Raw genomic sequence first — 56,958 nt, forward strand, 5'->3', positions numbered from 1 at the left:
CGATGGGCTGCGAAGCGGCCCCAGCGATTCTGAAACCGCCGGCACTCGCAAGCTGAGTCGCAGATGTCACTGGCCTAAGGGGCCGCTTCGCAGCCCATCGCGGCCAGGTCCGCTCCTACAAGATCGCGAGCAAGCTTTGCCCACAAAAGCCCGCGCAGCGATTAGGTTCTGGGGGTTAGTTCATCTCGATGATGACTTGCTCTTGCCACATTTGTGGCAGCTTCCTGGAGGTGGCTTCCCAGGCATCGGCATCCTTGATCGGCTTGGCATTCTTGTACTGCTCGTTGGGCAGCAACTTGGCCTGCACCTCTTCGGGCAGCTTCAGGCTTTCGGCACGAATCGGCCGGGCGTTGCCCTTGGCCAGGTTGATCTGGCCGGCGTCGCTGAAGATGTATTCGCGGGTCAGCTTGGCGGCATTCGGGTGCTTGGCGTATTTGTTGATGATGGTGGTGTAGCCGGAGATCACGGTGCCGTCGGACGGGATCAGCACGGTAAAGCGGGAAGGGTCGATCTTTTCGCGGTAGCTCAGGCCGTTGAAGTCCCAGACCACGCCGACTTCCACTTCACCCTTTTCCAGGGTCTGGATGGTCGGGTTGGCCAGCGACAGACGTTTCTGCTGGGCGATCCTGGTGAACAGCTGCAGGCCTGGCTCGATGTTCTTTTCATCACCGCCACGGGCGATGGCGGCGGCGAGTACGCCGTTGGCGGCCTGGGCCGCGGTGCCTACGTCACCGATGGCGACCTTGTATTTGCCTTTCTCGAGGTCGGCCCAGCTCTTGGGGGCATCGGCGTCCTTGACCAGCTGCTTGTTGATGATGAACGCGATGGTGCCGGTATAGGCCAGCGCCCAGTGGCCGTCCTTGTCCTTGGCCCAGTCCGGGATCTGCTCCCAGGTGCTTGGCTTGTAGGGCTGGGTGACGCCCTTGGCCACCGCAATCGGGCCGAAGGCTGCACCGACGTCACCAATGTCGGCGCTGGCGTTGTCTTTTTCCGCGTCGAACTTGGCCACTTCCTGGGCCGAGCTCATGTCGGTGTCGATGTGTTTGAGACCGTATTGGCTGGCCAGGTCTGCCCAGGTGCCTTTCCAGTTCGCCCAGTCATCGGGCATGCCGACACTGTTGACGGCACCTTCGCTTCTGGCGGCGGCTTCCAGGGTTTTCAGGTCAGTGGCGGCGGCCATGGCAGAGGTGCACAGGGCGATGGCCGAGCCTAACAGTGATGCCAGGAAAAGCTGTTTCATCCGAAGCTCCTTTTGGGTGCAGTGCAATACGTACGTTTTCTTTTGATTGAGCGTTGTTTGCGATTCGGGCTGGTCTAGGTCAGCAAACCTTGCGCCAAATTTAGGCCTGTTGGATGACATTTGTATGTCCGAACTGCCCCCAAAAGCCCGCTTGCACGGTGACGTGCGAGTAAGCGTAGCCCACTTTCAAAACCCTGAAGCGCCACGCCCGGCAAGGGCTTGCGGGCCTTGCGCGGGTGACCGTTGGGCGGCTGCGTCATCTGTTGGTCATTTGTGTTGCCTAATCTTGCAAGACTCCCCTGAGCCCGGCGCCGCGTCGCAATAGGGCTCTTTTGAACAGGCTGGACTAGTCCAGGCAGGAAACCTTGATGCAGGCACAGGCCCCACGGGCGGTAACGGCGATCTGCACGGCGCTGCAAGAGCAGATCGAACACGGTTTATTGGCGGCCGGCTGCAAGCTGCCGGCCGAGCGCAAACTCAGCGAAGTGTTCGCCACCACCCGCATCACCTTGCGTGAAGCCTTGGTGCAGCTGGAAGCCCGGGGCTTGATCTACCGCGAGGAGCGGCGCGGCTGGTTCGTCTCGCCGCCACGGCTGACGTACGACCTGATGAAACGCAGCCACTTCCATGCCATGGTTCGCGAGCAGGGCCGCGAGCCGTCCACGCATTTGCTCTCGGCGCGCCTGCAACCGGCGTCGGCGGCGGTGTGCGCGGCGTTGCAGCTACCGGCGTTGTCCAGCGTGATCCGCATCTGCCGCAGCCGCTGCATCGATGGCCGGCCGGTGCTGTACGCCGAGCACTACCTGAACCCGCAATACTTTCCCGGGATTCTGGCGTTAGACCTGGGGCAGTCCTTGACCGAACTGTATGCCCGGCATTACCAGATCGAGTACGGCCGGGTGCGCTTTGAAATGCTGCCCACCGCCTTGCCGGCTGCCGCGGCGGCGGCGCTGAAGGTGGCGCTGGGCACGCCGGGGCTGCATATCACGCGGGTTAACCATGACCAACAGGGGCGGTTGATTGATTGTGACCTGGAGTTTTGGCGGCACGATGCGATTTGCATGAGTGCGGTCGTGGGGTGATCCGGGGGCTGCTGCGCAGCCCATCGCGGCCGGGTCCGCTCCTACAGGAGTTACGCAATCCCATGTAGGAGCGGACCTGGCCGCGATGGGCCGCAAAGCGGCCCCAGTGATCACGAAGCCGACTCGGTCTTCCCACCGCCGGCGGTAACGACGTGCACACTCAGGCGCGGCATCGCCAGGTCCAGCCCGGATTCGTCCAGTTGGCGCTTGAGCGCCAGGTTGAAGGCGCGGGAGACTTCCCATTGTTTGATCGGCGCGGTCTTGAAGCGGGCGCGCAAAATGGCGGAGCCGGACTCGAAACTTTCCACCCCCTGAATCTCCAGCGGCGACCAGATGTTGCGGCGCTGCAATGGGTCGGTGCGCATTTTCTGGCCGACATCACGCATCAGCCCGATGGCTTCGTCGATTTCCATGTTGTGCGGGATCGCTACCCGGAAGATCGCGTAACCAAACTCGCGCGAGTAGTTCTTGATGCTCTTGATCTCGCTGAACGGAATGGTGTGCACGATGCCGTCGATATCGCGCAGGCGCACGGTGCGGATGGTCAAGCCCTCCACCGTCCCGAGGTGCCCGCCCACGTCCACGTAATCGTCAATGGCCAGAGAGTCTTCGATGATGATGAACAGGCCGGTGATCAAGTCCGCTACCAGCGATTGTGCACCAAAGCCGATCGCCAGGCCGATCACACCGGCACCGGCCAGCAGCGGCGTCACGTTCATGCCCATGTTCGCCAGGGCGACGATCAACGCCACGATAAAGATCACCACAAACAGCACGTTGCGAATCAACGGCATCATGGTTTGCGCCCGGGCATTGGCCAGGCCCTTGCGCGAGCGGGTGAGGGCGTGGTGCACCGCGGTGTCGGCGAGAATCCAGATCAGCCAGGCGAAGACCAAGGTGCCGGTCAGGCCCAGCACCCGAACGCTGATTTCATGGCCGTCGCCTTCGGCGTAGCGGATCAGCGACAAGCCCCAGACCCGCATGCCCAACTCGATAAACACCAGCCAGATAAACAGGTGCACCAGCGTGTAGCCGAAGTTCTTCAAGCGCTCGGAATACAAGGCATGGCGCTTGTGTCCGCGCTGGGGCTTGAGCGCGTGGCGACGGACCAGGCCATTGCTGACCATGCACATCACCAGCAACACCGTGCACAGCAGCGACTGGCGCAGGGCGGTGCTGGTGTCGCCGGCGGAAATGAAGGTGGCAAACAGCGACACCGCCACCAGCACCAGTGCCGGCAAATACCAGAAGGTGCCGAGGATATCGATGGTGTCGCTCAGGGCGCGGCGGGTCAGGCGCCGGGACAGCGGCTGGTTGCGGATCAGGTGGGCGATGGGGCGACGAAAGCGCAGGATAAACACGCCGCTGGACAGCGCCGCCAGCACATTGGCCAGGGTCGCGGCGCTGTGCGCCAGGTGCAGGCCCAGGGTTTCGACCAGCCGCGGGTCACTGATCGCCTCGCCAAACGCGGCAAAGCTGCCGATCAGCCACAGCGGATGGAACGCCTGATGGCGCAGGATATACAAGGCGCGATGACGATGCGGGCCATCGAGCAAAGAGAAGGCGATGACGCAGACCGCCGAGAAACAGGTACCGATCACCAGCGCGTAAGCCAGCACCATCGCCAGCGATTTGCCCAGCGATGAAGGCAGGGCGTAGCTCAGGTAAACGGTGAAGATCAGCGCGATCAGCCAGGGGCCGAGTTTGCGCAGGGCAAACAGCACCAGATCCCAGGTGCGCGGGTGTTGTGGCAACTCCAGGGCCAGGCCGAAGCGCTGGCGCACCCGGTGGCCAATCCAGATCAGGCCATAGGCGAGCAGGCTCCAGGCCAGCAGGATCAGCACAAAGCCGAAGATGATCGTCGGCCACTGTTCGGTCGGCGCGATCAGCGCCATGAACTCATCCTCGGCCTGGTCCCATTCAGCCGACCAGCGCATGAGCGGGCTGTCTTCGCCGACAAACTGCTGCTCGAAACGGCTCAAGGTGCTGCCAATCAAGCCCAGCACGCCCTGCTCGGCGGGGGGTTGGGCCTGCCTGGTGCTGTCGCGCAGCTTCTTGAGGTCCGACAGTAGCTTGCTCCGTTGCTGATCGTTTTCCAGGGTCTGGATCACTTCATCGAGCGACTGGCCCAGCGGCTGAGTGGCTTCCGGCTGCGGCTTGCTGCCACCGAGCAGGCTGGGCAGCCCTGCCGCCTGGGCGGAAGAAAAGGCCAGCAGGGCGATCAAAAACAGACAGGGCAAGGCAAGCAAGCGGGTGAAGGCAGGCACCGGGCGGTCAACCTCAACGATGGAAATCGAGCGAGTGTACGAGGCCCCCGAAGGCATTGCGAGGGTAATTGTCAGGCGAGCTTTTCGAGGATCTTGTAGACCATCAAGCCGAGGATGCCGATCATCCCGATCCAGATCATCAGCACGCCGAAATTGCTTTCACGGTAATTGAACCCGATGGTCAACAGCAAAAGCCCGGCGAGGACGGGGATGAACATCGACTGGAACGGTGACATGGGATGATTCCCTATGCGCTAGGTGGGTGCCTTAAGCATAGGTTGGTTTAGGAAGGCCGGGGCTGCTTTGCAGCCCATCGCGGCCAGGTCCGCTCCTACAGGAATCTGCGCGGACCCTGTAGGAGCGGCGGTCCGGCGACCCGGCCTGGCCGCGATGGGCCGCGCAGCGGCCCCGGATGGATCATGGCAAATCGTGACTGGCGTAGAACGCCCCCAGCACCTTGACCAGGTGCGCCAGGTCCTGGCTGCCACACACCTCGCGAATCGAGTGCATGCCGAAGGTCGGCAGGCCGATGTCGACGGTACGCACGCCCAGGTGGCTGGCGGTGATCGGGCCGATGGTCGAGCCGCAACCCATGTCGCTGCGTACCACAAAGCTTTGCACCGGCACTTCCACCGCCATGCACAGGTGGCGGAAGAAACCGGCGGTTTCGCTGTTGGTGGCGTAGCGCTGGTTGTTGTTGACCTTGATCACCGGCCCCGCGTTGAGCTTGGGCCCGTGGTTGCCGTCGTGTTTGTCGGCATAGTTGGGGTGCACGCCGTGGGCGTTGTCGGCCGAGACCAGCAGCGAGCGCTGGATAGTGCGCACGTAATCGTCACCGTCCGGCAGCAGGCGCTGCAGGGTTTGCTCCAGCATCGGGCCATCGGCGCCGCAGGCCGAGCAGGAACCGACTTCTTCATGGTCGTTGCAGACCAGCACGCAGGTTTCGTCGCCTTCGGCATCGAGCAGCGCCTGCAGGCCGGCATAGCAGGACAGCAGGTTGTCGAGCCGCGCGCCAGCGATGAAATCGCCGTTCAGGCCAATGACCGCCGCGCTTTGGGTGTCGTAGAAGCTCAGCTCGTAATCAAGCACCACATCGGCGTTCAGACCGTGCTCGCGGGCCAGCTGCTCGGTCAGCAGGGCGCGGAAATCCACGCGCTCGTCCCCGGCCACCTGGGCCAGTACCGGTGGCAGCTCGGTTTGCGGGTTGATCATCCAGCCTTCGTTGGCGGTGCGATTGAGGTGGATGGCCAGGTTGGGGATGATCGCAATCGGTGCCTTGAAGTCGACCAGCTGGCTCTCGACCTTGCCGTCACGGCGGAAGGTCACGCGGCCGGCCAGCGACAGGTCGCGGTCGAACCACGGCGCCAGCAGGGCTCCGCCGTAGACCTCGACGCCCAGTTGCAGGAAGCCCTGGCGCTGCAGCTCTGGCTGCGGCTTGACGCGCAGGCACGGGCTGTCGGTGTGGGCGCCGACCAGGCGGATACCGTTAAGCAGCGGCGAGTGACGGCCGAGCTTGATGGCGATAATCGAAGAGTCGTTGCGCGTCAGGTAATAGCGCCCACCCGGGGCGGTGGACCAACTGTCGCGTTCATCCAGACGCTGGTAGCCGGCGGCTTCGAGGCGCTGCGCCAGGCTTGCGGTGGCGTGGAAGGGGGTAGGGGAGGCCTTGAGGAAATCGATCAGGCCTTGATTCAAAACGTCGCGCATAGGTGGCTCCAGACAGCAGTGGCGCGAGTTTACCGTATTGAGTCGATCCAGACACTGCAGCGCCTGCATTCGCGGCGGTCCGGCGATCCGGTAAATCCGCTCCCACAAATACCCCACTTACTCTGTGTGGAGCGGGCTTGTGGGAGCGGATTTATCCGCGAATAGCCTCACCACCGTAACACTCTGCAAACCACCCATCCAGCTTCACTTCTCACACCCATGTACTTTCCCCCAACACCCAAAAAACAAGGACGTTTTCATGGCTGACTCTCGCCGCCTGCGCACAGGCCGGTACTCCGAGCCCGGGCGCATCTATCTGGTCACTTCGGTCGTGATCGACCGTCAGCCGGTATTTGCTGATTGGCGCCTGGGCCGACGGGTCGTCAGCCAATTCAGGCAGGCGCAGGAGGAAGGTCTCGCATCGTCCATCGCCTGGGTAGTGATGCCCGACCATTTTCACTGGTTGATCGAGCTGCGCGCGGGCGAGCTTTCGGACGTTGTACGCCGCACCAAGGCAAGGACCACGCACAGCGTCAATGCGGCGATGGGGCGGTCGGGCCGGTTGTGGCAAGCGGGGTTTCATGATCGGGCGGTGCGGCGGGAAGAAGATGTGAAACGGTTGGCGCGGTATGTGATTGCCAATCCGGTGCGGGCCGGGCTGGTGGAGCGGGTGGGGGATTATCCGCTGTGGGATGCGATGTGGATTTGAGGGCCTCATTCGCGGATAAATCCGCTCCCACAAAAGCCCTTACACAGAACCTGAGCGGGGAGCTTTTCATGTGGGAGCGGATTTACCGGACCGCCGCGAATGCAGACGCCGCCGATCAAAACGGCGCCGGGCACTCGAACTTCAACCGCTCACCCGTCACCGGATGAGTAAAGCCCAGCATGCTCGCATGCAAACACAGCCGCTCATGGGCCGCCAATGCCTGTTCATGGGCATACAACCGATCACCCAACAGCGGATGCCCGATCGACAGCATGTGCACCCGCAGCTGGTGCGAGCGGCCGGTGATCGGGGTCAGTTCGACGCGGCTGTAGTCACCGCAACGCTCCAGCACGCGCCAGAAGGTCAGGGCATGCTTGCCGAACTCGTGATCGACCACATGCCGCGGCTTGGTGGGCGGGTCGTAGCGCAGGGGCAGGTCGATGCTGCCGCTGTCCAATTCCGGGCTGCCCCAGCACAGTGCGGTGTAGGCCTTTTCAGTTTCGCGGTCGTGGAACTGGCGCGACAGTTCTCGGTGGGCGTCCGGGTTGCGGGCAAGCAGGATAATGCCGGAGGTTTCCCAATCCAGGCGGTGAACGATCAGCGCCCCGGGGTAGCCGTTCTCCTGCAGGCGGGTGATCAGGCAGTCCTTGTTGTCCTCGGCACGGCCGGGGACGGACAGCAGCAGGGTGGGCTTGTCGATCACCAGGAAGGCTGGGTCCTGGTGAATGACGCGGATGTTCGACAACGGCATTTGAATCGTCTCGGTAAACGGCATTTACAGACAGCACATAAAACACTGTGGGAGCGGATTTATCCGCGAATAGCTTCAACACACATTCTGGATCTGTGTTGAAGCTATTCGCGGATAAATCCGCTCCCACAAAAGCCGGCCCCTCACAAGAGCAAGCCTGCCTTAAATGATCAGCGATCCGGCAGGGTGATGTTGAGCTCCAGAATCGAGCAGCTGCCCTGGCTCTCAAGGGCGACCTGAACCTGATCGTTCTCGATCTGCACGTACTTGCGAATGACCTCGACCAGTTCCTTCTGCAAGGCTGGCAGGTAGTCCGGGGTGCTGCGCTGGCCGCGTTCGTGCGCCACGATGATCTGTAGACGCTCTTTCGCTACCGAAGCGGTGCTTACTTTCTTGCTGGCACGAAAGAAGTCAAAAAGGTTCATTTTTTCCCACCTCCAAACAGGCGCTCGAAGAACCCTTTCTTCTCTACGTCCAGGAACCGATGATCTACCGTTTTGCCCAGCAGGCGGTCGACGGTATCGCTATAGGCCTGGCCAGCGTCGCTCTGGTCATCGAGGATGACCGGCACGCCCTGGTTGGAGGCCTTCAATACCGCCTGGGATTCAGGGATCACGCCCAGCAGGGTCACCGAAAGGATTTCCTTGACGTCTTCAACGCCAAGCATTTCGCCGTTGCTGACGCGCTCCGGGTTGTAACGGGTGATCAGCAGGTGCTCCTTGATCGGGTCTTCGTTGCGTTCGGCGCGGCGCGATTTGCTCGCCAGGAGGCCGAGCATGCGGTCCGAGTCACGTACCGAGGAGACTTCCGGGTTGGTCACCACAATCGCTTCGTCAGCGAAGTACATGGCCAGGTGGGCACCTTTCTCGATCCCGGCCGGCGAGTCGCAGACCACGAATTCGAAGGTTTGCTTAAGGTCCATCAACACCTTTTCAACGCCTTCCTGGGTCAGCGCGTCCTTGTCACGGGTTTGGCTTGCGGCCAGCACGAACAGGTTTTCAAGGCGCTTGTCCTTGATCAGGGCTTGTTGCAGGTTGGCTTCACCGTTGACGACGTTGACAAAGTCGTAAACCACTCGGCGTTCACAGCCCATGATCAAGTCGAGGTTACGCAGGCCGACGTCGAAGTCGACGATGACTGTTTTGTGGCCGCGCAGCGCGAGGCCGGTACCGATAGCGGCGCTGGTGGTGGTCTTACCCACACCACCCTTGCCGGATGTAACCACGAGAATCTTGGCCAAGGTGTTTCACCCCTAAAGAAAAAGGACGATCAGTCCCAAAAAATACAAAAAAGACAACTTAACTAAAAATGGCGCAGAAAATGGCGGCAGTATCCGTTAAAGACGGGTGATGTTCAACATGTCACCCGATAGGCTGAACTGCACTGAGGCCCCCCACAGCGGATCGCGGCGTAGATCTTCAGAGACCTTGTACTGCCCGGCGATAGAGACCAGCTCTGCGGTCATCTGCTGGCAGAAAATCCGCGCCTGGGTATTGCCCTTGATACCCGCCAGGGCACGACCGCGCATGGCGCCGTACACATGGATGTTGCCATCGGCCAGAAGTTCCGCCCCGGGGCTTACCGACGACACCACGACCAGATCCCCGCCCTGAGCATAGATCTGTTGGCCGCCACGTACAGGCGAAGTGATGACACGCGTCGGTTTGATCGCAGGCACAGGCGCAGGCACCGGCTCGGGCTTCTTCTCCACCACCTCGACGACCTCCAGCGGCCGCTCTCGGGCGCCGGAGGGCGGCAACACCGGCAAATCGATGGCAATCGCCGCGGCGATGTCCTCGATGCGGCTGGCGCGAATGGCCAGCGTGCGCAGGCCGTGCTGGCGGCACACGCGCATCAGCCCGGGCAGGTCGATGGCGCCTTCGCCGGCCGGCAGCTTGTCCAGCGCCAACACCAGTGGTGTGTTGCTGAAGAAGTTCGGGGCCTGGGCAACCTTGGCCGCCAACTGGCGATCCAGGCCCTCCAGGTTGTTACGGGCCAGCTCAAGCACTGTAATGGCGAGCATGCTGCCCTTGAGCTGGAACACGGGATCTTGGTCTAGCAATTCGGTTTGGCTCATGGTCGGCATCAAGCAGCTTGTAACGAAAAAGTCGCCGTGACTTATAACGAGAACGCCCACAAGCCGCAACCCGCGTCGAACCGTTGTAGAATGCGCGACCTTGTTGTCTGTCCGGAATCTGCAATGGATCGCCCGCATTTTAGTCGCTCATTCTTGCACCCGCGTTACTGGCCGCTCTGGCTGGGGCTGGGGCTGCTGTGGCTGATCGTTCAGCTGCCATACCCTGTTTTACGGTTGAAAGGCCGTGCACTGGGCGCGTTGATGTATCGCGTGGCCGGCGAACGTCGGCGCATTGCGGCGCGCAATCTGGAGCTGTGCTTCCCGCAGATGTCGGTCGACGAACGGCAGCGGTTATTGAAAGAAAATTTTGCCTCCACCGGCATCGCCTTCTTCGAAATGGCCATGAGCTGGTGGTGGCCAAAGGCCCGTCTGGCCAAGCTGGCGCACATTGAAGGGCTGGAACATCTGCAGGCTGCGCAGCGGGAAGGGCAGGGCGCGATCCTGATGGCCCTGCATTTCACCACGCTGGAAATCGGCGCCGCCCTGCTGGGCCAGCAACACACCATCGACGGCATGTACCGCGAGCACAAGAACGCGCTGTTCGACTACGTGCAACGGCGCGGCCGCGAGCGGCACAACCTTGACTCGCTGGCGGTGGAACGTGAAGACGTGCGCGCCATGCTCAAGCTGCTGCGCAGCGGCCGGGCGATCTGGTACGCGCCAGACCAGGACTACGGCGCCAAACAGAGCATTTTCGTGCCCTTGTTCGGCGTCGAAGCGGCCACCGTGACCGCCACCACCAAATTCGCCCGCCTGGGCAAGGCCCGGGTGATCCCCTTTACCCAGCAGCGATTGGCCGACGGCAGCGGCTACCGGCTGGTGATCCACCCGCCGCTGGCGGATTTCCCGGGGGAGAGCGAAGAGGCCGACTGCCTGCGGATCAACCGCTGGATCGAAGCCTCGGTCAGCGAATGCCCGGCGCAGTACCTGTGGGCCCATCGGCGCTTCAAGTCGCGGCCGCCGGGGGCGCCTAAGCTGTATGAGAAGAAGCGGCGGTAGCGGGCGCAGCGGGCTTGCCCAATGCCAGTCAGTCAAGGCATAGGCCGTGTAGGAGACATAGACCCTGTGGGAGCGGATTTATCCGCGAATAGATTCACCACGGTGCGTCAGGTGAACCGTGGTAAGGCCATTCGCGGATAAATCCGCTCCCACATTAAAGTGATTCGCCTTAACTGACTGGGCAAGCCTTGCTCCTACATCATCAGTTTCAGTGAAATGCCCTCAAGCCAGGGAGCCCCTGCATGCCCGCAACACCCCCCACCACCGGCCTGATCCTCTCCGGCGGCGGCGCCCGCGCCGCCTATCAGGTGGGGGTATTGGCCGGTATCGCCGACCTGCTCCCGCCCAACGCCAGCAACCCGTTCCCGGTCATCGTCGGCACCTCCGCCGGCGCCATCAACGCCGTCACCCTCGCCAGCGGCGCCCTGCACTTTGGCGAAACCATCCGCCGCCTCACCGCTTTTTGGGAAAACTTTCGCAGCCACCGGGTGCTACGCAGCGACTGGCCCGGGGTCATCCGCCAGGCCAGCCGCTTTGTCAACCACAGCCTGCTCGGCATCGGCTCGCCTACTCCGGTGGCCCTGCTCGACAACTCGCCCCTGCGCGGCCTGCTCGACACCCACCTCAACCTCGGCGGCATCAACGAGGCGATCAACCAGCAGCAACTGCGCGCCGTCGCCGTCACCGCCTTCGGCTACGAATCCGGCCAGGCGGTCACGTTCTACCAAGGCAAAGGCGCCATCCAACCCTGGCTGCGCCATCGCCGCATCGGCGTGCCCACTCTGCTGTCGGTCGAGCACCTGCTGGCCAGCGCCTCGATCCCGCTGCTGTTTCCACCGGTGAAGATTGATCAGGAATTTTTCGGTGACGGCGCCGTGCGCCAGTCCGCGCCCATCAGCCCGGCCTTGCACCTGGGCGCCAGCCGCGTGCTGGTGGTGGGTGTCAGCGGCAACCCCCGCGGCCCGGACAAGGTCGCGACCCGCGAACGGGCGTTCAGTGGCCAGCATCCGACCCTGGCGCAGATCGGCGGGCACATGCTCAACAGCACCTTCATCGACAGCCTGGAAGACGACATCGAGCTGCTGCAGCGGCTCAACCTGTTCAGCCTGCTGATCCCCGCCAACGGCGAGCCCAAGCCACTGGGCATCGCCCCGGTCGAGGTCCTGGTGATCGCCCCCAGCCAACCGCTGGACGAAATCGCCGCCCGCCACCGCAGCGAACTGCCTGCGGCGCTGCGACTGTTTCTGCGCGGCCCGGGCGCGACCAAAACCAGCGGGGCAGGGGTGCTCAGCTACCTGCTGTTCGAAGCCGGCTACTGCAGCGAACTGATCGAACTGGGCCGCCGCGACGCCCTGGCCAAGCGCGAAGCGCTGTGCCGATTCCTGGGCTTGCCCTGATACCCGCCGCCGGGGATCGGGTAGGAGCCGGGCTTGCCCCAATGCCAGTCAGTTAAGGAATAGAACGACGCAACCCTTGTAGGAGCGGCGGTCCGGCGTCCCGGCCTGGCCGCGATGGGCTGCGCAGCAGCCCCCGAGGCCGGTGATATCTACGACAAGCCCTGGGAGTGCGGGCGGTTTCGGAATCGCCGGGGCCGCTTCGCAGCCCATCGCGGCCAGGTCCGCTCCTACATGGATTTCGGCGGTTCATCCCTTAACTGACTGGCATTGGGGCTTGCCCGCGATGCTTTTGAGGCTGCATAAAAAACCCCGTCATGTAGACGGGGTTTTTTCAGCGCGGTGTAACGTGATTAAGCTTGAACAACCGGGATGTTGGCGTTCGCAGCGGCTTCACGGAACTCGGCGATCTGGTCGAAGCTCAGGTAGCGGTAGACGTCGGCCGCCATGCTGTCGATCTTGCCAGCGTACTCCATGTACTCCTCGACGGTCGGCAGTTTGCCCAGGATGGACGCAACAGCGGCAAGCTCCGCCGACGCCAGGTACACATTGGCACCATCGCCCAGGCGGTTCGGGAAGTTACGGGTCGAAGTGGAAACCACGGTGGAGTTCGGCTCAACACGTGCCTGGTTACCCATGCACAGCGAGCAGCCCGGCATTTCCATGCGCGCGCCGGCCTTGCCGTAGATGCCGTAGTAGCCTTCTTCGGTCAGTTGGTGAGCGTCCATCTTGGTCGGCGGCGACAGCCACAGACGGGTTGGCAGCTGACCCTTGACCTGCTCCAGCAGTTTACCGGCAGCGCGGAAGTGACCGATGTTGGTCATGCACGAACCGATGAACACTTCGTCGATCTGCTCGCCCTGGACGGTCGACAGCAGACGCGCGTCGTCCGGATCGTTCGGCGCACAGAGCACAGGCTCATTGATGTCGGCCAGGTCGATCTCGATGATTTCGGCATACTCGGCATCGGCGTCGGCGGACAGCAGTTCCGGGTTGGCCAGCCAGGCTTCCATCGCCTGTGCACGACGTTCCATGGTGCGCGCATCGCCGTAACCTTCGCTGATCATCCAGCGCAGCAGGGTGATGTTCGACTTCAGGTACTCGGCAATGGCTTTTTCCGGCAGCTTGATGGTGCAACCTGCAGCGGAACGTTCAGCCGAAGCGTCGGACAGTTCGAACGCTTGCTCGACGGTCAGGTCGTCCAGGCCTTCGATTTCCAGGATGCGGCCGGAGAAGGCGTTGATCTTGCCCTTTTTCTCGACGGTCAGCAGGCCGTTCTTGATGCCGTAGTAAGGGATGGCATGGACCAGGTCGCGCAGGGTAATGCCCGGTTGCAGCTTGCCCTTGAAGCGAACCAGTACCGACTCCGGCATGTCCAGCGGCATGACGCCGGTGGCTGCGGCGAAGGCGACCAGGCCGGAACCGGCCGGGAACGAGATGCCGATCGGGAAACGGGTGTGCGAGTCGCCGCCGGTGCCGACGGTGTCAGGCAGCAGCATGCGGTTCAGCCAGCTGTGGATGATGCCGTCGCCAGGACGCAGGGACACGCCGCCACGGGTGCGGATGAAATCCGGCAGGGTGTGGTGGGTGGTGACGTCGATCGGTTTTGGATAGGCAGCGGTGTGGCAGAACGACTGCATGACCAGGTCAGCGGAGAAGCCCAGGCACGCCAGGTCTTTGAGCTCGTCACGGGTCATCGGGCCGGTGGTGTCCTGGGAACCGACGGTGGTCATCTTCGGTTCGCAGTAGGTGCCAGGACGTACGCCTTTGCCTTGCGGCAGGCCGCACGCCTTGCCGACCATTTTCTGTGCCAGGGTGTAGCCCTTGCCGGTGTCGACAGGTGCTTCAGGCAGCTTGAACAGATCGGTTGGGCCCAGGCCCAGCTCGGCACGCGCCTTCTCGGTCAGGCCACGGCCGACGATCAGCGGGATACGGCCGCCAGCGCGGACTTCATCCAACAGCACCGGGGTCTTCATTTCGAAGGTGGTGATGACTTCGTCGGTACCGTGCTTGCATACTTTGCCAGCGTGCGGGTACAGGTCGATCACGTCGCCCATGTGCATGTTCGACACATCGAATTCGATCGGCAGGGCGCCGGCGTCTTCCATGGTGTTGTAGAAGATCGGGGCGATCTTGGAGCCGAAGCAGAAACCACCGCCGCGCTTGTTCGGCACGTAAGGGATGTCGTCGCCGAAGAACCACAGTACCGAGTTGGTGGCCGATTTACGCGAGGAACCGGTACCGACCACGTCACCGACGTAGGCGATCGGGAAGCCCTGGCCGCGCATTTCTTCGATTTGCTTCATGGGGCCGGTGACGCCTTGCTCGTCCGGCACGATGCCGTCACGGGCCATTTTCAGCATGGCCAGGGCGTGCAGCGGGATGTCCGGGCGCGACCAGGCGTCTGGAGCCGGGGACAGGTCGTCGGTGTTGGTTTCGCCGGTGACCTTGAAGACGCGCAGGCTGATCTTGTCGGCCAGGGTCGGACGCTTCTTGAACCACTCGCCGTCGGCCCAGGATTGCAGCACGGCCTTGGCGTTGACGTTGCCCGCCTTGGCTTTTTCGGCCACGTCGTGGAAGGCGTCGAACATCAGCAGGGTGTGCTTGAGTTGTTCAGCGGCAACGCCAGCCAGCTCGGCGTTGTCCAGCAGCTCGACCATGGTGGCGATGTTGTAGCCGCCTTGCATGGTGCCCAGCAGCTCAATGGCGCGGGTTTTGTCGATCAGGGGGGAGGTCGCTTCGCCCTTGGCGATAGCGGACAGGAAACCGGCCTTGACGTAGGCGGCTTCGTCCACTCCAGGTGGAACGCGATTGGTGATCAGGTCGACGAGGACAGCTTCTTCGCCGGCCGGGGGATTCTTCAGCAGCTCGACCAGGCCTGCGGTTTGTTCGGCGTTAAGCGGCTGGGGCACGATACCCTGGGCGGCACGCTCTTCGATGTGTTTGCGGTAGGCTTCAAGCACAGTTATTACCCTCATCAGTGGTCCCAAATGGGTGTCCGGGACGCTCATCCGGAAATACCAGTACCCATGCGCTGCGAGGCTTTATGAGCCACTTAGCCAGGGTTAAAGGCATTTCCTCCAGAAGCTGCTTTCAAAGTTTTACGCCTGCAGAACGGGAGCTGATGAGGGCTGGTACGGAAGACTTGCGTGTCAAATACTCCGTACCAACGCCGTTCTGAAGGATCGACTGTGCTCGTGACGCTTTGAAAACAGCTTCTAACGGACATTGGTGCCTTACGAAAGGCCGGCTGATTCTACGGGAAAAACTCGATAAAGGTAAGTTGGCTGAGCAGACTTGTGAGGTGACCGCGGTTAGACAAAGGGCTAACATGGCGGCTTGTCAGATTTCCCCAGCTGCTTTTTTGCCCATGTCCAATCAATCCATCAAGACGCCGTGTGTCGGTCTGTGTTCAACCGTCTATGGTGATCTCGTATGCCGCGGCTGCAAGCGCTTCCACCACGAGGTCATTCACTGGAACGGTTACAACGACGATGAAAAGCGTGCGGTGTGGTTGCGCCTTGAGCAATTGCTGGTGCAGGTGATGACCGCCAAGCTCGAAGTGTTCGACGCCGGCAAGCTGCGCCTGCAACTGGAGCAGCGCAAGATCCGCTTCGTCGAGCACCAGTCGGTGTATTGCTGGGCCTACCAGCTGATCGCCCGCGGGGCGCGGGTGATCAACCAGCTGGAGGCCTATGGCATGGTGCTGCTGCCGGAGTTTCGCGGCTGGGAGCTTCCTCAGCTGCGCGATGCCATTGATCGGGAATTTTTCCTGCTGTCAGAAGCGCACTACCAACGCTACATCGCCCCCGGGTTTCTCAAGGATGCCCTCGGGTAAGCGGATGATTTCCATCTGATCGCCGATGATGCGGGGCCGTAACGTTTCTCTTGAGTTCGCAAACACAGGAGAACCGTATGAGTTATGTATTCAAACCCGAGAAAAGCTTTATCGCCAGGCTGTACTGGCAGGAGCCCGGATTTATCGCGCTTGAAGACTGGGAAGCGTCGAAAAGCCGTGTACACCGCATAGGTGTCGGTTTTGACGGTGAAGCACCATGGGGCAATGAAGGCTGGCTGTTTGCAGGGCGGGACACTTACTCCCAGCCATCTGAGTCGCACATCCTTCGTAAAATCGTTTTCAAGGCACAGTTCTGGTTTGGCTGCTACGAAACGGCAGGCGAGTACGACTACGAGATCAGGTCGGCACACGTCGACAACCGGGATCGCAGATGGAGATACTTCAATCGGCGGCTGGATGTCAGTCGCAACGGTTACCTCGGTCTGTATGAGGCACCTGGTGAGGTCGGGTTGCCCCCGCAGGACACGGGCATGCAGGTCTGGCGGCTTGAGAATTTCAACCCGGCGCAATGCGTTGACGGCGCTGTTTTCCCCAATGTCGATCTGATCAGCCTGCACGGTTTGACGGTTAAAAGGCTTTACGAAAGTGACTACCCCTATCTCAATCAGCAGGATGGCGAGCCAGGAAAATTGGCCCTGAAGATTCTCGAAGCGGGGGTTGCGCGTCCTGAGTAAAGCGGTTGGCAGTGCGCTTCAAGTCCGTTCAGAACGGCCTTGAAGCGCACGGGGTATGACAAAGCGTCAACCTCTGGCCAATTCGGTCAGGTGAGCGGTGATTTCCTCGGTCTTGAGCACCAATACATCACTCTCGAGCTTGTCCAGCACCGCCTCTGCCGTGTTGCCGATCAGTGCGCCTGAAATGCCGGTGCGTGCCACCGTGCCGATCACCGTGACTGCTGCCTTGAGCGAGCTCGCATAGTGCGGAATCAGCACGTCGGCGGGGCCTTCGTCGATGTGCAGGTGCGCATCATCAACGTCGAACTCGGCCTGGAACGCCTTGCATTGCTCGCGAAAGCGCGCCTGGATGGTTTCGGTCAGCTGCAGCGCCGGGTCGGCGGCTGACAGCATGGGCGAGGGGTGGGCGCTGATCACATGCAGATCGGCCTTGGCCAGCGAGGCGATACTGTAGCCATGCTCGATGATGTTGTTGTGCAGGTGTCGGTGATTTTCGTCGGGGTTGCCGACATCCACGGCGGCGAGGACCACCCGGTCTTTCCACGGCTGTTCGTGCTTGACCATCAGCACCGCGCAGGGGCAATAGCGCAGCAGTTTCCAGTCGGAAGGCGTGAGGAGGGCCTTTTTCAGCGGGTTGTCGGGGCGGTGCTCCTTGATGACCAACTGACAACCTTCAGCCTGCTGAACACTGATGATCGATTCATGCAGCGAGTCGTCCCGGGTTTGCTCGGCGGTGACGTTATTGAAGCCGTCATCGTGCAATTGGCTCTTGAGCAGGCTGAGCAGGGCTTCGTGGTCCTGCTTTTTGTCGCACATCAGCAAGTGCAGGTCGGCGCCTGTGGCGCCAGCGATCAGCTTGGCCCGTGCCAGGGCCTTGCTATGGGCGTGCTCGGGGTCGAGCACCACCAGAATGCGGCGAACGGCTTTCATGATCGGAACTCCCTTCAGAAATGGCGGCCAGTGACTGACGATAGTCGGCCCCAGTTGCAACGGGTGTTGATACACATCAAGCATAGTCGCTGGTGATCGCCACCGGCGCCGGTATAATCGGCGGCCTTGCTGTCGTCCCTGCCTGTGAGCTTATGCACCTTATTCCTGAAATCGACGCCTTCCTGGCCTGCCGCACCCCCGACACCTGGGTGGCGGCCGCGCTGCAAAATCTTGATATTTTGCTGATCGACCACGCCAACAACGAAAAGAAGGCGGCTGGCGCTGCGTTCCAGTTCATGTTCCAGTACAGCGACAAGCCTGACCTGCTGAACAAGATGTCGCGCCTGGCCCGTGAAGAGCTGCGCCACTTCGAGCAGGTGCTGGGCATTATCAAGCGGCGCGGCATCCCCATGGCCAACGTCGGCTCGGCGCGCTATGCCGGGGGCTTGCGCAAGCATGTGCGCAATCACAACCCTTATCGGCTGACGGATGCCTTGATCGTTGGCGCCTATGTCGAGGCGCGCTCTTGCGAACGGTTTGCCGCGCTGGTGCCGCATCTGGATGAAGATTTGGCCAAGTTCTATGCCGGGTTGCTCAAGTCCGAGGCGCGGCATTTTCAGGATTACCTGAAGCTGGCCTATCTGTATGGCGAGGCGGCGGATATCGATGCCAAGGTGTTGGAGATTCGCGAGGTCGAACGCGAGCTGATCGAGTCGCCGGACCATGAGTTCCGCTTTCACAGTGGTGTGCCTGCCGCGACTTGATTGATCTCGCTGGCCTCTTCGCGGGCGAGCCCTGCTCCTACCGGTAGGAGCAGGGCTCGCCCGCGATGCTTTTGGGGTCACCACTAATCGTCAAAATACCAAGCAAGCTAATTAATGCTTTTACACTGGCTGCCCAGGCAGTAATATCTGGACATATTCTCTGCCTAAGCAGGTTTCTGTTCCGTCATGAAGCATTTCACCCCCGAAACCTTCCAAAACTGCACCCTCGGGCTTTTGCTCGGGCGGGCTCATCTGGTCAAGGACCGCATCCTTGATACGCACCTGATGCCGTTCGGCATCACCGCTGCCCAGTTCAAGGTGCTGATCATCATGTCTCAGTTCTCGGTCGATACTCCGGCCGAGTTGTGCCGCTACCTGTCGCTGGACAGCGGGGCAATGACGCGGATGCTCGATCGCCTGGAGCAAAAAGACCTGATCGCCCGGCGCCGTTGTGAAAACGACCGTCGCCAGGTGCGCCTGGCGTTGACGGTGGAAGGCGGCAAAGTGGTCGATCATCTGCCGGTCATTGGCGCCGAGGCGATGAACGAGTTGGTGGGGGCGCTGGAGCCCGAAGAGCTGGCCATGTTGGAGCGGCTGTTGACCAAGATGTTGCTGGCCGCCGGTGACGCCCTGACCGAACTGCGGATGGGCAGCAAATGAAATCAAAAACCTGGCGTCACCGCGTGAGCCTGGTGTTGTTGGCCCTGAGCCTGGCCGGCTGTGCCAGCTTCAGCGGGCTGAGCCCTGAAGGCGTCAGCCTGGAAGCGAAAAACCTCAAGGCCGAGCAATCACTCAAAGGCATCACGCTGTCTCCCGCGGCTTGGCCGAAAAGCGATTGGTGGACCAGCCTCGGTGACCCGCAACTCGATGGCCTGATTCGTGAAGCCCTGCGCGACAGCCCGGACATGCAAATTGCCAGCGCCCGTGCCCACCAGGCCAGCGCAGCGGCCATGGCCGCCGACGCCGCACGCATGCCAACTCTGGATGCCGAGGCCAGTGTCAGCCGTTCGCGGCTGGCGCGTGACCAGGATCCGCTGGGGCAGGGCGGTGTCTATTCGACCCTTCGCAGCCTCGGCGTCAGCTTCAACTACACCTTCGACCTCTGGGGTGGCCAGCGCGCCGCTTGGGAAGCAGCGCTGGGCCAGGCGCGCGCCACCGAAATCGATCGCCAGGCCGCACAGCTGACCCTGGCCGCCGACGTGGCCCGGGCCTACAGCAATCTGGGGCAAGCCCATATCGTTTATGACCTGACCCGGGATGACCTCAAGCGCACCCGGCAAATGCTCGACCTGAGCGAGCGCCGGCTCAAGGCGGGCATCGACAGCGACTACCAACACCAGCAGACCGAAAGCCTGGTTGCCAGCTCCGAAGAGCAGGCGATCAATGCCGAGAAACTGTTGCAGAGCGCGCGGGTGGCAATGGCCGTATTGCTGGGCAAGGGCCCGGACCGCGGCAATGAAATCGCCCGGCCCAAGGTACTCAAGCCCAGCGTCGTAGCCCTGCCTTCGTCACTGCCGGCCGACCTGCTCGGGCGGCGCCCGGACCTGGTCGCCGCGCGGTGGCGTGTGGAGGCCGCCAGTCGCAACATCGAGGCCGGCAAGACCAACTTCTACCCGAACCTGAACCTCAGTGCCGCTGCCGGCACCCAGTCGTTGCTCGGTGATGCGCTGTTCGGCAGTGCGAGCCGCTTCTTCAATATTGCCCCGGCGGTGTCGTTGCCGTTGTTCGACGGCGGTCGCCTGCGCGCCGACCTGGATGCTCGCGACGCCGACTACGACCTGGCCGTGGCGCAGTACAACAAGAGCCTGGTCAAGGCGCTGGGCGATGTCAGTGACACCATCGACCAGTTGCGTGCCGTCGGTCGCCAGATCACCGCCAAGCAGCATGCCACCGACATTGCCCAGAGCTCCTACGGCACGGTCGTGCAGCGCTATGGCTCGGGCATCGGTAACTACCTGGATGTGCTGAGCATCGAACAGCAACTACTGCAGGCCCAGCGCCAGCTGGCCGACTTGAACGCCGAACAGATCGATTTGTCGATTCAACTGATGCAGGCCCTGGGCGGCGGCTTCCAGGCCGAGAACCTCGCCGCGGCGCCCGCAGCGCCAGCGACCCAGAACAAATAAAAGCCGACTCAACAGCAAGGGATTCGTCATGGCTACTGCCACTACTGCTCAAACACCTGACAACGGGCAAGACGCGAGCAACCAGCGCAAACGCAAAAACTGGCTGCTGGGCTTGCTGGTGCTGGTCGTGCTGCTGGGCGCCGGCGTCTGGGCCTGGCATGAATTCTATGGGCGCTGGAGCGAAAGCACCGACGACGCCTACGTCAATGGCAACGTGGTGGAAATCACCCCGCTGACCACCGGTACGGTCATCAGCATTGGTGCCGATGATGGCGACCTGGTGCGCGAGGGTCAGGTGCTGGTCGAATTCGACCCCAGCGATGCCCAGGTCAACCTGCAAAGTGCCAAGGCCAATCTGGCCCGTGCCGTACGTGAAGTGCGCGGCCTGTATAGCAATGTCGATGGCATGAAGGCCCAGGTCGAGGCTCGCAAGGCCGAACTTACCAAAGCCCAGGAAAACTTCAGTCGACGCAAGACGCTTGCTGCCGGCGGGGCGATTTCCCAGGAAGAACTGTCCCACGCGCGCGATGACCTGAGCTCGGCGCAAAGCGCCCTGAGCAATGCCCAGCAGCAACTGAACACCACCACCGCGCTGGTGGACGATACCGTGGTGTCGTCGCACCCGCAGGTGATGGCTGCCGCCGCCAACGTGCGTGAAGCCTATCTGGCCAGTGCCCGTAACACCTTGATCGCACCGGTGACGGGCTACGTTGCCAAGCGCACCGTGCAGCTGGGCCAACGCCTGCAGCCGGGTGTGGCAACCATGGCCGTGATCCCGCTGGACCAACTGTGGATCGATGCCAACTTCAAGGAAACCCAGTTGCGCCATATGCGTATCGGCCAGCCGGTGGATATCGTCGCCGACCTGTACGGCAACGACGTGAAATACAGCGGCACCATCGACAGCCTCGGCGCCGGCACCGGCAGTGCGTTTGCGCTGCTGCCAGCCCAGAACGCCACCGGTAACTGGATCAAGATTGTCCAGCGGGTGCCGGTGCGCATTCATATCAACCCGCAGGAGCTGGCCGCGCATCCGCTGCGGATCGGCCTGTCGACCCAAGTGGATGTCGATTTGCACGACCAGAGCGGCCCGGTCCTGGCGCAACAGCCGCCGCAGAAGGCCTCGTTTGCCACCCGCGTCTACGACCGCCAGCTGGTCGAGGCTGACGAGATGATCGCGCACCTGATCCACGACAACAGCGCCGGCGCCGGCAAAACCGTGCAGCGCTGATTCGCCCTGGTTAATCCAAAGGATCCGCGATGAGTTCCAACGCGTCTTTCACGCCGCCCAGCCTGCTGCTCACCACGATCGGGCTGTCATTGGCGACGTTCATGCAGGTCCTCGACACCACCATCGCCAACGTGGCGTTGCCGACCATTGCCGGCAACCTGGGCGTCAGCTCCGAACAGGGCACCTGGGTTATCACCTCGTTTGCGGTGAGCAACGCCATTGCCTTGCCGCTGACCGGCTGGTTGAGCCGACGTTTCGGCGAGGTAAAGCTGTTTATCTGGGCGACTTTGCTGTTTGTGGTGGCCTCGTTTCTCTGTGGTATCGCCCAGTCGATGTCGGAGCTGGTGGGCTTTCGGGTGCTGCAAGGGATTGTCGCCGGTCCCCTGTACCCGATGACTCAAACCTTGCTGATTGCGGTCTATCCCCCGGCCAAGCGAGGGATGGCGCTGGCGCTGTTGGCCATGGTCACCGTGGTGGCGCCGATTGCCGGGCCGATATTGGGGGGCTGGATTACCGACAGTTACAGCTGGCCATGGATCTTCTTTATCAACGTGCCGATCGGTTTGTTCGCCGCCTTCGTGGTGCGCCAGCAGATGCGTGCGCGGCCGGTCAGCACCAGTCGCCAACCGATGGATTACGTGGGGCTGTTGACCTTGATTATCGGCGTCGGCGCCTTGCAAATCGTGCTTGATAAAGGCAACGACCTGGACTGGTTCGAGTCGAACTTCATCCTGATCGGTACGCTGATCTCGGTGGTGTTCCTGGCCATTTTTGTGATTTGGGAATTGACCGACAAACACCCGGTGGTCAATTTGCGGTTGTTTGTGCACCGCAACTTTCGGATTGGCACCCTTGTGCTGGTGGGCGGTTATGCCGGCTTCTTCGGCATCAACCTGATCCTGCCGCAGTGGTTGCAGACGCAGATGGGCTATACCGCTACTTGGGCGGGGCTGGCGGTGGCGCCGATCGGGCTTCTGCCGGTGATTCTTTCACCGTTTGTCGGGCGTTATGCGCATAAGTTCGACCTGCGCTTGCTGGCCGGGCTGGCGTTTCTGGCGATCGGTACCAGTTGCTTCATGCGTGCAGGTTTCACCCATGAGGTGGACTTCCAGCACATCGCGCTGGTCCAGCTGTTCATGGGCATTGGTGTGGCGCTGTTCTTCATGCCGACCCTGAGCATCCTGCTGTCGGATCTGCCGCCGGACCAGATCGCCGATGGTTCGGGCCTGGCGACCTTCCTGCGGACCCTGGGTGGCAGCTTTGCCGCGTCCCTGACCACCTGGATCTGGATTCGCCGCGCCGATCAGCATCATGCCTACCTGGGCGAAAGCATCAGCACCTATGACCCGGTGACCCGCGAGGCGTTGAATCACCTGGGTGGTGCCAACAGCCAGGCGTATGCACAGCTCGACCAGATGATCGGCAGCCAGGCGTACATGATGTCGACGGTGGACTACTTCACCTTGATGGGGTGGGTGTTTGCCGGCTTGATCCTGCTGGTATGGCTGGCCAGGCCGCCGTTTACGGCGAAGGCGGGGCCAGAGGCTTCGGGGCATTGATAGAGATCGCGGTGTGGTTATTCGCGGGCAAGCCCGGCTCCTGCGGCAGGAGCCGGGCTTGCCCGCGAATGAGGCCCGCTCAGGCGACATCAAAGGCCGCCAAAGAAAACCCGTGCTCATTGACTTCCAATGCCCAACCCTGCCGATCCCAGTCCCCCAGCACAATCCGCCTGGCAGGCTCATCGCCCAGCATCAGCTTGTGAATCGCTGGCCGATGGGTATGTCCATGAACCAGCGTACGCACGCCGAACGCGTTCATGATTCGCGGTACTTCTTCAGGCGTCACATCAACGATGTCGTTGGCCTTCATCCGCGTCTGCGCCTTGCTTTCGCTGCGCAGCTTGCGTGCCAGTTTCTGCCGGGTACGCAGCGGCAGGTGCCGCAGGATCCAGAGGCTGACCGGGTTGCGCAGGTAGCGACGCAGGCGCATATAGGCTTCATCACGGGTGCAAAGGCTGTCGCCATGCATCAGCAGCACCGGCTCGCCGCCCATCTCAACGACGCTCGGGTCACTCAACAGGCTGCAGCCGGCCGCCTTGCAAAAGGCTTTACCGAGCATAAAGTCGCGGTTGCCGTGCATCAGAAAGATTTGCGTGCCGCTGTCGCTGAGGGTGCGCAGGGCGGTGCAGATCGACGCCTGGTACGGGGTCATGGCATCGTCGCCGATCCAGGCCTCGAAGAAGTCGCCGAGGATATACAGCGCCTGCGCCTGTCTGGCGCGAGTCGCGAGCAAATCAAGAAACGCCCGGGTAATGTCCGGGCGTTCTTCTTGCAAATGCAGATCAGAGATCAGCAGTATCACTCAATGATCTCGGCTTTCTCGATGATCACGTCTTCAGCGGGCACGTCCTGGTGGCCAGACTTCATGGTGGTGGCCACGCCCTTGATCTTGTCGACCACGTCAGTGCCGGCGGTCACTTTACCGAATACCGCGTAACCCCAGCCCTGGACGTTCTTGCCGCTGTGGTTGAGGAAGCTGTTGTCGGCAACGTTGATGAAGAACTGCGCCGAGGCTGAATGCGGCTCCATGGTACGGGCCATGGCGATGGTGTACTTGTCGTTGCTCAGGCCGTTGTCGGCTTCGTTCTGGATGCTTGGACGCTTGTCTTTCTTCTCTTTCATGCCCGGCTCGAAGCCGCCGCCCTGGATCATGAAGTTACCGATCACACGGTGGAAGACAGTGTTCGAGTAGTGGCCAGCTTTGACGTACTCGATGAAGTTGGCCACGGTGATCGGGGCCTTGGCAGCGTTCAGTTCCACGACGATGTCGCCATGGTTGGTGGTCAGTTTGACTTGAGTCATTGTAGAAATCGCTCTTTTTGGAAAGAAATCATCGGGTTGCGCGAGAATCGCACAAAACCTGGACGCACAGTTTACAGGCGGCGATACGCCACCTGTGGCTGTTTTTTTCGTCATCCGCAGGATTTACCCGGCAGTTTGTCGGCCATGGCCTGTCAGCGGCTTGACAGCTTCGGCTATGATAAGCGCTTTGATTTAGTCGGCCTACCCTGGCCGAACACCAGTACGTTCAAGGATCCTATGAGCAAGCCCACCGCCGACACCGCTCCCAATGCCGCTGCCAAAGGCGCCCCCGTCGTTCCCGCCAACTTCCTGCGCCCGATCGTGCAGGCAGACCTGGACGCGGGCAAGCACAGCAGCATCGTCACCCGTTTTCCACCAGAGCCCAACGGCTACCTGCACATCGGTCACGCCAAGTCGATCTGTGTGAACTTCGGGCTGGCCAAGGAGTTCGGCGGTGTCTGTCACCTGCGCTTCGATGACACCAACCCGGCCAAGGAAGACCAGGAGTACATCGACGCCATCGAAAGCGACGTCAAGTGGCTGGGCTTCGAATGGGCGGGTGAAGTCCGCTACGCCTCGCAATACTTCGATCAACTGCACGACTGGGCTGTCGAGCTGATCAAGGCCGGCAAGGCGTACGTCTGCGACCTGACCCCGGAACAAGCCCGCGAATACCGCGGCAGCCTGACCGAGCCTGGCAAGAACAGCCCGTTCCGCGAGCGTTCGGTCGAAGAGAACCTGGACCTGTTCGCGCGCATGAAAGCCGGCGAGTTCAAGGACGGTGAGCGCGTGCTGCGGGCCAGGATCGACATGGCCTCGCCGAACATGAACCTGCGTGACCCGATCCTTTATCGCATTCGTCACGCGCACCACCACCAGACCGGTGACAAGTGGTGCATCTACCCCAACTATGACTTCACCCACGGTCAGTCCGACGCGATCGAAGGCATCACGCACTCCATCTGCACCCTGGAGTTCGAAGGCCATCGCCCGCTGTACGAGTGGTTCCTGGACAACCTGTCGGTGCCGTGCAAGCCGCGCCAATACGAGTTCAGTCGCCTGAACCTGAGCTACACCATCACCAGCAAGCGCAAGCTCAAGCAACTGGTCGATGAGCGGCACGTCAATGGCTGGGATGACCCGCGCATGTCGACCCTGTCGGGCTTCCGCCGTCGTGGCTACACCCCGGCTTCGATCCGCAACTTCTGTGAAATGATCGGCACCAACCGCTCCGACGGCCTGGTCGACATGGCCATGCTCGAGTTCAGCATCCGTGACGACCTGGACCGCACTGCGCCGCGCGCCATGTGCGTGCTGCGTCCGCTGAAAGTGGTCATCACCAACTACCCAGAAGGCCAGGTCGAGAACCTCGAACTGCCTTGCCACCCGAAAGAAGACATGGGCGTGCGCGCCTTGCCGTTCGCCCGGGAAATCTACATCGACCACGACGACTTCATGGAAGAGCCGCCCAAGGGCTACAAGCGCCTGGAGCCAGCCGGTGAAGTTCGCCTGCGTGGCAGCTACGTGATCCGCGCCGACGAAGCCATCAAGGATGCCGACGGCAACATCGTCGAGCTGCGTTGCTCGTACGACCCGGACACCCTGGGCAAGAACCCGGAAGGCCGCAAGGTCAAGGGCGTGATCCACTGGGTCCCGGCCGCGGCCAGCGTTGAATGCGAAGTGCGCCTGTACGACCGCCTGTTCCGTTCGGCCAACCCTGAAAAGGCCGAAGAGGGCGGCAGCTTCCTCGACAACATCAATCCCGATTCGCTGCAAGTGCTGACCGGTTGCCGCGCCGAGCCTTCGCTGGGCCAGGCCAAGCCGGAAGATCGCTTCCAGTTCGAGCGCGAAGGTTACTTCTGTGCCGACCTGAAAGACTCCTTGCCGGGTCGTCCGGTCTTCAACCGGACCGTGACGCTGCGCGACTCGTGGGGCAGCTGAGGAATGACCGTGCTTAGCATTTACAACACGCTCACCAAGAGCAAAGAAGTCTTTACCCCGCTGGAAGGCAACAAAGTACGGATGTACGTGTGCGGCATGACCGTGTACGACTTCTGCCACCTGGGCCACGGTCGCAGCATGGTCGCGTTCGACCTGGTCACCCGCTGGTTGCGTTACAGCGGTTACGACCTGACTTATGTGCGCAACATCACCGACATTGACGACAAGATCATCAATCGCGCCAATGAAAACGGCGAATCGTTCGATGCCCTGACCGCGCGCATGATCGACGCGATGCATGAAGACGAGCGTCGCCTGAACATCCTGCCGCCGGATCAGGAGCCGCGTGCCACCGACCATATCGCCGGCATGCACGCGATGATCCAGACCCTGATCGACAAGGGCTACGCTTACGCACCGGGCAATGGTGATGTGTATTACCGGGTCGGCAAGTTCCAGGGTTATGGCAAGCTGTCGCGCAAGAAGATCGAAGACCTGCGCATCGGCGCGCGTATCGAAGTCGACGAAGCCAAGCAGGACCCGTTGGATTTCGTGCTCTGGAAAGGCGTCAAGCCGGGCGAGCCGAGCTGGGAGTCGCCTTGGGGGCCGGGCCGTCCGGGCTGGCACATCGAGTGCTCGGTGATGTCCACCTGCTGCCTGGGCGAAAGCTTCGACATCCATGGTGGCGGCAACGACCTGGAGTTTCCGCACCACGAGAACGAAATCGCCCAGAGCGAGGCAGCGACTGGCAAGCCGTACGCCAACGCCTGGATGCACTGCGGGATGATCCGCATCAACGGCGAGAAGATGTCCAAGTCGTTGAACAACTTCTTCACCATTCGCGACGTGCTGGAAAAGTACCACCCGGAAGTCGTGCGTTACCTGTTGGTATCGAGCCACTACCGCAGTTCGATCAACTACTCCGAAGACAGCCTGCGCGAGTCCAAGGGCGCGCTGGAGCGTTTCTACCATGCGCTCAAGGGCCTGCCGGTAGTGGCCGCGGCAGGTGGCGAGAGCCATGTGGAGCGTTTCGCTGTCGCGATGAACGACGACTTCGGCACGCCGGAAGCTTGTGCGGTGCTGTTTGACCTGGTGCGCGAGATCAACCGTCTGCGTGAATCCGATGTGGATGCAGCGGCGGGCCTGGCCGGGCGCTTGCGCGAGCTGGCGGGCCTGCTGGGCGTGCTGCAACTGGATGCCGATGACTTCCTGCGCGCCGGTGCCGAAGGCAAAGTGGATGCGGCTGAAGTTGAAGCGCTGATCCAGGCGCGCCTGACGGCCCGGACCGGCAAGGATTGGGCGGAGTCCGACCGTATTCGCGATCAGCTCACCGCCATGGGCGTGGTGCTCGAAGACGGCAAGGGTGGCACCACCTGGCGCCTGGCCGACTAAGCCGCATCGCCCCATTCGCGGTGCTCCGGCTCCCACCTGTAGGAGCAAGGCTTGCCCGCGATGAAGACACCGCGTTGTATCAGGAGCTCGGCGGCGCCTGCATCGCGGGCAAGCCCCAATGCCAGTCAGTTAAGGATGGAGCGCCGACAACCTAAATGTGGGAGCGGATTTATCCGCGAATTCAGGCACCGCGGTTTATCAGGCATTGCGTGGCGCCTTCATTCGCGGATAAATCCGCTCCCACATGTAATTCGCCTTAACTGACCGGCATTGGGGCTAGCTCGGCTCCTACAGCCGAATCCGGCAGGTAGATTTGGGTTTGTCAGCAGTCTGACGGCACCGCAAGGGTGCCGTTTTCATCAATGCAGCGCTTCAGTCGTGAAGTGTTTCGGCTGCATAGAGGGTGTTTTCCAGCAGGCAGGCGCGGGTCATCGGGCCTACACCGCCCGGTACTGGCGTGATCCAGCCAGCGCGGGGCAGGGCGGTCTCGTAGACCACGTCGCCCACCAGCTTGCCATCTTCCTGGCGGTTGATGCCGACGTCGATGACGATGGCACCTTCCTTGATCCATTCACCCTTGACCAGGCCAGGCTTGCCGGCGGCAACCACGACCAGATCGGCGCGGCCGACGTGGCCAGCCAAGTCCTTGGTAAAGCGGTGGGTGACGGTGACGGTGCAGCCGGCCAGCAGCAGTTCCATGGCCATCGGGCGGCCAACGATGTTGGACGCGCCAACCACCACGGCGTTCATGCCGTAGAGATCCTGGCCGGTGCTTTCCAGCAGCTCCATGATGCCCTTCGGCGTGCAGGGGCGCAGCAGCGGAATGCGCTGGGCCAGGCGGCCGACGTTATAAGGGTGGAAGCCGTCGACGTCCTTGTCCGGGCGGATGCGCTCGAGCAGGGGCGAGGCGTCCAGGTGCTCGGGCAGCGGCAATTGCAGCAGGATGCCGTCGATGTTCGGATCGTCATTCAGGCGATCGATCAGGCTGGTCAACGCTTCTTGGGTGGTGTCGCTGGGCAGGTCGAACGCCTGGGAGAGAAAGCCGACCTCTTCGCAGTCTTTACGCTTGTGCGAAACATAAACCTGGGAGGCGGGGTCGGAGCCGACCAGAATCACCGCGAGGCCGGGAGTGCGCAGGCCTTGCTGGCGACGCTCGGCGACACGTTGGGCGATCTGCTGGCGCAGGCTAGCGGCGATCGCCTTGCCGTCGATTAGTTGTGCAGTCATGACGCGTGATTAACCATCGAGAGGGAAAGAAAAAGAGCAGGCATTCTCGCATGACATGGCCCACGGGCAAAGGCGCTTGGTCCGGGAAATCCGCTAAGCCCTTTAATTAAATGAATTTTTTAGAAAAAAGTGTTGACGACCTTTTCGCTCGTCTATAACATTCGTCGCACTTGTCGGGCAGAGCCTAGCACTGGTTAGCAAGGTCAGGCAGAATAAGCAGATTTTTCGGCTTGTTCGCAATGGCTGAAAGCTCTTTGGTTTGTAATCTTCACGGAATACAGATTAAATAAGCGCCCGTAGCTCAGCTGGATAGAGCATCCGCCTTCTAAGCGGATGGTCGCAGGTTCGAGTCCTGCCGGGTGCGCCAATAGGCAGCTTTGGCACAAGTAACGAAGTAAACGCAATATGGTGGGCGTAGCTCAGTTGGTAGAGCACAGGATTGTGACTCCTGTTGTCGTGGGTTCGATCCCCATCGTCCACCCCATATTCCGAAAGGCGCCCGATTTAATCGATCTGGCGCCTTTGCTTTAAAAGCTTCACATGCGGACGTGGTGAAATTGGTAGACACACTGGATTTAGGTTCCAGCGGCGCAAGCTGTAAGAGTTCGAGTCTCTTCGTCCGCACCATATAGATATCGTCGTGCTCTTGAGCAGCGGCGAAAGCCAGAAAAAGCCGCCTTCAGCGGCTTTTTCTGTTTTTGCGCTTTCATTATTCCATTCTGAGAGGTCGCGCCATGATCCCGAAAGAATCCCGTCAGGAAGTCGCGCTGCAGCGGTTTGTGGCTGCTCGTCCAGCGATGCAGGAAGAGATCAGCCAGCTCAGTGCCAAAGAGCAGCAACAGCAGATCCAGTGGGCGTTCGAGGATGAGGCCGAGGAGCAGGGTGTCGAACCCTGGGATCTGGCTTTGCAATTGATCGCCGAGTCGCCCGAAGAGCTGGCGGCCATGCGCCTTGAGGTGCATCGTGAGGTGGCCGAAGCGCTCGGTCTGGGTTGGGAAGAATACTGCTCCTTCAACGACATCGAGCCTTGAGTCTCGATGAAATATTGTCAGGATTTTACCGGGCAGCCCTGCTCCGGTTGCACGCGCAAGGCCTTGGTCTGCGGCTATCGGGGCAATGATCATGGTCTGTCGGGTTGTCCTGCTGAAACCAAAACTTCCGGTCGTTTTCCGAGGTGTTTCCAGTAGGGTGACTTCTTGTGTTTGACCCACTAGAATGCATGCCCTTGATCTGGAGTCGGGAATCGCCGGCTAACGTCTGTGCAACGAGGAATATCCATGCAAGTTTCTGTTGAAAACACTTCCGCTCTCGAGCGTCGCATGACCATCGCCGTTCCGGCCGAGCGCGTCGAGACCGAAGTCAACAAGCGTCTGCAACAGACTGCCCGTCGTGCCAAGGTTCCAGGCTTCCGTCCTGGCAAAGTGCCGATGAGCGTGATCCGTCAGCGTTACGAAGATGCAGCCCGTCAGGAAGCCTTCGGTGACCTGGTCCAGGCTTCCTTCTACGAAGCTGTGGTCGAGCAGAAGCTGAACCCGGCTGGCGCGCCTGCCGTTGAGCCAAAATCGTTCGAAAAAGGCAAGGGCCTGGAATACGTCGCCATTTTCGAAGTGTTCCCTGAGTTCGCCGTTGCCGGTTTCGACTCGATCGCTGTCGAGCGCCTGAGCGCCGAAGTGGCTGACGCCGACCTGGACAACATGCTGGAAATCCTGCGCAAGCAGAACATCCGTTTCGAGCAGGCTGACCGTGCTGCCCAGAACGAAGACCAGCTGAACATCGACTTCGTCGGCAAGATCGACGGCGAAGCCTTCGCTGGCGGTTCGGCGACCGGCACTCAGCTGGTACTGGGCTCCGGCCGCATGATTCCTGGCTTCGAAGAAGGCCTGGTGGGTGCAAAAGCCGGCGAAGAACGCGTTCTGACCCTGACTTTCCCAGAGGACTATCAGAACCTGGACCTGGCCGGCAAGGCTGCCGAGTTCACCGTGACCGTCAACAGCGTTTCCGAGCCGAAGCTGCCTGAGCTGACCGAAGAGTTCTTCGCTCAGTTCGGTATCAAGGAAGCTGGCCTGGAAGGTTTCCGCACCGAAGTTCGCAAGAACATGGAGCGTGAAATGAAGCAAGCGATCAAGACCAAGGTGAAGAACCAGGTCATGGACGGTCTGCTGGCCGCCAACCCGATCGAAGTGCCAAAGGCACTGCTGTCCAACGAAGTTGACCGCCTGCGCGTTCAAGCCGTTCAGCAGTTCGGTGGCAACATCAAGCCTGACCAACTGCCGGTCGAGCTGTTCGAAGAACAAGCCAAGCGTCGCGTTGTGCTGGGTCTGATCGTCGCTGAAGTGGTCAAGCAAAACGAACTGAAGCCAGACGAAGCCCGCGTTCGCGAGCTGATCCAGGAAATGGCGTCGGCATACCAGGAGCCTGAACAGGTCGTGGCCTGGTACTACAAAAACGACCAGCAACTGAACGAAGTGCGTTCGGTTGTGCTGGAAGAGCAAGTTGTGGATACTGTTCTGCAGAAAGCGACTGTGACCGACAAATCGGTCTCTTACGAAGAAGCTGTCAAGCCGGCAGAAGCTCCACAAGCCGACTGATTGTTTCGCTCGTTCGAAAACACCATAAGCCAGCCTTCGTGCTGGCTTATGCGTATTCAAGACATGACTATTTGGGAGTGAGTGCAGGACATGTCCCGCAATTCTTATATTCAGCAGAGCTCTGACATCCAGGCCGCAGGCGGTCTGGTCCCGATGGTTATCGAGCAATCCGCTCGTGGCGAACGCGCCTACGACATTTACTCGCGCCTCTTGAAGGAGCGGGTGATCTTCCTGATTGGTCCGGTAGAAGACTACATGGCCAACCTGGTGGCGGCGCAATTGCTCTTCCTTGAAGCGGAAAACCCGGACAAGGACATCCATCTCTACATCAACTCGCCGGGCGGCTCGGTGACGGCAGGCATGTCGATCTACGACACCATGCAGTTCGTCAAGCCGGACGTCTCCACCACCTGCATCGGTCAGGCCTGCAGCATGGGTGCATTCCTGCTGGCTGGCGGCGCGAAGGGCAAGCGTTTCTGCCTGCCGAACTCGCGCGTGATGATCCACCAGCCACTGGGCGGTTTCCAGGGGCAGGCGTCGGACATCAGCATCCACGCTCAGGAAATCCTGTCGATTCGCAAGCGTTTGAACGAATTGCTGGCGTTCCACACCGGGCAGCCGTTTGAAGTCATCGAACGCGACACCGACCGCGACAACTTCATGAGCGCCGAGCGTGCCGCCGAATACGGCCTGATCGACTCGGTGATCAACAAGCGTCAAATGTCCGCCTAAGCGGCTAAAAACAGGTGGTTGGGCCAACCAGCCACCTGTGGACTTGAAAAAGCCCGCAATTGCCTTCATCTTGTGTTGCAAGCCTACCGGATTGGATCGATCGAATGACTGATACCCGCAACGGCGAGGACAACGGCAAATTGCTCTATTGCTCTTTCTGCGGCAAAAGCCAGCATGAAGTACGCAAATTGATTGCCGGCCCCTCGGTCTTTATCTGCGACGAATGCGTCGACCTGTGCAATGACATCATCCGTGAGGAGGTGCAGGAAGCCCAGGCTGAAAGCAGCGCGCATAAATTGCCTTCGCCTAAAGAAATCAGCGGCATCCTGGATCAGTATGTAATTGGTCAGGAGCGCGCTAAAAAGGTTCTTGCGGTAGCGGTGTATAACCACTACAAGCGCCTGAACCAACGCGACAAGAAAAACGACGATGTCGAGCTTGGCAAAAGCAACATCCTGCTGATCGGCCCTACCGGGTCGGGCAAGACCCTGCTCGCCGAAACCCTCGCGCGTCTGTTGAATGTACCGTTCACCATTGCCGACGCCACCACCCTGACTGAAGCAGGCTATGTGGGTGAGGACGTTGAGAACATCATTCAAAAGCTGCTGCAAAAGTGCGATTACGACGTAGAAAAAGCCCAGATGGGCATTGTCTACATCGATGAAATCGACAAGATTTCGCGCAAGTCCGACAACCCTTCGATCACCCGCGACGTGTCCGGTGAGGGCGTGCAGCAAGCGCTGCTGAAACTGATCGAGGGTACGGTGGCTTCCGTTCCGCCACAGGGCGGTCGCAAGCATCCGCAGCAGGAATTCCTGCAGGTCGACACGCGAAACATCCTGTTCATCTGCGGTGGTGCGTTCTCGGGCCTGGAAAAGGTCATCCAGAACCGTTCCACCCGCGGCGGCATCGGTTTCAACGCCGAAGTGCGCAGCAAGCAGGAAGGCAAGAAGGTGGGCGAGTCCCTGCGTGAAGTCGAGCCTGACGATCTGGTCAAGTTCGGTCTGATCCCGGAATTCGTGGGCCGTCTGCCGGTATTGGCAACGCTGGACGAGCTCGACGAAGCTGCGCTGATGCAGATTCTGACCGAGCCGAAAAACGCGTTGACCAAGCAGTACGCCAAGCTGTTCGAAATGGAAGGCGTAGACCTCGAGTTTCGCAGCGATGCGCTCAAGTCGGTGGCCCGTCGTGCGCTGGAGCGCAAGACCGGTGCGCGTGGTTTGCGTTCGATCCTCGAAGGCATTCTGCTCGACACCATGTACGAGATCCCTTCGCAGGCCGACGTCAGCAAAGTGGTGATCGACGAAAGCGTCATCGAAGGCTCGTCCAAGCCGCTGTTGATCTACGAAAACAGCGACCCGCCAGCCAAGGTCGCTCCCGACGCCTGAGTCGAATAGCGGCATGTTTGAAGCAAGGGGCCTACGGGCCCCTTTTGCTTTTCCTGTCTTAGCGCTTGTTTTTTTGCGGGGCTGCCCCCACATTAACTTCCAAGCTCAAATTCCTTTCTGATCACGGCCATTAGTGCCGCTGTAGAGGCGAAATCATGAAGACAACCATCGAATTGCCTCTCCTGCCATTGCGTGATGTCGTGGTATATCCGCACATGGTTATCCCGCTGTTCGTGGGGCGCGAGAAGTCCATCGAGGCCCTTGAGGCGGCGATGACCGGCGAAAAGCAAATCCTGCTGCTGGCGCAGAAGAATCCTGCTGACGATGATCCGGGTGAGGACGCGCTGTACCGGGTTGGTACCATTGCCACTGTCCTGCAACTGCTCAAGCTGCCTGACGGCACCGTCAAGGTGCTGGTCGAAGGCGAACAGCGCGGTGCAGTCGAGCGTTTCATCGAAGTCGACGGCCATTGCCGTGCCGAAGTCGCCCTGATTGAAGAGACCGCCGCGCCTGACCGCGAATCCGAAGTATTCGTGCGCAGCCTGCTGTCTCAATTCGAACAATACGTCCAGCTGGGCAAGAAAGTCCCGGCTGAAGTCCTGTCATCGCTCAACAGCATCGATGAGCCGGGTCGCCTGGTCGACACCATGGCGGCGCACATGGCGCTGAAGATCGAGCAGAAGCAGGAAATCCTCGAAATCATCGACCTGTCTGCCCGTGTCGAACACGTGCTGGCGCTGCTGGATGCCGAAATTGACCTGCTGCAGGTCGAGAAGCGCATCCGTGGCCGGGTCAAGAAACAGATGGAGCGCAGCCAGCGCGAGTACTACCTGAATGAGCAGATGAAGGCCATTCAGAAGGAGCTCGGCGACAGCGACGAAGGCCACAACGAAGTCGAAGAGCTGAAAAAGCGCATCGATGCGGCAGGCCTCCCCAAGGACGCCTACGGCAAGGCACAGGCTGAGCTGAACAAGCTTAAGCAGATGTCGCCAATGTCAGCTGAAGCGACCGTGGTGCGTTCCTACATCGACTGGCTGGTCCAGGTGCCGTGGAAAGCGCAAAGCAAAGTGCGTCTGGATCTGGCGCGCGCCGAAGATATCCTCGACGCCGACCATTACGGCCTGGAAGAGGTCAAGGAGCGTATCCTTGAATACCTGGCCGTGCAGAAGCGTGTGAAGAAAATCCGTGGCCCGGTGCTGTGCCTGGTAGGCCCGCCTGGCGTCGGTAAAACCTCGCTGGCCGAGTCGATTGCACATGCCACCAACCGCAAGTTCGTCCGCATGGCCTTGGGTGGCGTTCGTGATGAAGCTGAAATTCGCGGTCATCGCCGTACCTACATCGGTTCGATGCCCGGAAGATTGATTCAAAAAATGACAAAGGTGGGCGTCCGTAACCCGCTGTTCCTGCTCGACGAAATCGACAAGATGGGCAGCGACATGCGGGGTGATCCGGCCTCGGCCTTGCTCGAGGTGCTCGACCCCGAGCAGAACCACAACTTCAACGATCACTATCTGGAAGTCGATTATGACCTCTCGGACGTGATGTTCCTTTGCACCTCCAACTCGATGAACATTCCGCCGGCATTGCTGGACCGGATGGAAGTGATCCGCTTGCCCGGTTACACCGAGGACGAGAAGATCAACATCGCCAACAAGTACCTGTCGCCCAAGCAAATCCAGGCGAACGGCCTGAAAAAGGGCGAACTTGAGCTGGATACTGCCGCGATCCGCGACATTATTCGCTACTACACCCGCGAAGCCGGTGTGCGTGGCCTGGAGCGTCAGATCGCCAAGGTCTGCCGCAAGGTGGTCAAGGAGCATTCCCGCGAGAAGCATTTTGCCGTCCAGGTGACCGCTGACTCGCTCGAGCATTTCCTGGGTGTGCGCAAGTTCCGCTACGGCCTGGCCGAACAGCAGGATCAGATCGGGCAGGTAACTGGCCTCGCCTGGACCCAGGTGGGCGGTGAGTTGCTGACCATCGAAGCGGCCGTGGTGCCGGGCAAAGGGCAGTTGATCAAGACCGGTTCGCTGGGCGATGTCATGGTCGAGTCCATCACTGCCGCGCTGACCGTAGTGCGCAGCCGGGCCAAGAGCCTGGGCATCCCGCTGGACTTCCACGAGAAGCGCGATACCCACATCCATATGCCGGAAGGGGCGACCCCGAAGGATGGCCCAAGCGCAGGCGTAGGCATGTGCACGGCACTGGTGTCGGCCTTGACGCAAATTCCGGTGCGTGCCGATGTCGCGATGACCGGCGAGATCACTTTGCGTGGTCAAGTGTTGGCGATTGGTGGTTTGAAGGAAAAACTTCTGGCCGCACATCGTGGCGGGATCAAGACCGTGATCATCCCAGAAGAGAATGTGCGTGATCTGAAAGAAATTCCTGACAATATTAAACAGGATCTTCAGATTAAACCGGTTAAATGGATTGACGAAGTCCTGCAAATTGCGCTGCAATACGCCCCTGAGCCCTTGCCGGATGTGGCTCCGGAGATAGTCGCCAAGGAAGAAAAGCGCGACACGGATTCCAAGGAAAGAATCAGCACTCATTAGTACAGATTCGTCTGGGGGGCTTCCTTGACAGCTTTTTAGAGCCCTTGTTATAAAGCGGCTCTTAAAGTGTCAGCAGGCCATTCAGTGCCCGTTTTTGCTTCCACATAAATTTAGAAACAAACTCAATATAGATATAAGGGGACTTAGAGTGAACAAGTCGGAACTGATTGATGCTATCGCTGCATCTGCTGACATCCCGAAAGCCGTTGCAGGCCGTGCGCTGGACGCAGTAATCGAATCCGTCACTGGCGCCCTGAAGGCTGGCGACTCCGTCGTTCTGGTCGGCTTCGGCACTTTCTCCGTGACCGACCGTCCTGCTCGTGTAGGTCGCAACCCACAAACCGGCAAAACGCTGGAAATCGCCGCCGCCAAGAAGCCTGGCTTCAAAGCCGGTAAAGCACTGAAAGAAGCCGTAAACTAAGCGTCTTCTTGGGCGAAAGCCTTCCCGGGTCGGTTTCTGGCCTGGTTGCGGAACTAGAGTCCAGACGGGCCGGTGGCCTGTCTGTCACGTTGGGAGTCACGGGTACGAGCTCCCGTCCGCTCCGCCAGTTGCGAGAAGGCGCATCCTCGGATGCGCCTTTCTTCTATCCGGCTTCTACCCACTTCCCGCGGTTGCTTAATTCAATACAACCGTTCCTGGGGGACTCATGCTGCAGAATATCAGGGACAATTCACAAGGTTGGATTGCCAAGACCATCATCGGTGTGATCATTGCACTGATGGCACTGACTGGCTTCGATGCCATTTTCCAGGCCACCACCAACAGCCAGGATGCGGCGAAGGTGAATGGCGACACCATTAGCCAGAACGAGCTGAGCCAGGCCGTCGACATGCAACGTCGGCAGTTGATGCAGCAGTTGGGCCGGGATTTCGATCCCGCCATGCTCGACGAAAAGATGCTGCGTGAAGCGGCGCTCAAAGGCCTGATCGATCGCACGCTGCTGCTGCAGGGCGCTCAGGATGCAGGCTTCGCCTTCTCCGAAAGCGCGCTGGACCAAGTGATCCTGCAGACGCCTGAATTCCAGGTGGACGGCAAGTTCAGCGCCGAGCGTTTCGACCAGGTCATTCGCCAGATGGGCTATGGCCGCTTGCAGTTCCGCGAAATGCTGGCTCAGGAAATGCTCATCGGTCAGCTGCGCACCGGCCTCGCCGGCAGCGGTTTCGTGACCGATTCGCAGGTGGATGCCTTCGCCCGCCTGGAAAAACAGACTCGCGATTTCGCCTCGCTGACCTTCAAGGCTGATCCGGCTGCGGCCAAGGTCACCGACGAAGCGGTCAAGGCGCACTACGACGAGCACGCCAAGGAGTTCATGAGCCCTGACCAGGTCGTCATCGACTATCTGGAACTCAAGAAGTCTGCCTTCTTCGACCAGGTTTCGGTCAAGGATGAGGAGCTTCAGGCGCTGTACCAGAAGGAAATCGCCAACCTCGCCGAACAACGCCGCGCTGCGCACATCCTTATCGAAGTCAACGACAAGGTGAATGAAGCGCAAGCCAAGGCCAGGATCGAAGAGATCCAGCAGCGTCTGGAAAAAGGTGAAGACTTCGCCGCGTTGGCCAAGGAGTTCTCGCAGGATCCGGGCTCTGCCACCAAGGGTGGTGACCTGGGTTACGCAGGTCCTGGCGTTTACGACCCGGTGTTCGAAACGGCCCTGTATGCCTTGCAGAATGACAAGGTCTCGGCGCCGGTTCGTAGTGACTACGGCTGGCACCTGATCAAGTTGCTGGGCGTACAAGCGCCGGACGTACCCTCGTTCGCCAGCCTGAAAGACAAGCTGACCCGCGATCTGAAAACCCAGCAGGTCGAGCAGCGTTTCGTTGAAGCGACCAAGCAGCTGGAAGACTCGGCGTTCGAAGCGGCTGACCTGGCGCAGCCCGCTCAGGAGCTGGGCTTGAAGGTGCAGACGTCCGAGCCGTTCGGTCGTGATGGCGGCCCCGAAGGTGTGACCGCCAACCGTGCCGTGATTCAGGCTGCTTTCAGTGACGAAGTGTTGAGCGAAGGTTCCAACAGTGCCGGCATCGAGCTGGACCCTGAGACCATCGTTGTGGTGCGCGTCAAAGAGCATCGCAAGCCTGCCCAACTGCCGCTGGACGCTGTTGCCACGAGCATTCGTGCGCAGCTGGCCAAGGAGCAGGCGAGCAAGGCGCTCAATGAAAAGGCCGAGACGCTGATCAAGGACCTGCGTGAAGGTAAGGGCGGCAACCAGGACTGGAACGTCCAGGAGGCGGTCATGCGCGGTCAGGAAGGCATCGATCCTGCTGTCCTGCAGGCGCTGTTCCGCATGGCCAGACCAGAAGCCAAGGACAAGCCGACCTACGCCAGCGTTACGCTGCGTGACGGCAGTGTCGTGGCACTGCGCTTGAACGGCGTGAATGATGGCAGCACGGCCTCTGAGGAAGAGAAGGGGCAGTACCGCCGCTTCCTGGCCTCGCGTGCCGGCCAGCAGGACTTCACGGCGTATCGCAAGTCGCTGGAAACCAAGGCTGACATCACCCGCTACTAAGGTGTGTCGCTAACAGAAAAGGCCGCTGATGCGGCCTTTTCTGTGTGTTGAATTCAAGCCCTTGCGGCGTAAAAACGGCTTCAGCCGCCGGAGACTGTGGGAGCAAGGCTTGCCCGCGATGGCCTTGCTCCCACATCTGGGCTACGGGTTCGTGACAGTCGACCATAAAAAAAGGCCGCATCGGCGGCCTTTTTTACATCGGCAGGATTACTCCGCGATGTCGCCCATGGCGGTGGTGTTGAAGCCACCGTCCACGTACATGATTTCACCGCTGACACCCGACGCCAGGTCGGAGCAGAGGAAGGCGCCGGCGTTGCCGACTTCGTCGATGGTGACGTTGCGACGCAGCGGGGTTTGCGCTTCGTTGGCCGCCAGCATCTTGCGGAAGCTCTTGATGCCGGAAGCCGCCAGGGTGCGGATCGGGCCTGCGGAGACGGCGTTGACGCGAGTGCCTTCCGGGCCCAGGCTGCCTGCCAGGTAGCGAACGCCCGCTTCCAGGCTGGCCTTGGCCATGCCCATCACGTTGTAGTTCGGCATGGTGCGCTCGGCGCCCAGGTAGGACAGGGTCAGCAGGCTGCCATTGCGGCCTTTCATCATTTCGCGACCGGCCTTGGCCAGGGCGATGAAGCTGTAGGCGCTGATGTCGTGAGCAATGCGGAAACCGTCACGGGTGGTGACTTCGGTGAAGTCGCCGTCCAGCTGGTCGCCCGGGGCGAAACCGACGGAGTGGACGATGCAGTCCAGACCGTCCCACTTTTTGCTCAGCTCTTCGAAGACCTTGGCGATTTCGGCATCGCTGGCAACGTCACAGGGGAAGCACAGCTCTGGACTCGAACCCCAGCCTGCGGCGAACTCTTCGACGCGGCCCTTGAGCTTTTCGTTCTGGTAGGTGAAGGCAAGTTCTGCACCCTCGCGATGCATGGCGGCAGCGATGCCGGATGCGATGGACAGTTTGCTGGCGACACCGACGATCAGGACGCGCTTACCGGCGAGAAAACCCATGTGTTGTTCCTCTTCAGGTTAATCGACAGCTGTTGGGGCCAAAAAAGCGGCTTCCAGCAGCTGCTGTGTATAAGGATGTTGCGGTGCGGCAAAGATACTGCGTGCCGAGCCCTGTTCAACCACTTGACCCTGCTTGACCACCATCAGTTGGTGGCTCAGCGCCTTGACCACCGCCAGATCATGGCTGATGAACAAGTACGTCAGGTTGTACTTGGCCTGTAGCGAGCGCAGCAGCTCCACCACTTGACGCTGGACTGTGCGGTCGAGCGCCGAAGTGGGCTCGTCTAGCAGTATCAGCGCCGGTTTCAAAACCAGTGCCCGGGCAATGGCGATACGTTGCCGTTGGCCCCCGGAAAACTCGTGAGGGTAGCGGTACCGGGTGTCCGGATCCAGGCCTACCTCCTTGAGCGCATCAATGATGGCCTGTTCCTGCTCTGCTGCCGTACCGATCCGATGAATGCGCAGGCCTTCTCCGACAATCTCGCTCACGCACATGCGCGGGCTGAGGCTGCCGAACGGGTCCTGGAACACCACCTGCATCTGCCGACGCAAGGGGCGCACCTCTTGCTGCGACAGGCAGTCTAGCGTCTTTCCCTGAAAGCGGATCGTGCCCTGGCTGCTCAGCAGCCTCAGGATCGCCAACCCCAGGGTGGACTTGCCCGAACCACTCTCGCCCACAATCCCCAGGGTCTGGCCCTGGGGCAGGCTGAAGTTGATACCGTCTACCGCTTTCACATGATCGACGGTCCGGCGCAGCAGCCCCTTCTTGATCGGGAACCACACGCGCAGGTCCTCGACTTCGAGCAATGGCGCGCCGGCAATGTTGCTAGCCGGCCCACCACTGGGCTCTGCGCCCAGCAGAACCTGAGTGTACGGATGCTGCGGTGCACGGAACAGCTCATCGCATGATGCTTGTTCGACGATGCGACCGCGCTGCATGACACATACTCGGTGCGCAATTCTTTTCACCAGGTTCAAATCGTGGCTGATCAGCAGCAAGGCCATGCCCAGGCGGGCCTGCAATTGCTTGAGCAGTTCGAGGATTTTCAGCTGGACAGTCACATCCAGCGCCGTGGTGGGCTCGTCGGCAATCAGCAGTTCCGGCTCGTTGGCCAGGGCCATGGCGATCATCACCCGCTGACGCTGGCCGCCGGACAGCTCGTGAGGCAGGGCCTTGAGCCGCTTGTGCGGCTCGGGAATGCCCACCATCTCCAGCAACTCGAGGGTGCGCGCCGTGGCGGCCTTGCCGTGCAGGCCCTTGTGCAGTGCGAGGATCTCGTTGATCTGCTTTTCGATGTTGTGCAGCGGGTTCAGCGAGGTCATCGGCTCCTGGAAGATCATGGCGATGCGGTTGCCACGAATATGCCGAAGCTGTTTTTCACCCAGGTGCAGCAGGTCTCGATTGCCGTAGGTGATGGTGCCGGAGGGGTGATGTGCCAGGGGGTAGGGCAGCAGGCGCAGGATCGAGTGTGCCGTCACCGACTTGCCCGAGCCGCTCTCACCGACCAGGGCCAGGGTCTCGCCGCGGCGGATGTCGAAGCTGACGCCTTCAACCACCCGCTGGCGCTGCTGGCCAACGGTGAACTCGACGGCAAGGTCGCGGACTTCGATCAGATTGTCCTGATTCATCTTATTTCCTCGGGTCGAAGGCATCGCGGGCGGACTCGCCGATAAATACCAGCAAGCTCAACATCAGCGCCAGCACGGCGAAGGCACTGATGCCAAGCCAGGGCGCCTGCAGGTTGGATTTGCCCTGGGCCACCAGTTCGCCCAGCGACGGCGCGCCGGGGGGCAAGCCGAAGCCGAGGAAGTCCAGCGCGGTCAAGGTGCCGATCGCACCGGTCAGAATGAACGGCAGGAAGGTCATGGTCGAGACCATGGCGTTGGGCAGGATATGCCGGTACATGATTGCGCCATTCTGCATGCCCAGCGCCCGTGCCGCCCGCACGTACTCAAGGTTTCGCCCACGCAGGAACTCGGCACGCACCACGTCCACCAGGCTCATCCAGGAGAACAGCAGCATGATCCCCAGCAGCCACCAGAAATTCGGCTGTACAAAGCTTGCGAGGATGATCAACAGGTACAGCACCGGCAAGCCTGACCAGATTTCAAGAAAGCGCTGACCGGCCAGGTCGACCCAGCCGCCGTAATAACCCTGCAGTGCCCCGGCAAGCACGCCGATGACGGAACTCAGCAGCGTCAGGGTCAAGGCGAACAACACCGAGATGCGAAAGCCATAGATGACCCGGGCCAGTACGTCACGGCCCTGGTCGTCGGTGCCCAGCCAGTTCTGCGCTGAGGGTGGCGCGGGCGCCGGGACTTTCAGGTCGTAGTTGATGCTCTGGTAGCTGAACGGAATGGGCGCCCAGAGGACCCAGCTGTCCTTGGCGGCCAGCAATTCACGGATATAGGGGCTTTTGTAATTGGCTTCCAGCGGGAATTCACCGCCGAAGGTGGTTTCCGGGTAGCGTTTGACGGCCGGGAAATACCATTCGCCGTCATAGCGCACGGCCAGCGGTTTGTCGTTGGCGATCAGTTCGGCTCCCAGGCTCAGGCCAAACAGGATCAAGAACAGCCAGAGCGACCACCAGCCGCGCTTGTTGGATTTGAACAGTTCGAAACGGCGGCGATTGAGTGGTGACAGTTTCATCTCAATGCCCCCGGCTTTCGAAGTCGATGCGTGGATCGACCAGGGTGTAGGTCAGGTCGCCAATCAATTTCACCACCAGCCCCAGCAGGGTAAAGATAAACAGGGTACCGAACACCACGGGGTAGTCGCGGTTGATCGCCGCCTCGAAACTCATCAGGCCCAGGCCGTCGAGGGAGAAGATGACTTCGACCAGTAGGGAGCCGGTGAAGAAGATCCCGATAAAGGCCGATGGGAAACCAGCAATCACCAACAGCATGGCGTTGCGGAACACGTGGCCGTAGAGCACGCGGTTCTTGCTCAGGCCCTTGGCTCGGGCGGTGATCACGTATTGCTTGTTGATCTCGTCGAGGAAGCTGTTCTTGGTCAGCAGGGTCATGGTTGCAAAGTTGCCGATGACCAAGGCGGTGACCGGTAGCGCCAGGTGCCAGAAGTAATCGAGGATCTTGCCGCCCAGGCTCAATTCATCGAAGTTGTTGGACGTCAGCCCGCGTAGCGGGAACCAGTCGAAATAACTGCCGCCGGCGAACATCACGATCAGCAGGATGGCGAACAGGAACGCCGGAATGGCATAGCCGACGATGATGGCCGAGCTGGTCCAGACATCGAAGCTGCTGCCATGGCGGGTGGCCTTGGCGATCCCCAGCGGGATCGACACCAGGTACATGATCAGGGTGCTCCACAGCCCCAGGGAGATCGACACGGGCATCTTTTCCGCGATCAGGTCGATCACCTTGGCGTCACGGAAAAAACTGTCGCCAAAATCCAGCCGGGCGTAGTTCTTGACCATGATCCACAGCCGTTCCGGCGCTGACTTGTCGAAGCCGTACATGCGCTCGATTTCCTTGACCAGTGCCGGGTCCAGGCCCTGGGCGCCGCGGTAGCTGGAGCCGGCAACCGAGACTTCGGCGCCGCCACCGGCGATCCGGCTGGTGGCGCCTTCGAAGCCTTCGAGCTTGGCGATCATTTGTTCCACCGGCCCGCCGGGCGCGGCCTGGATGATCAGGAAGTTGATGACCAGAATGCCGAACAGGGTCGGGATAATCAGCAGCAGGCGCCGCAGGATATACGCCAGCATGTCAGTGCTCCCCGTTGTCAGGCGTGGCCGGGTCGTCCGCTTGCGGCGCGGGCGTCACGGCGGGCTTGGCATCGGGCTTGAGCCACCAGGTGGTGGTGCCGAGATCGTATTTGGGTGTCACGGCCGGGTGACCGATATGGTCCCAGTAGGCCACGCGCCAGGTCTTGATATGCCAGTTGGGGACCACATAGAAGCCCCACAGCAGGACACGGTCCAGGGCGCGGGCATGGTCGATCAGGTTCTGCCGCGAATCGGCGTTGATCAGGCTTTCGACCAGGCTGTCGATGGCCGGGTCTCTGAGGCCGATGTAATTGCGACTGCCCGGGTTGTCGGCGCTGGATGACTGCCAGTATTCCCGTTGCTCGTTACCCGGCGAGCTGGACTGCGCAAAGCCGCCGACGATCATGTCGAAGTCCCGCGAGCGCAGGCGGTTGATGTACTGCGAGACGTCCACCCGGCGGATCACCAGCTCGATGCCCAGGTCGCTGAGGTTGCGCTTGTAGGGCAGCAGTACGCGTTCGAATTCGGTCTGGGCGAGCAAAAATTCGATGGACACCGGTTTGCCCTGGGCATCGACCATCTTGTCGTCCTTGATGCTCCAGCCGGCTTCCTGAAGCAGTTGGTAGGCGCGACGTTGCTGGTTGCGGATCATGCCGCTGGCGTCGGTCACCGGGTTCTTGAAGGCTTCGGTGAAGACCTTTTCCGGGATCTGGCCGCGCAGTGGCTCGAGGATTTTCAGCTCTTGCGCCGAGGGCAGGTCGCGGGCGGCCATTTCCGAGTTTTCGAAATAACTGCCGGTGCGGGTGTAGGCGCCGTTGAAGAGCTGCTTGTTGGTCCATTCGAAGTCCAGCAGCAGGCTCAGCGCTTCTCGCACGCGCACATCCTGGAACACCGGCTTGCGCAGGTTGAAGACAAAGCCTTGCATCCCGGTGGGGTTGCCGTTGGGAATCTGTTCGCGCTGCAGGCGTTTCTCGCGCACCGCCGGGGTGTCGTAGGCGGTAGCCCAGTTCTTGGCGCTCGTTTCCAGCCAGTAGTCGAAGTTGCCGGACTTGAGTGCTTCGAGCGCCACGGTGTTGTCGCGGTAGTAATCGGTGGTCAGGTAATCGAAGTTGTAGTAACCGCGGTTGATCGGCAGGTCCTTGGCCCAGTAATCCTTGACCCGCTCGTAGCGGACCGAACGCCCGGCCTGGACCGAGGCCACCTTGTACGGGCCGCTGCCCAGCGGAATTTCCAGGTTGCCCTTGGCGAAATCGCGTTGCTCATACCAGTGCCTGGGCAGGACCGGCAGTTGGCCAAGGATCAGCGGCAGCTCGCGGTTGTTGCTGTGCTTGAACTTGAACAGTACCCGCAGCGGGTCTTCAGCGACCACCTCGGCCACGTCGGCATAGTAGGCGCGGTACAGTGGTGCGCCGTTCTTGATCAGGGTCTGGAAGCTGAATACCACGTCCTCGGCGCGCATCGGGTGGCCATCATGGAAGCGCGCTTTGGGGCGGATGTAAAAGCGCACCCAGCTGTTGTCCGGGGCCTTCTCGATCTTGCCGGCGACCAGGCCATATTCGGTGAAGGGTTCGTCCAGGCTCTGGCGGGCGAGGGTGTCATAGATCAGGCCGACGTCGTCGGCAGGCACGCCCTTGTTGATAAACGGATTGAGGCTGTCGAAGCCGCCAAACCCGGCCTGGCGGAAGGTGCCGCCCTTGGGCGCGTCCGGGTTGACGTAGTCAAAGTGCTTGAAGGTGGCGGGGTACTTCGGGGCTTCGTCGTACAGGGTCAGGGCGTGCTGGGGGGCCGCCAGGGCCAGGCCGCTCAGGCCGGCCAGCAACAGGCCGCCGGCCAGCTGGCGCAGTGTGCGCGTGGGCATCATTGGGCTTTCTCCGAAGGCTTCAGCCACCAGGCGCTCAGGCCCAGGGTATAGGGCGGCGTGGTGACGAAGGCGAACCGGTTGCGGTACGCCAGGCGATGATAGTTGAGGTACCAATTGGGAATCATGTAGTGCTGGGACAACAGCACGCGGTCCAGTGCCTTGGCTGTCGCCACTTGTTCGTCGCGGGTCTGGGCGCCGAGCAGATGTTCGAGCAGGTGATCGACGATCGGGTCGGCCACGCCTGCATAGTTCTTGCTGCCCTTGATCGTGGCCTGGCTTGAGTGAAAGTACTGCCATTGTTCAAGGCCGGGGCTCAAGGTCTGATTGAGGGTCATCAGAATCATGTCGAAATCAAATTGGTCGAGCCGTTGTTTGTACTGGGCGCGATCGACCGTGCGCAAATGCGCATCGATGCCGATGCTGGCAAGATTTTCGACATAAGGTTGCAGGATCCGCTCAAGGTTCGGGTTGACCAGCAGGATCTCCATCCGCAACGGCTGCCCGGCGCTGTTGAGCAGTCGCTGGCCCGAGAGCTTCCAGCCGGCCTCGCCTAACAGACCCAGGGCGCGGCGCAAGGTTTCCCGCGGGATCCCGCGGCCATCGGTGCGCGGCACGCTGAACGGCTGGGTGAACAGGCTGGGCGGCAACTGCTGGCGCCAGGTCGACAGCAACAGCCATTCGCGCCCGGTCGGCAGGCCGCTGGCGGTGAATTCGCTGTTGGGGTAGTAGCTGAGCGCGCGCTGGTAGGCGCCGCTGAACAAGGTGCGGTTGGTCCACTCGAAATCGAACATCATCCCCAGCGCCTGGCGAACCCTGACATCGCTGAAGGCCGGCCGGCGACTGTTCATGAACAGGCCTTGGGTCTGGGTCGGGGTCTGGTGCGGGATCTGCGCCTTGATCACTTCGCCACGGCGCACGGCCGGGAAGCGGTAACCGTTGTCCCAGTTTTTGGCCTGGTGTTCGATGTAGATATCGAATTCGCCGGCCTTGAAGGCTTCGAAGGCGACACTGCTGTCGCGGTAGAACTCGACTTCAACGCGATTGAAATTGTACTTGCCGCGATTGACCGGCAAGTCCTTGCCCCACCAGTCCTTGACCCGCTCAAACACCAGCCGCCGACCTGGCTGCACTTCGGTAATGCGGTAAGGCCCGCTGCCCAAGGGTGGCTCGAAGGTGGTGGCCTTGAAATCGTGGTTTTTCCAGTAGTGACGCGGCAGCACCGGCAGCTCGCCCAGGCGCAGGATCAGTAGCGGGTTGCCGGCGCGTTTGAAGACGAATCGAATCCGATGGGCATTGAGAATGTCGACCCGCTGGACTTCCTGCAGGTTGGTCCGGTACAGCGGATGGCCTTCCTTGAGCAGGGTGCGGTAGGAAAACGCCACGTCGGCAGCGGTAATCGGCACGCCATCATGAAAGCGTGCTTGCGGGCGCAGGTTGAACACCACCCAGCTGCGGTCCTCACTGTACTCAACCGAATGCGCGATCAGGCCATAGCTGGAAGTGGCTTCGTCACCAGACGGGTCGTACTGCCCGGTGCCGGCCATCAGTGTCTCATTGAGCTCGTTGATGCCGTATTGCAGGAAGTTGGGTGTCGCGACCGGGCTGGTGCCCTTGAAGGTGTAGGGGTTCAGGGTGTCGAAGGTGCCAAATGCCATGGCCCGCAACGTCCCCCCCTTGGGGGCGTCGGGGTTGACCCAGTCGAAGTGGGTAAATTTGGCTGGGTACTTGAGCGTGCCGAACTGCGCGTAACCGTGGCTTTCACTGATTGTTGCGCTCGCAGGAAAGCTCAATGCCAGGCTGATGATCAGCAGGAGGAGGGGACGCTTCAAGTCAGAGATCCGATCCAGGCGGCTTGGGCTTTATCGCCGCTACAGTAACAGTTTGTCTGGACAGGAAAAAGAGTGCCTTGCCGGGCTGGATGCCAGTCGGCCGCGAGGTTGCCCAAGCGGCCGGCGGGTGGTTTCAGTGCGGCTTGTAGACGGTCAGGGTCTGGCCTGGCTTGAGGGCGCGAGCGCTGTTCGGGTTCCAGCGCTTGAGATGCTGCATTTCGACGTTGAAACGCTTGGCAACCATGTACAGGGAATCACCCTTGCGAACCTTGTAGGTGGTGGCTCTTTTCTTGCCGGCGGAGCTGGTGGCGCGGGTGCGGGTGTTGTCCTGCATGACCAGGGTTTGCCCGACCTTGAGGTTCTTGCCGGTCACCTTGTTCCAGTGCTGCAGGTCCTTGACGTCGACCTTGTTGGCCTTGGCGATACTGGTCAGGGTATCGCCCGGCTTGATCCGGTAGTTGCGCGGGCGGCTCGGCGCGCGGCTGGCCACTTCCTCGAAGACTTGCTGCTTGGGCTGCAGGCTCAGCAGTTCTTCGGGCTTCATGTTCGACAGGCTGGCGGTCAGGATCTGCGCCTTGGCGGTGGGCACCAGCAGGTGCTGGGGGCCATCGAGGGTCATGCGCTTCTTGAACGCCGGGTTGAGCTGGAACATTTCGTCTTCGTCGATGTTGGCCAATGCAGCAACCCGCGAGAGGTCGAGCCGATTGTTGATTTCAACGACTTCAAAATACGGCTCGTTGGCGATCGGGGTCAGGTTGACCCCGTAGGCGTCGGGCGCCAGCACGACCTGCGACAGGGCCAGCAGCTTGGGCACGTAGTCGCGGGTTTCCTGCGGCAACGGCAGGTTCCAGTAGTCGGTGGGCAGGCCGAGCTTTTCGTTGCGCTCGATGGCGCGGCTGACGGTGCCTTCGCCGGCGTTGTAGGCCGCCAGGGCCAACAGCCAGTCGCCGTTGAACATGTCGTGCAGGCGCGACAGGTAGTCCAGTGCCGCGCCGGTGGACGCGGTGACGTCGCGGCGGCCATCGTAGACATTGGTTTGACGCAGGTTGTAGTAGCGACCGGTGGAGGGGATGAACTGCCACAGGCCCACCGCATGGCTGCGCGAATACGCCAGTGGGTTGTAGGCGCTCTCGATGACCGGCAGCAGCGCAAGCTCCAGCGGCATCTCGCGCTCTTCGAGACGCTCGACGATGTAATGAATATAGAGGCTGCCCCGATCGCCGGCACCCTCAAGGAAGGATGGGTTGCTGGCGAACCACAGGCGCTGCTGTTCGATGCGCGGGTTGACCGCGATGCCATCTTGCAGCTTGAAGCCTTGGCGCATGCGCTCCCAGACGTCCTGAGGCGTTTCCTGGGCCGGCTTCTGGGCCAGGACAACGGGTTTGGGCTTGGCCCGCGTGGCCAGGTTATGGGCACGCGGGTTTTCTGTGTCCGAGACGTGCCCGGTGCTCTGGCAACCGACCAGTGTAGCGGCGGACAGCGCGACCGCGATGGCTTGTGCCAGTCGCGTCAGGGCGTCTGCTTTGGTGGTTTTGCGTATAGAGAACGACATTGGCTGGAAGAGAGTTCCGGGCAAAAATGTCGGGCGATTCTAGGAAGCGGCCCTTGAGCGGTCAACCGTTGAGAACTTTACGAATCTACAAGAGCCTGTTTAGAACGTATCCTTCCAAGCGCGCAACCCTGCAAAAACGGCACTCGGGCTGTCTAGTTCGTGGCCTGCCCGTTTGTCCGCTTTTTCTTTAACAGATGTTTCGCCGACCCTCAGAAAGGGGTTTGTGCGCTTCTCCAGTGCCACAGTTGATGGCAAAGTGATGCGATTTTGCTGGCGAAGTTGCTGAACCTCGTCGAAGCGACGCAGAACGTGCGGATTCTCGGGCTCCACCGCGCACGCGAAACGCAGGTTGCTCAGGGTGTATTCGTGGGTGCAAAAAACCAGCGTATCGTCTGGCAGGCTCGCCAGGCGGCTCAGCGAGGCGTGCATCTGTTCCGGGGTGCCTTCGAACAGGCGACCACAGCCGGCGGCGAACAGGGTATCGCCGCAGAACAGCAGCGGGGCAGCCGCCCGCGGGTGGTAATAGGCGATATGCCCCAGGGTATGGCCGGGCACCGCGATAACCTGCAAGCGCAGGCCGAGGACCTCAAGGGTGTCGTTATCCGCCAGGTCCCGGTCACGAGCCGGGATGCTTTCGGCGCGAGGGCCGAATACCGTAGCGCCGGTCGCTTGCTTGAGGCGTTCGACGCCGCCGACGTGGTCATGATGATGGTGGGTGATCAAGATGGCCTCAAGCTGCCAGTCGGCGTGCGCCTTGAGCCAGGCCAGGACCGGTTCGGCATCGCCTGGGTCGACCACGGCGCAACGACGCGTGGCGTCATCTTGCAACAACCAGATGTAGTTGTCGGAAAAAGCGGGCAGAGCATCAATCTGAATCATGGTGGTGTTCGCCAAGCGGGAAACAATGGTGCATCTTAGAGGTTCAAGGGTTGCAGGAGAACAGTGCGATGACCGATAACGCCTTCGCTCAAGCCGATCCGGACTGGCTGGAGCTGATCAGCCTGGCGCGGGACTGGTTCGCCGGGCCGCTGGGCCAGCAACTGCTGCGGGCCGAACAGCGACTGCTCGAGGATGAGCTGACGCGTTACTTTGGCGGTTACCTGGTGCATTACGGGCCCAGCGCCGAAGCGCCGCCCAGTGCTGCCCAGGTGCAACGCAACGTGCGCCTCGGCGCGCCGTTCGCAGGCGTCGAGATTGTCTGCGAAGAACAGGCCTGGCCGCTGAGCGAACATGCGGCCGACGTGGTGGTGCTGCAACACGGCCTGGATTTCAGCCTGTCGCCCCATGGCCTGTTGCGCGAGGCCGCTCATGCGGTGCGCCCCGGTGGCCATCTGCTGATTGTCGGAATCAACCCCTGGAGTGCCTGGGGGCTGCGGCATGCCTTTGCCCATGATGCCTTGCGCAAGGCACGCTGCATCTCGGCTTCCAGGGTCGGTGACTGGCTCAACCTGCTGGGCTTTGCGCTGGAGAAGCGCCGCTTCGGATGCTATCGTCCGCCGCTTGCGTCGCCGGCCTGGCAAGCGCGGCTTGAAGGTTGGGAGCGGGTTGCCGGGCGCTGGCAAAGTGCCGGTGGCGGTGTCTATTTACTGGTGGCGCGCAAACTGGTGGTGGGCCTGCGCCCGCTGCGCCAGGTCCGTCGCGAGCCGATGGGCAAGCTGCTGCCGTTGCCGTTGGCCAAGGTCAACCGGCGCGATTCCAAGCCGTGAAGCGTACGGCAAACATTGATGGATAGTGGGTAGATGAGCGATAGCGTCGAGATTTACACCGATGGTGCCTGCAAGGGCAACCCGGGCGTGGGTGGGTGGGGTGCCTTGCTGGTGTGCAAGGGTGTCGAGAAGGAATTGTGGGGCGGTGAGCGGGAAACCACCAACAACCGCATGGAGCTGACCGCGGCCATTCGTGGCTTGCAGGAGCTCAAGCGAAAGTGCGAGGTGCTGTTGGTCACCGACTCCGAATATGTCATGAAAGGCATCAACGAGTGGATGGTCAACTGGAAGAAGCGCGGCTGGAAGACCGCCGCCAAGCAACCGGTCAAGAATGCCGACCTCTGGCAGCTGCTCGACGAGCAGGTGGGCCGTCATCAAGTCACCTGGAAGTGGGTGCGCGGTCACACCGGCCACCACGGTAACGAGCGTGCCGACCAGTTGGCCAATCGTGGTGTCGATGACGTTCGAGGCTACAAGCAGTCTTGAAAGCGTTAACGCTCCGATGCCGTCCAGTGCATCGGAGCGTTTTTGATTACGCCGGCATCGGCGGCATCGTTCCCAGCCAGGACACCGCCGCGACGGCGCCCAGGCCGATCATCCACTCCAGGTTCACGCTGGTTTGCAAGATCTGCAGCCTGCCTGACTGACTGCTCAGCCGGTTGAGCAGCGCCAGTATCAGCATCGCCAGTACCAGGGTCACCTTGATCAGCAGAATCAGGGCAAAGCCGGAAAACACCGGCGTCGGCCAGAAGTGCCCGGTCAAGACTCGCACATTGATCAATCCGGTCAGCACAATCCCCGCCACCAACCCATAGCCGATGCCGCTGAAGCGGTGCAGCACCTGACGCACGTTCGGCGCCTGCGGTGGCGCCAGCATCAAGGCCAGCAGCAGCAAGCCGCCCAGCCAGGCTCCAACGCACAGCAGGTGCAGCAGCTGGTTGAACATCAACAGCTGGCCGGCCAGGCCATCGAGCATCGCCCCGTGGCCGACAGGGGCGAGGGTGGCGAGCACCGCCGCGCTCAAGATTTCGCGTAGTTTGAAGGGGTTACTGCGCAGCAACAGCAGACAGCCGAGCAGGGTGACATTCAGCGCCAGATGCCAGCGCCAGACTTGACCGAAAAACGTCCCGTCCAGCACGCGCCAGAGCATTTCGGGCTCGAGCGCGGCGGGCCAACTGCCGACCATGCTGGCGGTGGTCAGCAGCAACCAGGCAACCCCGCTGACCAGCGCCAGGAAGGCCAGCCAGCGCAGTATCCGTTCAAGCGTTCGTTGCAGTTTATCCGACTGGCCTGCACCGTACCCGGCGGTGATCAGCAAGGGCCTGAGTAAACAGGCCCCGAATATCAGCAGCACAATAGAGAAATGTACGAACCGACAGAAGACTATTGCGCTGTGCATGAACTCAATTGCCTACCTTGAAGCCGTAACGGCCATCGCTTTTGTGGGTATCGACGGACAGCACTTCCCACTTCACTTCATAGTCGCCGGCGGCCAGGGGCTGCTCCGGGGTAACGATCAGTACCTTCTTGTCGCTGGCATCGGTGGTGACACTTTTGACGGCGATCGCCTCGCCGTTACGGGTGAGAGTGACCTTGCTGAATTTTTCCTCGATGCCTTCCGAGAAATTCAGCCTTACCTCGGCGGGAGCGACGACGGTGCTGTCGGCGGCAGGTGCTTCGCTTTTCAGGTGCGCATGCGCCAGGGCGGATTCGGCGGTGGCGAAGCTGGCCAGCAGAAGCAGCGTCGTTAGCAGGGAGGGCGCGCGGAAGGCGGGCATCGTTCAATTCCTTTTTGAGGGAAGGCGTTATGGGCATTGTAGGCGAGCGGTGTAGGCAAGCATGCGATGTAAACGGTTACGAGTGGGGGTAAAGAAGTGTCTGGTTATGTAACCACATCAAAAAAATGCGAACGATTACAGTCCTGGGCCACTCTTATTACCCGCGGGTCGCACATTCCAACGCATCGCTCATGAGCAGGAGAAACCTTTCATGGCGACACAGGACAAGCACTATACCCACTGGCTGGTAGAGCGCTCGATGCTGCAGGCTGCCAAGGATCGGGCGCGGCTCTATGCGGGGCACGGGCGGCTGTGGCAACAGCCCTACGCCCACACCCGGCCACGGGATGCCAGTGCCATCGCTTCGGTGTGGATCACCGTGTACCCGGCGTCGATCATCACCGCGCCAGAGGGGTCGGTGCTCGAAGCGCTGGCGCATGACAAGCTCTGGTCGTGCCTGTCGCAGATTGGCGTCCAGGGCATTCATACCGGGCCCTTGAAACAGTCTGGCGGGATTGTCGGCTACGAGCTCACGCCCAGTGTGGATGGTAACTTCGACCGCATCAGCAGCAGCATCGACCCGCGCTATGGCAGCGAAGATCAGTTGCTACAGCTGGCGCGCATGGCCGCCGCACACAACGCAGTGACCATCGAGGACTCCATCCCCTCGCACACCGGCAAGGGCGCGGATTTTCGTTTGGCCGAGATGGCCTATGGGGAATACCCAGGGCTGTATCACATGGTCCAGATCAATGAAGAAGACTGGCCGTTGCTGCCCGTAGTGCCCGAAGGCCGCGATGCAGTCAACCTGCTGCCGGCCACCGTCGATGCCCTGCGCGACAAGCACTACATCGTCGGCCAACTGCAGCGGGTGATCTTCTTCGAGCCCGGGGTCAAGGAAACCGACTGGAGTGCTACCCCGCCTGTGCTGGGGGTGGACGGCAAGCTGCGGCGCTGGGTGTACTTGCATTACTTCAAGGAGGGCCAACCGTCACTGAACTGGCTGGACCCGAGTTTCGCCGCGCAGCAGCTGATCATAGGCGATGCCTTGCAGGCCATTGATGTGTTCGGGGCACGGATCCTGCGCCTGGACGCCAATGGTTTTCTCGGGGTTGAGCGCAGGGCCGAAGGCAATGCCTGGTCGGAAAGCCACCCCTTGTCCGTCACCGGCAACCAGCTGCTCGGCGGCATGATTCGCAAGGCCGGCGGCTTCAGTTTTCAGGAGTTGAACCTGACCCTGGACGATATCGCCGGCATGTCCCGGGGCGGCGCCGACTTGTCCTACGATTTCATTACCCGACCGGCCTACCAGCACGCCTTGCTGACCGGCGACACCGAATTCCTGCGCTTGATGCTGCACCAGATGCATGCCTTCGGCATCGACCCGGCTTCGTTGATTCATGGCCTGCAAAACCATGACGAGCTGACGCTGGAGCTGGTGCACTTCTGGACCCTGCACGCCAACGATAACTACCTGTACAAGGGCCAGACGTTTCCCGGCAGCATTCTGCGCGAGCATATCCGCGAGGAAATGTACGAGCGCCTGGCCGGCGAGCACGCGCCGTACAACCTCAAGTTCGTCACCAACGGGGTGTCGTGCACCACCGTCAGCATCATCACCGCCGCCCTTGGGCTGCGCGATCTGGAGCGTATAACGGCCGCTGACCTGGCGTTGATCCAGCAGGTTCATGTGTTGTTGGTGATGTACAACGCCATGCAGCCGGGCGTATTCGCCCTGTCAGGCTGGGACCTGGTCGGTGCGCTGCCACTGGCAGCTGAGCAGGTGGCGGGCATGATGGGCGATGGCGATACGCGCTGGATTCACCGTGGCGCCTATGACCTGGCCGATTTGGCAGCCGATGCCACGCATTCCGCCGAGGGCATGCCACGGGCACGGGCACTCTATGGCAGCCTGGTGGCGCAGCTGGAAAAGCCCGACTCGTTTGCCAGCACGGTGAAGAAAATTCTGGCGGTGCGGCAGGCTTATTCGATTGCCGCCAGCCGACAGATCCTGATTCCTGACGTTACCAACCCGGCGTTGCTGGTGATGGTCCATGAGTTACCGGCAGGGCGCGGCATCCAAGTGACTGCATTGAATTTCAGTCCCGTGCCGCTCAGTGAAACCCTGATTTTGCCTGGCATCACACCCGGCACGGTGGTCGACATGATTAACGAGCGGGTGGAAGGGGACCTGACGGAAACCGGCGAAATGACGGTGAATCTGGCGGGTTATGAAGGGCTCTCGCTGCGGATCGTCAATAGCACACCGTCGATGTAATCCTTTGCGGGACTTGTTTTTGTCGGTTGACCCGACCGGCCGGTCGCGATAAATACATGCCCGCCAATCCGTGCCCGGCGACCGTGACCTTTGGCGGTTATTTGGGCATGCTTGGCGGGCATGCACTGATCGACGCTATCGAATCGCCCGGGCGTCACCCTTAGGAGTAATGAAATGTTCAACCATGTGGCGCCCTATGCTGGCGATCCGATTCTTTCGCTGATGGAGGCTTTCGAGCAGGATCCGCGGGCGAACAAGATCAACCTCAGCATCGGTCTGTATTACGACAACGAAGGCGCGATCCCGCTGCCGGCCGCCGCCCTGGCTGCGGAATGCGAGCTGTTCGAAGACGAGCAGGGCGCCTCCCTGTACCTGCCGATGGAAGGCCTGGCAGCGTACCGTTCCGGTATCCAGGCATTGCTGTTCGGTGAAGAACACCCAGCCGTGAACGAAAAACGCGTTGCCACGGTGCAAACCGTCGGCGGTTCTGGCGCGTTGAAAATCGGTGCCGACTTCCTCAAGCGTTACTACTCGCAGTCGCAGGTCTGGGTCAGCGATCCGACCTGGGCGAACCACCACGCGATCTTTACGGGCGCAGGCTTCACGGTCGGCACCTACCCGTACTTTGACGCCGCCACCGGTGGCGTGCGTTTCGACGCCATGCTCCAGGCACTGCAAACCCTGCCGGCCCAGAGCATCGTGTTGCTGCACCCGTGCTGCCACAACCCGACCGGCGCCGACCTGACCCCAACCCAATGGGACCAGGTGACCGAGGTGGTCAAGGCGCGCGATCTGATCGCCTTCCTCGACATCGCCTATCAGGGCTTTGGCGACGGCATGGAGGAAGATGCCTACGCCATTCGGGCGATGGCCAACGCAGGCGTCAACTGCCTGGTCAGCAACTCGTTCTCGAAGATCTTCTCGCTCTACGGCGAGCGGGTTGGCGGGCTGTCGGTGGTCTGCGACGATGCCCACACCGCTGACAACGTGCTCGGTCAGCTGCAGTTCACCATCCGCCAGAACTACTCCAGCCCACCCCGTCACGGCGCCCAGATCGTCGCCAAGGTACTGAGCGACACCTCGCTCAAGGCTTCGTGGACGGCAGAAGTCGAGGCCATGCGCTTGCGTATCGTGAGCATGCGCGAGCAGTTGGTCGCGCGTCTGAGTGCAGCCTTGCCTGACCAGGATTTCAGTTTCTTCCTGACGCAGAAAGGCATGTTCAGCTACACCGGCTTCACCGCCGCTCAAGTGGATCGCCTGCGCGAAGAACAAGCGGTCTATCTGATCGGCAGCGGCCGGATCTGCATGGCCGGCCTCAACGAAGAAAACCTTGAGCCGGTGGCCCAGGCGTTTATCCGCCTGTACGGTGCCCGCGCGCAGTAACGGTCGGCCAGGAAAGACGTCCCCCATCCATGCTAAGATTCGCCGCTTGTTCGAACGGCGTGATGGGGGATTGCCACTAATGGCTCAGAGAATGGTTGTACTCGATACCGAAACCACCGGTATGCCAGTGACCGATGGTCACCGGATCATCGAGATCGGCTGTGTCGAACTCATCGGCCGTCGCCTGACCGGGCGGCACTTCCATGTGTACCTGCAGCCGGATCGCGAGAGCGATGAAGGCGCCATCGGCGTCCACGGTATTACCAACGAATTCCTGGTGGGCAAGCCCCGTTTCGCTGAAGTGGCCGACGAGTTCTTCGAGTTTATCGAGGGCGCGCAGCTGATCATCCACAACGCGGCGTTCGACGTTGGCTTCATCAACAACGAATTCGCCTTGATGGGCCAGCAGCACCGGGCCGATATCACCCAGCATTGCACCATCCTCGATACTCTGCTCATGGCCCGGGAACGCCACCCCGGCCAGCGCAACAGCCTCGATGCCTTGTGCAAACGCTATGGCGTCGACAACTCCGGCCGTGAACTGCACGGCGCCTTGCTCGACTCCGAGATTCTCGCCGACGTTTACCTGACCATGACCGGCGGCCAGACCAGCCTGTCGCTGGCCGGCAATGCCACCGATGGCGAAGGTAACGGCAACGCCAACCAGGGCAGCGAAATCCGCCGCCTGCCGGCCGACCGGGCGCTGACGCGAATTATCCGCGCCAGCGAAAGCGAACTGGCCGAGCATGTCGCGCGGCTGGAAGCGATCGCCAAGTCGGCAGGGGCGCC

48 protein-coding genes and 3 tRNA genes (1 of these 51 only partly in view) are annotated in these 56,958 nt (G+C 61.0%); 28 read left to right on the plus strand and 23 right to left on the minus strand.

What is annotated here, in order from left to right:
* Positions 1-175: 175 nt before the first annotated feature.
* Complete coding sequence (locus GUY40_RS13265; protein ID WP_166569400.1) at positions 176-1,240, minus strand: ABC transporter substrate-binding protein; 1,065 nt, start codon at positions 1,238-1,240, stop codon at positions 176-178.
* 368 nt (positions 1,241-1,608) lie between these two features.
* Between GUY40_RS13265 and GUY40_RS13270 the strand changes: the two genes are divergently transcribed.
* Positions 1,609-2,322, plus strand: coding sequence for a UTRA domain-containing protein (locus GUY40_RS13270; protein WP_166569401.1), 714 nt, complete (start codon positions 1,609-1,611; stop codon positions 2,320-2,322).
* A 110-nt stretch (positions 2,323-2,432) separates the two neighbouring features.
* Here the strand turns inward: GUY40_RS13270 and GUY40_RS13275 are convergent, their stop codons facing one another.
* The 3 genes from GUY40_RS13275 to GUY40_RS13285 all read right to left on the minus strand — a co-directional run bounded on the left by GUY40_RS13275 (position 2,433) and on the right by GUY40_RS13285 (position 6,296).
* Positions 2,433-4,646: a mechanosensitive ion channel family protein gene (locus GUY40_RS13275; RefSeq protein WP_166569402.1), complete on the minus strand. Its 2,214-nt coding sequence runs from the start codon at positions 4,644-4,646 to the stop codon at positions 2,433-2,435.
* A gap of 14 nt (positions 4,647-4,660) precedes the next feature.
* Positions 4,661-4,825: a hypothetical protein gene (locus GUY40_RS13280; RefSeq protein WP_166569403.1), complete on the minus strand. Its 165-nt coding sequence runs from the start codon at positions 4,823-4,825 to the stop codon at positions 4,661-4,663.
* A 181-nt stretch (positions 4,826-5,006) separates the two neighbouring features.
* The gene (locus GUY40_RS13285) at positions 5,007-6,296 is read right to left on the minus strand and encodes a M18 family aminopeptidase (RefSeq protein ID WP_166569404.1); all 1,290 of its coding nucleotides are present in this window, start codon (positions 6,294-6,296) and stop codon (positions 5,007-5,009) included.
* A gap of 259 nt (positions 6,297-6,555) precedes the next feature.
* Between GUY40_RS13285 and GUY40_RS13290 the strand changes: the two genes are divergently transcribed.
* Positions 6,556-7,005 (plus strand): transposase, encoded by a 450-nt coding sequence (locus tag GUY40_RS13290; protein ID WP_166569405.1) that lies wholly within the window; start codon positions 6,556-6,558, stop codon positions 7,003-7,005.
* A 115-nt stretch (positions 7,006-7,120) separates the two neighbouring features.
* Here GUY40_RS13290 and GUY40_RS13295 read toward each other — a convergent pair whose 3' ends face one another.
* The 4 genes from GUY40_RS13295 to minC all read right to left on the minus strand — a co-directional run bounded on the left by GUY40_RS13295 (position 7,121) and on the right by minC (position 9,833).
* A complete protein-coding gene (locus GUY40_RS13295) occupies positions 7,121-7,756 on the minus strand; it encodes an RluA family pseudouridine synthase (protein WP_166569406.1) in 636 nt (211 codons plus the stop codon).
* Positions 7,757-7,926: 170 nt separating this feature from the next.
* Complete coding sequence (gene minE, locus GUY40_RS13300; protein ID WP_166569407.1) at positions 7,927-8,181, minus strand: cell division topological specificity factor MinE; 255 nt, start codon at positions 8,179-8,181, stop codon at positions 7,927-7,929.
* On the minus strand, positions 8,178-8,996 hold the full coding sequence (gene minD, locus GUY40_RS13305; RefSeq protein WP_166569408.1) for a septum site-determining protein MinD: 819 nt from the start codon (positions 8,994-8,996) through the stop codon (positions 8,178-8,180). The genes minE and minD overlap by 4 nt, the downstream gene beginning before the upstream one ends.
* A gap of 96 nt (positions 8,997-9,092) precedes the next feature.
* The gene (gene minC, locus GUY40_RS13310; RefSeq protein WP_166569409.1) at positions 9,093-9,833 is read right to left on the minus strand and encodes a septum site-determining protein MinC; all 741 of its coding nucleotides are present in this window, start codon (positions 9,831-9,833) and stop codon (positions 9,093-9,095) included.
* 123 nt (positions 9,834-9,956) lie between these two features.
* On the opposite strand from minC, the gene GUY40_RS13315 reads away from it, so the two are divergent.
* The gene (locus GUY40_RS13315) at positions 9,957-10,892 is read left to right on the plus strand and encodes a lipid A biosynthesis lauroyl acyltransferase (RefSeq protein WP_166569410.1); all 936 of its coding nucleotides are present in this window, start codon (positions 9,957-9,959) and stop codon (positions 10,890-10,892) included.
* Between the two features lie 242 nt (positions 10,893-11,134).
* Entirely contained in the window at positions 11,135-12,289 is a 1,155-nt protein-coding gene (locus tag GUY40_RS13320; protein ID WP_166569411.1) for a patatin-like phospholipase family protein, read from the plus strand.
* 350 nt (positions 12,290-12,639) lie between these two features.
* Here GUY40_RS13320 and acnB read toward each other — a convergent pair whose 3' ends face one another.
* Positions 12,640-15,249: a bifunctional aconitate hydratase 2/2-methylisocitrate dehydratase gene (acnB, locus tag GUY40_RS13325; protein WP_166569491.1), complete on the minus strand. Its 2,610-nt coding sequence runs from the start codon at positions 15,247-15,249 to the stop codon at positions 12,640-12,642.
* A gap of 407 nt (positions 15,250-15,656) precedes the next feature.
* On the opposite strand from acnB, the gene GUY40_RS13330 reads away from it, so the two are divergent.
* Together GUY40_RS13330 and GUY40_RS13335 are read left to right on the plus strand one after the other, a co-directional pair.
* Positions 15,657-16,124 carry a DUF1289 domain-containing protein gene (locus tag GUY40_RS13330; RefSeq protein WP_166569412.1) on the plus strand — a complete coding sequence of 156 codons (468 nt, stop codon included), beginning with the start codon at positions 15,657-15,659 and terminating at the stop codon, positions 16,122-16,124.
* A 77-nt stretch (positions 16,125-16,201) separates the two neighbouring features.
* Positions 16,202-16,819: a hypothetical protein gene (locus tag GUY40_RS13335; protein ID WP_166569413.1), complete on the plus strand. Its 618-nt coding sequence runs from the start codon at positions 16,202-16,204 to the stop codon at positions 16,817-16,819.
* 66 nt (positions 16,820-16,885) lie between these two features.
* Here the strand turns inward: GUY40_RS13335 and GUY40_RS13340 are convergent, their stop codons facing one another.
* Positions 16,886-17,749 carry a universal stress protein gene (locus tag GUY40_RS13340; protein ID WP_166569414.1) on the minus strand — a complete coding sequence of 288 codons (864 nt, stop codon included), beginning with the start codon at positions 17,747-17,749 and terminating at the stop codon, positions 16,886-16,888.
* Between the two features lie 152 nt (positions 17,750-17,901).
* Between GUY40_RS13340 and GUY40_RS13345 the strand changes: the two genes are divergently transcribed.
* From GUY40_RS13345 to GUY40_RS13365, 5 genes are all read left to right on the plus strand, one after another.
* Positions 17,902-18,513, plus strand: coding sequence for a tRNA-(ms[2]io[6]A)-hydroxylase (locus tag GUY40_RS13345; RefSeq protein ID WP_166569415.1), 612 nt, complete (start codon positions 17,902-17,904; stop codon positions 18,511-18,513).
* Positions 18,514-18,699: 186 nt separating this feature from the next.
* Positions 18,700-19,173, plus strand: coding sequence for a MarR family winged helix-turn-helix transcriptional regulator (locus GUY40_RS13350; RefSeq protein ID WP_166569416.1), 474 nt, complete (start codon positions 18,700-18,702; stop codon positions 19,171-19,173).
* Entirely contained in the window at positions 19,170-20,639 is a 1,470-nt protein-coding gene (locus GUY40_RS13355; RefSeq protein ID WP_166569417.1) for an efflux transporter outer membrane subunit, read from the plus strand. The genes GUY40_RS13350 and GUY40_RS13355 overlap by 4 nt, the downstream gene beginning before the upstream one ends.
* A 28-nt stretch (positions 20,640-20,667) precedes the next feature.
* Positions 20,668-21,870 carry an efflux RND transporter periplasmic adaptor subunit gene (locus tag GUY40_RS13360; RefSeq protein ID WP_166569418.1) on the plus strand — a complete coding sequence of 401 codons (1,203 nt, stop codon included), beginning with the start codon at positions 20,668-20,670 and terminating at the stop codon, positions 21,868-21,870.
* 29 nt (positions 21,871-21,899) lie between these two features.
* Positions 21,900-23,429, plus strand: coding sequence for a DHA2 family efflux MFS transporter permease subunit (locus GUY40_RS13365; RefSeq protein ID WP_166569419.1), 1,530 nt, complete (start codon positions 21,900-21,902; stop codon positions 23,427-23,429).
* A 79-nt stretch (positions 23,430-23,508) separates the two neighbouring features.
* Here GUY40_RS13365 and GUY40_RS13370 read toward each other — a convergent pair whose 3' ends face one another.
* Together GUY40_RS13370 and GUY40_RS13375 are read right to left on the minus strand one after the other, a co-directional pair.
* Entirely contained in the window at positions 23,509-24,231 is a 723-nt protein-coding gene (locus GUY40_RS13370; RefSeq protein WP_166569420.1) for a UDP-2,3-diacylglucosamine diphosphatase, read from the minus strand.
* A complete protein-coding gene (locus tag GUY40_RS13375; protein ID WP_166569421.1) occupies positions 24,228-24,731 on the minus strand; it encodes a peptidylprolyl isomerase in 504 nt (167 codons plus the stop codon). The genes GUY40_RS13370 and GUY40_RS13375 overlap by 4 nt, the downstream gene beginning before the upstream one ends.
* A 237-nt stretch (positions 24,732-24,968) precedes the next feature.
* Between GUY40_RS13375 and GUY40_RS13380 the strand changes: the two genes are divergently transcribed.
* Positions 24,969-26,672 (plus strand): glutamine--tRNA ligase/YqeY domain fusion protein, encoded by a 1,704-nt coding sequence (locus GUY40_RS13380; protein ID WP_166569422.1) that lies wholly within the window; start codon positions 24,969-24,971, stop codon positions 26,670-26,672.
* A 9-nt stretch (positions 26,673-26,681) separates the two neighbouring features.
* Complete coding sequence (gene cysS, locus GUY40_RS13385) at positions 26,682-28,064, plus strand: cysteine--tRNA ligase (RefSeq protein WP_166569423.1); 1,383 nt, start codon at positions 26,682-26,684, stop codon at positions 28,062-28,064.
* A gap of 372 nt (positions 28,065-28,436) precedes the next feature.
* Here cysS and folD read toward each other — a convergent pair whose 3' ends face one another.
* Positions 28,437-29,291: a bifunctional methylenetetrahydrofolate dehydrogenase/methenyltetrahydrofolate cyclohydrolase FolD gene (gene folD / locus GUY40_RS13390; RefSeq protein ID WP_166569424.1), complete on the minus strand. Its 855-nt coding sequence runs from the start codon at positions 29,289-29,291 to the stop codon at positions 28,437-28,439.
* A gap of 290 nt (positions 29,292-29,581) precedes the next feature.
* On the opposite strand from folD, the gene GUY40_RS13395 reads away from it, so the two are divergent.
* The 10 genes from GUY40_RS13395 (at position 29,582) to GUY40_RS13440 (ending at position 39,055) form a co-directional block, all read left to right on the plus strand.
* Positions 29,582-29,658: transfer RNA gene (locus tag GUY40_RS13395), tRNA-Arg, on the plus strand.
* A 41-nt stretch (positions 29,659-29,699) separates the two neighbouring features.
* A tRNA-His gene (locus tag GUY40_RS13400) sits at positions 29,700-29,775 on the plus strand.
* A gap of 58 nt (positions 29,776-29,833) precedes the next feature.
* Positions 29,834-29,918: transfer RNA gene (locus tag GUY40_RS13405), tRNA-Leu, on the plus strand.
* Between the two features lie 107 nt (positions 29,919-30,025).
* The gene (locus tag GUY40_RS13410) at positions 30,026-30,322 is read left to right on the plus strand and encodes a DUF6388 family protein (RefSeq protein ID WP_166569425.1); all 297 of its coding nucleotides are present in this window, start codon (positions 30,026-30,028) and stop codon (positions 30,320-30,322) included.
* A 246-nt stretch (positions 30,323-30,568) separates the two neighbouring features.
* Positions 30,569-31,879 (plus strand): trigger factor, encoded by a 1,311-nt coding sequence (gene tig, locus GUY40_RS13415; RefSeq protein ID WP_166569426.1) that lies wholly within the window; start codon positions 30,569-30,571, stop codon positions 31,877-31,879.
* 90 nt (positions 31,880-31,969) lie between these two features.
* Entirely contained in the window at positions 31,970-32,611 is a 642-nt protein-coding gene (clpP, locus tag GUY40_RS13420; RefSeq protein WP_166569427.1) for an ATP-dependent Clp endopeptidase proteolytic subunit ClpP, read from the plus strand.
* Positions 32,612-32,715: 104 nt separating this feature from the next.
* Complete coding sequence (gene clpX / locus GUY40_RS13425) at positions 32,716-33,999, plus strand: ATP-dependent Clp protease ATP-binding subunit ClpX (RefSeq protein ID WP_166569428.1); 1,284 nt, start codon at positions 32,716-32,718, stop codon at positions 33,997-33,999.
* A 155-nt stretch (positions 34,000-34,154) separates the two neighbouring features.
* Positions 34,155-36,551, plus strand: coding sequence for an endopeptidase La (gene lon, locus GUY40_RS13430; protein ID WP_166569429.1), 2,397 nt, complete (start codon positions 34,155-34,157; stop codon positions 36,549-36,551).
* Between the two features lie 148 nt (positions 36,552-36,699).
* Complete coding sequence (locus GUY40_RS13435) at positions 36,700-36,972, plus strand: HU family DNA-binding protein (protein ID WP_166359462.1); 273 nt, start codon at positions 36,700-36,702, stop codon at positions 36,970-36,972.
* Between the two features lie 226 nt (positions 36,973-37,198).
* Positions 37,199-39,055 carry a SurA N-terminal domain-containing protein gene (locus GUY40_RS13440; RefSeq protein WP_166569430.1) on the plus strand — a complete coding sequence of 619 codons (1,857 nt, stop codon included), beginning with the start codon at positions 37,199-37,201 and terminating at the stop codon, positions 39,053-39,055.
* Between the two features lie 207 nt (positions 39,056-39,262).
* Here GUY40_RS13440 and fabI read toward each other — a convergent pair whose 3' ends face one another.
* The 8 genes from fabI to gloB all read right to left on the minus strand — a co-directional run bounded on the left by fabI (position 39,263) and on the right by gloB (position 49,903).
* A complete protein-coding gene (fabI, locus tag GUY40_RS13445) occupies positions 39,263-40,057 on the minus strand; it encodes an enoyl-ACP reductase FabI (RefSeq protein WP_166569431.1) in 795 nt (264 codons plus the stop codon).
* An 18-nt stretch (positions 40,058-40,075) separates the two neighbouring features.
* Positions 40,076-41,686 (minus strand): ABC transporter ATP-binding protein, encoded by a 1,611-nt coding sequence (locus GUY40_RS13450; protein ID WP_166569432.1) that lies wholly within the window; start codon positions 41,684-41,686, stop codon positions 40,076-40,078.
* Position 41,687: 1 nt separating this feature from the next.
* Complete coding sequence (locus GUY40_RS13455) at positions 41,688-42,707, minus strand: ABC transporter permease (protein WP_166569433.1); 1,020 nt, start codon at positions 42,705-42,707, stop codon at positions 41,688-41,690.
* A gap of 1 nt (position 42,708) precedes the next feature.
* Positions 42,709-43,782: a microcin C ABC transporter permease YejB gene (locus tag GUY40_RS13460; RefSeq protein ID WP_166569434.1), complete on the minus strand. Its 1,074-nt coding sequence runs from the start codon at positions 43,780-43,782 to the stop codon at positions 42,709-42,711.
* A gap of 1 nt (position 43,783) precedes the next feature.
* Positions 43,784-45,643 (minus strand): extracellular solute-binding protein, encoded by a 1,860-nt coding sequence (locus tag GUY40_RS13465; protein ID WP_166569435.1) that lies wholly within the window; start codon positions 45,641-45,643, stop codon positions 43,784-43,786.
* The gene (locus GUY40_RS13470) at positions 45,640-47,472 is read right to left on the minus strand and encodes an extracellular solute-binding protein (protein WP_166569436.1); all 1,833 of its coding nucleotides are present in this window, start codon (positions 47,470-47,472) and stop codon (positions 45,640-45,642) included. The genes GUY40_RS13465 and GUY40_RS13470 overlap by 4 nt, the downstream gene beginning before the upstream one ends.
* Before the next feature lie 133 nt (positions 47,473-47,605).
* Positions 47,606-49,024 (minus strand): lytic transglycosylase domain-containing protein, encoded by a 1,419-nt coding sequence (locus GUY40_RS13475; protein ID WP_166569437.1) that lies wholly within the window; start codon positions 49,022-49,024, stop codon positions 47,606-47,608.
* Between the two features lie 99 nt (positions 49,025-49,123).
* Entirely contained in the window at positions 49,124-49,903 is a 780-nt protein-coding gene (gene gloB, locus GUY40_RS13480; protein ID WP_166569438.1) for a hydroxyacylglutathione hydrolase, read from the minus strand.
* 68 nt (positions 49,904-49,971) lie between these two features.
* On the opposite strand from gloB, the gene GUY40_RS13485 reads away from it, so the two are divergent.
* Positions 49,972-50,730, plus strand: a complete 759-nt coding sequence (locus GUY40_RS13485) for a class I SAM-dependent methyltransferase (RefSeq protein ID WP_166569439.1) — start codon at positions 49,972-49,974, stop codon at positions 50,728-50,730.
* A gap of 33 nt (positions 50,731-50,763) precedes the next feature.
* The gene (rnhA, locus tag GUY40_RS13490) at positions 50,764-51,216 is read left to right on the plus strand and encodes a ribonuclease HI (protein WP_166569440.1); all 453 of its coding nucleotides are present in this window, start codon (positions 50,764-50,766) and stop codon (positions 51,214-51,216) included.
* Positions 51,217-51,262: 46 nt separating this feature from the next.
* Here the strand turns inward: rnhA and copD are convergent, their stop codons facing one another.
* Together copD and copC are read right to left on the minus strand one after the other, a co-directional pair.
* Positions 51,263-52,129 carry a copper homeostasis membrane protein CopD gene (copD, locus tag GUY40_RS13495; RefSeq protein ID WP_166569441.1) on the minus strand — a complete coding sequence of 289 codons (867 nt, stop codon included), beginning with the start codon at positions 52,127-52,129 and terminating at the stop codon, positions 51,263-51,265.
* Positions 52,130-52,133: 4 nt separating this feature from the next.
* Positions 52,134-52,508, minus strand: coding sequence for a copper homeostasis periplasmic binding protein CopC (gene copC, locus GUY40_RS13500; RefSeq protein WP_166569442.1), 375 nt, complete (start codon positions 52,506-52,508; stop codon positions 52,134-52,136).
* A 211-nt stretch (positions 52,509-52,719) separates the two neighbouring features.
* On the opposite strand from copC, the gene treS reads away from it, so the two are divergent.
* The 3 genes from treS to dnaQ form a co-directional block, all read left to right on the plus strand.
* Positions 52,720-54,786 carry a maltose alpha-D-glucosyltransferase gene (treS, locus tag GUY40_RS13505; protein WP_166569443.1) on the plus strand — a complete coding sequence of 689 codons (2,067 nt, stop codon included), beginning with the start codon at positions 52,720-52,722 and terminating at the stop codon, positions 54,784-54,786.
* Positions 54,787-54,960: 174 nt separating this feature from the next.
* Positions 54,961-56,169, plus strand: a complete 1,209-nt coding sequence (locus GUY40_RS13510; RefSeq protein ID WP_166569444.1) for an amino acid aminotransferase — start codon at positions 54,961-54,963, stop codon at positions 56,167-56,169.
* A 79-nt stretch (positions 56,170-56,248) separates the two neighbouring features.
* Positions 56,249-56,958, plus strand: the 5' portion of a protein-coding gene (gene dnaQ / locus GUY40_RS13515) for a DNA polymerase III subunit epsilon (RefSeq protein ID WP_166569445.1). Its footprint extends 25 nt past the window's final position; the window shows 710 of its 735 coding nt (coding positions 1-710); its start codon is at positions 56,249-56,251; its stop codon lies off the right edge, out of view.

The organism is Pseudomonas sp. R5(2019) (genome assembly GCF_009905435.1).
GTDB lineage: Bacteria > Pseudomonadota > Gammaproteobacteria > Pseudomonadales > Pseudomonadaceae > Aquipseudomonas.

What these genes read in the sequence shown, in the direction of transcription:
- GUY40_RS13265 (WP_166569400.1), bottom strand. Translation starts at nt 1,240, where the DNA reads ATGAAACAGCTTTTCCTGGCATCACTGTTAGGCTCGGCCATCGCCCTG.
- GUY40_RS13270 (WP_166569401.1), top strand. Translation starts at nt 1,609, where the DNA reads ATGCAGGCACAGGCCCCACGGGCGGTAACGGCGATCTGCACGGCGCTG.
- GUY40_RS13275 (WP_166569402.1), bottom strand. Translation starts at nt 4,646, where the DNA reads ATGCCTTCGGGGGCCTCGTACACTCGCTCGATTTCCATCGTTGAGGTT.
- GUY40_RS13280 (WP_166569403.1), bottom strand. Translation starts at nt 4,825, where the DNA reads ATGTCACCGTTCCAGTCGATGTTCATCCCCGTCCTCGCCGGGCTTTTG.
- GUY40_RS13285 (WP_166569404.1), bottom strand. Translation starts at nt 6,296, where the DNA reads ATGCGCGACGTTTTGAATCAAGGCCTGATCGATTTCCTCAAGGCCTCC.
- GUY40_RS13290 (WP_166569405.1), top strand. Translation starts at nt 6,556, where the DNA reads ATGGCTGACTCTCGCCGCCTGCGCACAGGCCGGTACTCCGAGCCCGGG.
- GUY40_RS13295 (WP_166569406.1), bottom strand. Translation starts at nt 7,756, where the DNA reads ATGCCGTTGTCGAACATCCGCGTCATTCACCAGGACCCAGCCTTCCTG.
- minE (WP_166569407.1), bottom strand. Translation starts at nt 8,181, where the DNA reads ATGAACCTTTTTGACTTCTTTCGTGCCAGCAAGAAAGTAAGCACCGCT.
- minC (WP_166569409.1), bottom strand. Translation starts at nt 9,833, where the DNA reads ATGAGCCAAACCGAATTGCTAGACCAAGATCCCGTGTTCCAGCTCAAG.
- GUY40_RS13315 (WP_166569410.1), top strand. Translation starts at nt 9,957, where the DNA reads ATGGATCGCCCGCATTTTAGTCGCTCATTCTTGCACCCGCGTTACTGG.
- GUY40_RS13320 (WP_166569411.1), top strand. Translation starts at nt 11,135, where the DNA reads ATGCCCGCAACACCCCCCACCACCGGCCTGATCCTCTCCGGCGGCGGC.
- GUY40_RS13330 (WP_166569412.1), top strand. Translation starts at nt 15,657, where the DNA reads ATGTCCAATCAATCCATCAAGACGCCGTGTGTCGGTCTGTGTTCAACC.
- GUY40_RS13335 (WP_166569413.1), top strand. Translation starts at nt 16,202, where the DNA reads ATGAGTTATGTATTCAAACCCGAGAAAAGCTTTATCGCCAGGCTGTAC.
- GUY40_RS13340 (WP_166569414.1), bottom strand. Translation starts at nt 17,749, where the DNA reads ATGAAAGCCGTTCGCCGCATTCTGGTGGTGCTCGACCCCGAGCACGCC.
- GUY40_RS13345 (WP_166569415.1), top strand. Translation starts at nt 17,902, where the DNA reads ATGCACCTTATTCCTGAAATCGACGCCTTCCTGGCCTGCCGCACCCCC.
- GUY40_RS13350 (WP_166569416.1), top strand. Translation starts at nt 18,700, where the DNA reads ATGAAGCATTTCACCCCCGAAACCTTCCAAAACTGCACCCTCGGGCTT.
- GUY40_RS13355 (WP_166569417.1), top strand. Translation starts at nt 19,170, where the DNA reads ATGAAATCAAAAACCTGGCGTCACCGCGTGAGCCTGGTGTTGTTGGCC.
- GUY40_RS13360 (WP_166569418.1), top strand. Translation starts at nt 20,668, where the DNA reads ATGGCTACTGCCACTACTGCTCAAACACCTGACAACGGGCAAGACGCG.
- GUY40_RS13365 (WP_166569419.1), top strand. Translation starts at nt 21,900, where the DNA reads ATGAGTTCCAACGCGTCTTTCACGCCGCCCAGCCTGCTGCTCACCACG.
- GUY40_RS13375 (WP_166569421.1), bottom strand. Translation starts at nt 24,731, where the DNA reads ATGACTCAAGTCAAACTGACCACCAACCATGGCGACATCGTCGTGGAA.
- GUY40_RS13380 (WP_166569422.1), top strand. Translation starts at nt 24,969, where the DNA reads ATGAGCAAGCCCACCGCCGACACCGCTCCCAATGCCGCTGCCAAAGGC.
- folD (WP_166569424.1), bottom strand. Translation starts at nt 29,291, where the DNA reads ATGACTGCACAACTAATCGACGGCAAGGCGATCGCCGCTAGCCTGCGC.
- GUY40_RS13410 (WP_166569425.1), top strand. Translation starts at nt 30,026, where the DNA reads ATGATCCCGAAAGAATCCCGTCAGGAAGTCGCGCTGCAGCGGTTTGTG.
- tig (WP_166569426.1), top strand. Translation starts at nt 30,569, where the DNA reads ATGCAAGTTTCTGTTGAAAACACTTCCGCTCTCGAGCGTCGCATGACC.
- clpP (WP_166569427.1), top strand. Translation starts at nt 31,970, where the DNA reads ATGTCCCGCAATTCTTATATTCAGCAGAGCTCTGACATCCAGGCCGCA.
- clpX (WP_166569428.1), top strand. Translation starts at nt 32,716, where the DNA reads ATGACTGATACCCGCAACGGCGAGGACAACGGCAAATTGCTCTATTGC.
- lon (WP_166569429.1), top strand. Translation starts at nt 34,155, where the DNA reads ATGAAGACAACCATCGAATTGCCTCTCCTGCCATTGCGTGATGTCGTG.
- GUY40_RS13440 (WP_166569430.1), top strand. Translation starts at nt 37,199, where the DNA reads ATGCTGCAGAATATCAGGGACAATTCACAAGGTTGGATTGCCAAGACC.
- fabI (WP_166569431.1), bottom strand. Translation starts at nt 40,057, where the DNA reads ATGGGTTTTCTCGCCGGTAAGCGCGTCCTGATCGTCGGTGTCGCCAGC.
- GUY40_RS13450 (WP_166569432.1), bottom strand. Translation starts at nt 41,686, where the DNA reads ATGAATCAGGACAATCTGATCGAAGTCCGCGACCTTGCCGTCGAGTTC.
- GUY40_RS13455 (WP_166569433.1), bottom strand. Translation starts at nt 42,707, where the DNA reads ATGAAACTGTCACCACTCAATCGCCGCCGTTTCGAACTGTTCAAATCC.
- GUY40_RS13460 (WP_166569434.1), bottom strand. Translation starts at nt 43,782, where the DNA reads ATGCTGGCGTATATCCTGCGGCGCCTGCTGCTGATTATCCCGACCCTG.
- GUY40_RS13465 (WP_166569435.1), bottom strand. Translation starts at nt 45,643, where the DNA reads ATGATGCCCACGCGCACACTGCGCCAGCTGGCCGGCGGCCTGTTGCTG.
- GUY40_RS13475 (WP_166569437.1), bottom strand. Translation starts at nt 49,024, where the DNA reads ATGTCGTTCTCTATACGCAAAACCACCAAAGCAGACGCCCTGACGCGA.
- gloB (WP_166569438.1), bottom strand. Translation starts at nt 49,903, where the DNA reads ATGATTCAGATTGATGCTCTGCCCGCTTTTTCCGACAACTACATCTGG.
- GUY40_RS13485 (WP_166569439.1), top strand. Translation starts at nt 49,972, where the DNA reads ATGACCGATAACGCCTTCGCTCAAGCCGATCCGGACTGGCTGGAGCTG.
- rnhA (WP_166569440.1), top strand. Translation starts at nt 50,764, where the DNA reads ATGAGCGATAGCGTCGAGATTTACACCGATGGTGCCTGCAAGGGCAAC.
- copD (WP_166569441.1), bottom strand. Translation starts at nt 52,129, where the DNA reads ATGCACAGCGCAATAGTCTTCTGTCGGTTCGTACATTTCTCTATTGTG.
- copC (WP_166569442.1), bottom strand. Translation starts at nt 52,508, where the DNA reads ATGCCCGCCTTCCGCGCGCCCTCCCTGCTAACGACGCTGCTTCTGCTG.
- treS (WP_166569443.1), top strand. Translation starts at nt 52,720, where the DNA reads ATGGCGACACAGGACAAGCACTATACCCACTGGCTGGTAGAGCGCTCG.
- GUY40_RS13510 (WP_166569444.1), top strand. Translation starts at nt 54,961, where the DNA reads ATGTTCAACCATGTGGCGCCCTATGCTGGCGATCCGATTCTTTCGCTG.